The sequence below is a fragment of the Sphingomonas sp. PP-F2F-A104-K0414 genome (assembly GCF_004340945.1).
GTDB lineage: Bacteria > Pseudomonadota > Alphaproteobacteria > Sphingomonadales > Sphingomonadaceae > Sphingomonas.
On sequence record NZ_SLYD01000003.1, the window covers coordinates 114,184 to 171,854 of the forward strand.

At 67.1% G+C, this 57,671-nt stretch carries 50 protein-coding genes (2 of these 50 only partly in view); 21 read left to right on the top strand and 29 right to left on the bottom strand.

What is annotated here, in order from left to right:
• The 13 genes from C8J46_RS07660 to mdoH all read left to right on the top strand — a co-directional run.
• On the top strand, positions 1–1,134 hold the 3' portion of the coding sequence (locus tag C8J46_RS07660; RefSeq protein ID WP_132737159.1) for an alpha-L-fucosidase. The gene continues 858 nt to the left of window position 1, outside the view; 1,134 of the gene's 1,992 nt are visible here — the last part of the coding sequence; the start codon falls outside the window, past its left edge; its stop codon occupies positions 1,132–1,134.
• A 324-nt stretch (positions 1,135–1,458) separates the two neighbouring features.
• Positions 1,459–2,853 carry an FAD/NAD(P)-binding protein gene (locus C8J46_RS07665; protein WP_243643274.1) on the top strand — a complete coding sequence of 465 codons (1,395 nt, stop codon included), beginning with the start codon at positions 1,459–1,461 and terminating at the stop codon, positions 2,851–2,853.
• A 5-nt stretch (positions 2,854–2,858) separates the two neighbouring features.
• A complete protein-coding gene (gene nhaA / locus C8J46_RS07670; protein ID WP_347812373.1) occupies positions 2,859–3,977 on the top strand; it encodes a Na+/H+ antiporter NhaA in 1,119 nt (372 codons plus the stop codon).
• Positions 3,978–4,105: 128 nt separating this feature from the next.
• Complete coding sequence (locus C8J46_RS07675; protein ID WP_132737165.1) at positions 4,106–4,954, top strand: TorF family putative porin; 849 nt, start codon at positions 4,106–4,108, stop codon at positions 4,952–4,954.
• A gap of 116 nt (positions 4,955–5,070) precedes the next feature.
• Entirely contained in the window at positions 5,071–5,160 is a 90-nt protein-coding gene (gene kdpF, locus C8J46_RS07680; RefSeq protein WP_055875324.1) for a K(+)-transporting ATPase subunit F, read from the top strand.
• A gap of 12 nt (positions 5,161–5,172) precedes the next feature.
• A complete protein-coding gene (gene kdpA / locus C8J46_RS07685) occupies positions 5,173–6,876 on the top strand; it encodes a potassium-transporting ATPase subunit KdpA (RefSeq protein WP_132737168.1) in 1,704 nt (567 codons plus the stop codon).
• 14 nt (positions 6,877–6,890) lie between these two features.
• Complete coding sequence (gene kdpB, locus C8J46_RS07690; RefSeq protein WP_132737171.1) at positions 6,891–8,921, top strand: potassium-transporting ATPase subunit KdpB; 2,031 nt, start codon at positions 6,891–6,893, stop codon at positions 8,919–8,921.
• 325 nt (positions 8,922–9,246) lie between these two features.
• Positions 9,247–9,828: a potassium-transporting ATPase subunit KdpC gene (gene kdpC, locus C8J46_RS07695; protein WP_132737174.1), complete on the top strand. Its 582-nt coding sequence runs from the start codon at positions 9,247–9,249 to the stop codon at positions 9,826–9,828.
• Entirely contained in the window at positions 9,825–12,485 is a 2,661-nt protein-coding gene (locus C8J46_RS07700; RefSeq protein WP_132737177.1) for a sensor histidine kinase KdpD, read from the top strand. Before kdpC ends, C8J46_RS07700 begins: the two co-directional genes overlap by 4 nt.
• A complete protein-coding gene (locus C8J46_RS07705) occupies positions 12,482–13,171 on the top strand; it encodes a response regulator transcription factor (protein WP_132737179.1) in 690 nt (229 codons plus the stop codon). The genes C8J46_RS07700 and C8J46_RS07705 overlap by 4 nt, the downstream gene beginning before the upstream one ends.
• Before the next feature lie 268 nt (positions 13,172–13,439).
• The gene (locus C8J46_RS07710; RefSeq protein WP_132737182.1) at positions 13,440–13,685 is read left to right on the top strand and encodes a hypothetical protein; all 246 of its coding nucleotides are present in this window, start codon (positions 13,440–13,442) and stop codon (positions 13,683–13,685) included.
• An 87-nt stretch (positions 13,686–13,772) separates the two neighbouring features.
• Positions 13,773–15,266 carry a glucan biosynthesis protein gene (locus tag C8J46_RS07715; RefSeq protein ID WP_132737185.1) on the top strand — a complete coding sequence of 498 codons (1,494 nt, stop codon included), beginning with the start codon at positions 13,773–13,775 and terminating at the stop codon, positions 15,264–15,266.
• Positions 15,266–17,074, top strand: a complete 1,809-nt coding sequence (gene mdoH, locus C8J46_RS07720) for a glucans biosynthesis glucosyltransferase MdoH (protein WP_243643275.1) — start codon at positions 15,266–15,268, stop codon at positions 17,072–17,074. The genes C8J46_RS07715 and mdoH overlap by 1 nt, the downstream gene beginning before the upstream one ends.
• Before the next feature lie 118 nt (positions 17,075–17,192).
• Here the strand turns inward: mdoH and C8J46_RS07725 are convergent, their stop codons facing one another.
• The 12 genes from C8J46_RS07725 to C8J46_RS07780 all read right to left on the bottom strand — a co-directional run bounded on the left by C8J46_RS07725 (position 17,193) and on the right by C8J46_RS07780 (position 30,002).
• Positions 17,193–18,692: an MFS transporter gene (locus C8J46_RS07725; RefSeq protein ID WP_132737188.1), complete on the bottom strand. Its 1,500-nt coding sequence runs from the start codon at positions 18,690–18,692 to the stop codon at positions 17,193–17,195.
• On the bottom strand, positions 18,689–20,116 hold the full coding sequence (locus C8J46_RS07730) for an efflux transporter outer membrane subunit (RefSeq protein WP_243643276.1): 1,428 nt from the start codon (positions 20,114–20,116) through the stop codon (positions 18,689–18,691). Before C8J46_RS07730 ends, C8J46_RS07725 begins: the two co-directional genes overlap by 4 nt.
• A gap of 218 nt (positions 20,117–20,334) precedes the next feature.
• Positions 20,335–21,234, bottom strand: coding sequence for an efflux RND transporter periplasmic adaptor subunit (locus C8J46_RS07735; protein ID WP_132737191.1), 900 nt, complete (start codon positions 21,232–21,234; stop codon positions 20,335–20,337).
• Complete coding sequence (locus tag C8J46_RS07740) at positions 21,231–21,437, bottom strand: DUF1656 domain-containing protein (RefSeq protein WP_132737194.1); 207 nt, start codon at positions 21,435–21,437, stop codon at positions 21,231–21,233. The genes C8J46_RS07735 and C8J46_RS07740 overlap by 4 nt, the downstream gene beginning before the upstream one ends.
• Positions 21,434–23,491 (bottom strand): FUSC family protein, encoded by a 2,058-nt coding sequence (locus C8J46_RS07745; RefSeq protein ID WP_132737197.1) that lies wholly within the window; start codon positions 23,489–23,491, stop codon positions 21,434–21,436. Before C8J46_RS07745 ends, C8J46_RS07740 begins: the two co-directional genes overlap by 4 nt.
• Positions 23,488–23,940, bottom strand: coding sequence for a MarR family transcriptional regulator (locus C8J46_RS07750; RefSeq protein ID WP_132737200.1), 453 nt, complete (start codon positions 23,938–23,940; stop codon positions 23,488–23,490). The genes C8J46_RS07745 and C8J46_RS07750 overlap by 4 nt, the downstream gene beginning before the upstream one ends.
• 214 nt (positions 23,941–24,154) lie before the next feature.
• The gene (locus C8J46_RS07755; protein ID WP_132737203.1) at positions 24,155–24,952 is read right to left on the bottom strand and encodes a TOBE domain-containing protein; all 798 of its coding nucleotides are present in this window, start codon (positions 24,950–24,952) and stop codon (positions 24,155–24,157) included.
• A gap of 81 nt (positions 24,953–25,033) precedes the next feature.
• Positions 25,034–25,681 carry a thymidylate kinase gene (locus tag C8J46_RS07760; protein WP_243643277.1) on the bottom strand — a complete coding sequence of 216 codons (648 nt, stop codon included), beginning with the start codon at positions 25,679–25,681 and terminating at the stop codon, positions 25,034–25,036.
• A gap of 31 nt (positions 25,682–25,712) precedes the next feature.
• Complete coding sequence (mprF, locus tag C8J46_RS07765) at positions 25,713–28,280, bottom strand: bifunctional lysylphosphatidylglycerol flippase/synthetase MprF (protein ID WP_347812374.1); 2,568 nt, start codon at positions 28,278–28,280, stop codon at positions 25,713–25,715.
• On the bottom strand, positions 28,265–28,558 hold the full coding sequence (locus C8J46_RS07770; RefSeq protein WP_243643278.1) for a DUF2147 domain-containing protein: 294 nt from the start codon (positions 28,556–28,558) through the stop codon (positions 28,265–28,267). Before C8J46_RS07770 ends, mprF begins: the two co-directional genes overlap by 16 nt.
• A 148-nt stretch (positions 28,559–28,706) precedes the next feature.
• Positions 28,707–29,474: a virulence factor gene (locus tag C8J46_RS07775; RefSeq protein ID WP_243643279.1), complete on the bottom strand. Its 768-nt coding sequence runs from the start codon at positions 29,472–29,474 to the stop codon at positions 28,707–28,709.
• A gap of 240 nt (positions 29,475–29,714) precedes the next feature.
• Entirely contained in the window at positions 29,715–30,002 is a 288-nt protein-coding gene (locus tag C8J46_RS07780; RefSeq protein WP_132737208.1) for a chorismate mutase, read from the bottom strand.
• Positions 30,003–30,112: 110 nt separating this feature from the next.
• Here C8J46_RS07780 and C8J46_RS07785 point away from each other — a divergent pair, with 110 nt between their 5' ends.
• Complete coding sequence (locus C8J46_RS07785; protein WP_132737211.1) at positions 30,113–31,141, top strand: polyprenyl synthetase family protein; 1,029 nt, start codon at positions 30,113–30,115, stop codon at positions 31,139–31,141.
• Positions 31,142–31,262: 121 nt separating this feature from the next.
• On the opposite strand, the gene C8J46_RS07790 is transcribed toward C8J46_RS07785, so the two are convergent.
• The 3 genes from C8J46_RS07790 to mutS all read right to left on the bottom strand — a co-directional run bounded on the left by C8J46_RS07790 (position 31,263) and on the right by mutS (position 35,546).
• Entirely contained in the window at positions 31,263–31,706 is a 444-nt protein-coding gene (locus C8J46_RS07790; RefSeq protein ID WP_132737214.1) for a hypothetical protein, read from the bottom strand.
• Between the two features lie 65 nt (positions 31,707–31,771).
• Positions 31,772–32,740 (bottom strand): cation diffusion facilitator family transporter, encoded by a 969-nt coding sequence (locus tag C8J46_RS07795; protein ID WP_132737216.1) that lies wholly within the window; start codon positions 32,738–32,740, stop codon positions 31,772–31,774.
• A 226-nt stretch (positions 32,741–32,966) separates the two neighbouring features.
• A complete protein-coding gene (mutS, locus tag C8J46_RS07800) occupies positions 32,967–35,546 on the bottom strand; it encodes a DNA mismatch repair protein MutS (protein ID WP_132738208.1) in 2,580 nt (859 codons plus the stop codon).
• 427 nt (positions 35,547–35,973) lie between these two features.
• Here mutS and C8J46_RS07805 point away from each other — a divergent pair, with 427 nt between their 5' ends.
• A complete protein-coding gene (locus tag C8J46_RS07805) occupies positions 35,974–38,229 on the top strand; it encodes an NADP-dependent malic enzyme (RefSeq protein ID WP_056052149.1) in 2,256 nt (751 codons plus the stop codon).
• A 156-nt stretch (positions 38,230–38,385) separates the two neighbouring features.
• Here C8J46_RS07805 and C8J46_RS07810 read toward each other — a convergent pair whose 3' ends face one another.
• Positions 38,386–39,174, bottom strand: coding sequence for an SDR family NAD(P)-dependent oxidoreductase (locus tag C8J46_RS07810; protein ID WP_056484752.1), 789 nt, complete (start codon positions 39,172–39,174; stop codon positions 38,386–38,388).
• Between the two features lie 130 nt (positions 39,175–39,304).
• Between C8J46_RS07810 and C8J46_RS07815 the strand changes: the two genes are divergently transcribed.
• The 4 genes from C8J46_RS07815 to C8J46_RS07830 all read left to right on the top strand — a co-directional run bounded on the left by C8J46_RS07815 (position 39,305) and on the right by C8J46_RS07830 (position 44,416).
• Positions 39,305–40,132 (top strand): SDR family NAD(P)-dependent oxidoreductase, encoded by an 828-nt coding sequence (locus tag C8J46_RS07815; protein WP_132737219.1) that lies wholly within the window; start codon positions 39,305–39,307, stop codon positions 40,130–40,132.
• Positions 40,129–41,577 (top strand): MFS transporter, encoded by a 1,449-nt coding sequence (locus tag C8J46_RS07820; protein WP_347812375.1) that lies wholly within the window; start codon positions 40,129–40,131, stop codon positions 41,575–41,577. Before C8J46_RS07815 ends, C8J46_RS07820 begins: the two co-directional genes overlap by 4 nt.
• Positions 41,578–41,780: 203 nt before the next feature.
• A complete protein-coding gene (locus C8J46_RS07825; RefSeq protein WP_132737222.1) occupies positions 41,781–43,661 on the top strand; it encodes a M1 family metallopeptidase in 1,881 nt (626 codons plus the stop codon).
• A 137-nt stretch (positions 43,662–43,798) separates the two neighbouring features.
• Complete coding sequence (locus C8J46_RS07830; protein WP_132737225.1) at positions 43,799–44,416, top strand: CHAP domain-containing protein; 618 nt, start codon at positions 43,799–43,801, stop codon at positions 44,414–44,416.
• 344 nt (positions 44,417–44,760) lie between these two features.
• Here C8J46_RS07830 and msrB read toward each other — a convergent pair whose 3' ends face one another.
• The 4 genes from msrB to C8J46_RS07850 form a co-directional block, all read right to left on the bottom strand.
• Positions 44,761–45,249, bottom strand: a complete 489-nt coding sequence (gene msrB, locus C8J46_RS07835; protein WP_132737227.1) for a peptide-methionine (R)-S-oxide reductase MsrB — start codon at positions 45,247–45,249, stop codon at positions 44,761–44,763.
• A gap of 61 nt (positions 45,250–45,310) precedes the next feature.
• Positions 45,311–46,549 (bottom strand): cytochrome P450, encoded by a 1,239-nt coding sequence (locus C8J46_RS07840; protein WP_132737230.1) that lies wholly within the window; start codon positions 46,547–46,549, stop codon positions 45,311–45,313.
• 211 nt (positions 46,550–46,760) lie between these two features.
• Entirely contained in the window at positions 46,761–47,996 is a 1,236-nt protein-coding gene (locus C8J46_RS07845) for an ABC transporter permease (RefSeq protein WP_132737232.1), read from the bottom strand.
• Entirely contained in the window at positions 47,993–48,919 is a 927-nt protein-coding gene (locus tag C8J46_RS07850; protein WP_132737235.1) for an ATP-binding cassette domain-containing protein, read from the bottom strand. The genes C8J46_RS07845 and C8J46_RS07850 overlap by 4 nt, the downstream gene beginning before the upstream one ends.
• Before the next feature lie 44 nt (positions 48,920–48,963).
• Between C8J46_RS07850 and queG the strand changes: the two genes are divergently transcribed.
• On the top strand, positions 48,964–50,118 hold the full coding sequence (queG, locus tag C8J46_RS07855; RefSeq protein WP_132737237.1) for a tRNA epoxyqueuosine(34) reductase QueG: 1,155 nt from the start codon (positions 48,964–48,966) through the stop codon (positions 50,116–50,118).
• 78 nt (positions 50,119–50,196) lie between these two features.
• On the opposite strand, the gene C8J46_RS07860 is transcribed toward queG, so the two are convergent.
• From C8J46_RS07860 to C8J46_RS07870, 3 genes are all read right to left on the bottom strand, one after another.
• Positions 50,197–50,646 carry a hypothetical protein gene (locus C8J46_RS07860; RefSeq protein ID WP_132737240.1) on the bottom strand — a complete coding sequence of 150 codons (450 nt, stop codon included), beginning with the start codon at positions 50,644–50,646 and terminating at the stop codon, positions 50,197–50,199.
• A 65-nt stretch (positions 50,647–50,711) separates the two neighbouring features.
• Entirely contained in the window at positions 50,712–51,083 is a 372-nt protein-coding gene (locus C8J46_RS07865; protein ID WP_121884181.1) for a hypothetical protein, read from the bottom strand.
• Positions 51,080–51,769 (bottom strand): EI24 domain-containing protein, encoded by a 690-nt coding sequence (locus C8J46_RS07870; RefSeq protein ID WP_132737242.1) that lies wholly within the window; start codon positions 51,767–51,769, stop codon positions 51,080–51,082. Before C8J46_RS07870 ends, C8J46_RS07865 begins: the two co-directional genes overlap by 4 nt.
• 501 nt (positions 51,770–52,270) lie before the next feature.
• Here C8J46_RS07870 and C8J46_RS07875 point away from each other — a divergent pair.
• On the top strand, positions 52,271–53,269 hold the full coding sequence (locus C8J46_RS07875; protein ID WP_132737245.1) for an adenosine kinase: 999 nt from the start codon (positions 52,271–52,273) through the stop codon (positions 53,267–53,269).
• Between the two features lie 112 nt (positions 53,270–53,381).
• Here C8J46_RS07875 and C8J46_RS07880 read toward each other — a convergent pair whose 3' ends face one another.
• The 6 genes from C8J46_RS07880 to hisA form a co-directional block, all read right to left on the bottom strand.
• The gene (locus C8J46_RS07880; RefSeq protein WP_132737247.1) at positions 53,382–54,914 is read right to left on the bottom strand and encodes an amino acid permease; all 1,533 of its coding nucleotides are present in this window, start codon (positions 54,912–54,914) and stop codon (positions 53,382–53,384) included.
• Between the two features lie 111 nt (positions 54,915–55,025).
• Positions 55,026–55,403, bottom strand: a complete 378-nt coding sequence (locus C8J46_RS07885; protein WP_132737249.1) for a histidine triad nucleotide-binding protein — start codon at positions 55,401–55,403, stop codon at positions 55,026–55,028.
• A 115-nt stretch (positions 55,404–55,518) separates the two neighbouring features.
• Complete coding sequence (locus C8J46_RS07890) at positions 55,519–55,836, bottom strand: phosphoribosyl-ATP diphosphatase (protein WP_132737252.1); 318 nt, start codon at positions 55,834–55,836, stop codon at positions 55,519–55,521.
• Positions 55,837–55,868: 32 nt separating this feature from the next.
• Positions 55,869–56,060 carry a hypothetical protein gene (locus C8J46_RS07895; protein WP_132737254.1) on the bottom strand — a complete coding sequence of 64 codons (192 nt, stop codon included), beginning with the start codon at positions 56,058–56,060 and terminating at the stop codon, positions 55,869–55,871.
• Positions 56,061–56,064: 4 nt separating this feature from the next.
• Positions 56,065–56,838 carry an imidazole glycerol phosphate synthase subunit HisF gene (gene hisF / locus C8J46_RS07900; RefSeq protein ID WP_132737257.1) on the bottom strand — a complete coding sequence of 258 codons (774 nt, stop codon included), beginning with the start codon at positions 56,836–56,838 and terminating at the stop codon, positions 56,065–56,067.
• 220 nt (positions 56,839–57,058) lie between these two features.
• Positions 57,059–57,671, bottom strand: partial view of a 1-(5-phosphoribosyl)-5-[(5-phosphoribosylamino)methylideneamino]imidazole-4-carboxamide isomerase gene (gene hisA, locus C8J46_RS07905; protein ID WP_120301399.1) — the 3' portion only. The gene runs 122 nt beyond the window's last position; the window shows 613 of its 735 coding nt (coding positions 123–735); the start codon falls outside the window, past its right edge — the gene reads right to left on this strand; its stop codon occupies positions 57,059–57,061.

Sequence of the window (57,671 nt, forward strand, 5' to 3'; positions counted from 1 at the left end):
TCGATCCGTCCGGGCTGGTTCTATCATGCCGACGAGGACCTCCAGGTGAAGTCGCCGCAGCGGCTGATGCAGTTCCACGACGAGTCGGTCGGGCGCGGCACCAACATGATGCTCAACCTGCCGCCCGATCGCCGTGGGCTGATCGCGGAACCCGATCTCGCGTCGCTGAAATCGTTCGGGGACGCGTTGCGTAGCAGCTTCAGGACCGATCTGGCGAAGGGTGCGGTGGCGAGCGGACCGTCGCGCGGGGCGAGGTTTGCGCCGGCCAATGTGCTCGACGGCAATCCCGAGACATATTGGAGTACGCCGGACGCGGTGAAAACGCCGTCGCTGGTGCTCGACCTGCCGCCGGGGCGCCGCTTCGACCTGATCCGGATCCGCGAGGCGCTGGCGCTCGGCGTGCGCGTCACCAAGTTTGCGATCGACGTGGCCGATTCGAAGGGCGCTTGGCGCGAGGTCGCGGTGCACGAGTGCATCGGCGCGCAGCGGATCATCCGCCTGCCCGAGCCGGTGACCGCGCGACGCGTGCGGTTGCGGATCGTCGAGGCACCGGCGAGCCCTGCGATCACCGAGCTTTCGCTGTTCCTGAGTGTGGCGCCGGTCGCGGTTGCAGCATCGCAGGCGGCGGGGAACAAGATCGTCGCCAAGTCCGGGTGGACGATCGTCAGCGCGATCCAGCACAGTCTGGCGATGAAGGCGGGCAAGCCGGATTTCGCGGGCGAGATGTCGCTGGCCGGGGTGGTCAAACCGGGGCTGCCGGGTGCGGAGGCGGTGCTCGACGACGATCTCGCGACCGTCTGGACGACGCCTGCGCCGACGCCGACGAGTGTGGTGATGCTGATGATCGACATGGGCAAGGCGGAGCAGGTCGCCGGGTTCAGCCTGACGCCGACCCGTCAGGCGTTGCCCGATGCCGGCCCGCCGGGGCGCTACCGCGTCGAGACGAGCGAGGACGGCAAGACCTGGACGCCGGCGGGCGAGGGCGAGTTCGGCAACATCGCCTATGCGCGGGCGACACAGCGCATCACCTTCGCGAAGGCGCGATCGGCGCGGTACCTGATGCTCGGCTTCACCACCGTCGCGACCGCGCAGCCGAAGATGGCGATCGCCGGCATCGGCGCGTTCCGGCCTTAGGGCAGGGGCAGACGGCCACCCAGATCCCCGTCACCCCAGACTTGTTTCGGGGTCCACCGCTCCGCAAACTCGACAGGCTTGACCCAGCGGAACGGTGGATGCCGGAACAAGCCCGGCATGACGGAGGCATAGGGCGGTTTCTCTCAACCCAGTCATCCTGACGAAAGTCAGGATCCAGAGTACGGGCCGGCACGCGTGTGGCTCTGGGTCCTGACTTTCGTCAGGATGACGGAAGTCGCAGAGGACAGGCCTTTTGGCACCGGGGCTGGGCTAGCTGGTCTGGATCGGGCATGGTTTCCCGCGACAACATGGGTGAGCGTACAGATGGACCAATCAGCTACCATGCCGCGGATAGCGGGGCCCGAGGATCATGTGGTGGTCGTCGGCGGCGGCTTTTCCGGCGCGTTGTTCGCGGTCAACCTGGTGCGGCACGAAGGCCCGCGCGTGACGCTGATCGAGCGGCGCGATCCGCAGCTCGCGCGTGGCGTCGCCTACAGCGCGGCGCATCCGGATCACCTGCTCAACGTCCGCGCGGGCAACATGAGCGCGCTGCCCGACGATCCCGATCACTTCGTTCGTTGGCTGGAGTCGCATGGGAAGGGCGACCGCAAGACCTTTGTCCCGCGCACCACCTACGGCGCGTATCTGCGCGAATTGCTCGATGCGGCGATCGCGGGATCGGACGGCCGGCTGGTGCATGTCGAGGGCGAGGTCTGCGCGATCGATCCGGTCGAAGGCGATGGCGTCACGCTGACGATGGCGGACGGACGCAAGATCGCTGCCGATACGGCAGTGCTCGCGCTTGGCAACCTGCCACCGCATACGCCGCCCGGGCTCAAGCCGGATGCTTTGCCGACCGGCGTGTATTACGCGGATCCCTGGGCTGCGAACCTCGCCGAGGGGCTGGGTGCGGACGATACCGTCGTGCTGGTCGGGACCGGGCTGACCGCGATCGATGCGGCGCTGCTGCTCGATGCGCAGGGGTTTGCTGGCCACATCCTGGCGATGTCACGTCGTGGGTTGTCACCGCGCCGCCATGTCGATGGCGCGCCTGCGCACCGCGGCGTTTCGGATAAACCGCAGGGCGGGCTGACCGACCTCGTCCGCCATGTTCGTTCGCGGACCGAGGAGGGCGGCTGGCGCACTGCGGTCGACGAATTGCGGCCAGTGACGCAGATGCTGTGGTCGGCGGCGTCGCAGGAATTGCGCGGGCGTTTCCTGCGGCATCTGCGGCCCTATTGGGATGTCCACCGCCACCGCCTCGCGCCCGCTGTCGCCGATCGCGTCGAGGCACTCGTCGCGAGCGGGCGACTGACCTTCGCAGCGGGCAAGATCGTCTCCGCCGAAGCCGACGGGGCGCAGGCAAATCTGACGTGGCGACCGCGCGGCGAGACCGATCCGGTCGTCACGCGGGCCGCGCGGATCGTCAATTGCACGGGGCCGCAGGGCGATCTGTTGCGCTCCGAGGAGCCGCTCGTGAAGCATCTGCTCGCGGCCGGTGCGATCCGGCCCGATCCGTTGCGGCTCGGCGTCGACGTCGATGCTCAGTCGCGGGCGATCCGCGCTGACGGCACGCCCGACGACCGCATCCACTGTATCGGGCCGATGACCCGCGGCGGGCTGTGGGAGGTCGTCGCGGTGCCCGATATCCGCGTCCAGAGCTGGGATCTCGCGCGCCGCCTGTCCAACGCGCAATGGGTTGGCGGCGAAGGGCTTTGACCGCGGTGAGGCGGTTTTTCGCCGGCGAGGCGGCAGGGGCCATCGTGCTGCTCGCCGCGACGATCGCGGCATTGCTCGTCGCCAATTCACCGCTCGCGCCGGCCTATTTCGCGACGCTCCACCATGAAGTCGCCGGTCTGAGCGTTCATCACTGGATCGACGATGGTGCGATGGCGCTGTTCTTCCTGCTGATCGGGCTGGAGGTGAAAAGCGAGTTCATCTCGGGGCATCTCTCGACCTGGGGGGAGCGCATCCTGCCCGGCGCGGCAGCGCTCGCGGGCATGGTGGTGCCGGCGTGCCTCTATCTGCTCGTCAACATGGGGACGCCCGCCAATCTGCGCGGCTGGGCGATCCCGGCGGCGACCGACATCGCGTTCGCGCTCGGCATCCTGGCCCTGCTCGGATCGCGCGTGCCGACCTCGTTGAAGATATTGCTGACGGCGATCGCGGTGATCGACGACCTTCTCGCGATCCTCGTCATCGCGCTGTTCTACACCGGCCAGATCGCGCTGCTGCCGTTGCTTGGTGCGGGCGTGGGGCTCGGCGTGCTCGTTGTCCTGAACCTGTCGGGGGTGCGGTCGCTGGTGCCGTATCTGCTGATCGGCGTCGGGGTCTGGTACGGCGTCTTGCTGTCGGGCGTGCATGCGACGCTTGCCGGCGTGGCGGTCGCGTTGACGATTCCGTTGCGGACGGGGGACGGCCAGCCGCCGCTGAAACGCCTCGAACACGCGCTCCAACCTTGGTCGAGTTTCCTGATCGTGCCGGCGTTCGGGTTCGCCAATGCGGGTATCGCGTTCGGCGGGATGGTGGCGGCGGACGTGATCGCGCCGCTACCGGTCGGGATCACGCTCGGGCTGTTCCTCGGCAAGCAGGTCGGCATCTTCGCGATGATCCGCGGGCTCGTGATGGTCCGGCTGGCCGTAGCGCCCAGGAACGCGAACTGGGCTCAGGTCTACGGCATGGCGGTGCTGTGCGGGATCGGTTTCACGATGAGCCTGTTCATCGGCGGACTCGCGTTTGCGGACGCGCCGCACGCGCTGGATTCGGTCAAGATCGGCGTGTTCGCGGGCTCGATCCTGTCAGGCGTCGCGGGCTGGCTGATTCTTCGCCGCACCGCACCATAATTCTGACAATACTACGCGAAACATATGCTTCGGCCCGGCAATCGATCTCGAATTGCTACGTCGCCGGAGCCTAATTGCCAGTCCTCGCGAACCGCCATCCTTCCGGCGGCACGCGCATGGGGACCGCAATGCACATTCTTCGTTTCGTCGCCGCTGCCGGTATCCTGACCGGTCTCGCCACGCCCGCGTTCGCGCAGGATACCGCGCCGCCGTCTCCCGTAACCGTCAGCGGTTCGGTCACGCTCGCGACCGACTATCGCCTGCGCGGCGTGTCGCAGTCGGACAAGGACGGCGCGATCCAGGGCGGGCTGACGATCGCGCACCAGAACGGCGTGTATGTCGGCGCCTGGGGCTCGAACCTGTCGGGCTGGGGCACGTTCGGCGGCTCGAACATGGAGCTCGATCTGATCGGCGGCTACAAGCACAAGCTCGCGGACAACGCGACGATCGACGTCGGCCTGACCTGGTACATGTATCCGGGCGGCGCCTCGAAAACCGATTACGCCGAGCCCTATGTAAAGCTCAGCGGCACGACCGGCCCCGCGACGCTGACCGCGAGCGCCTTCTACGCGCCGAAGCAGCAGGCGCTCGGCAAATGGTATCGTACCGGCGCCGATGCAGCGGCGGGTGTCTACACCAATCCCGGCGACAAGAAGGACAACCTTTACCTGACCGGCGACGGTGCGTTCGCAATTCCCGGAACGCCGGTCACCGCCAAGGCGCATATCGGCCATAGCTGGGGCAATGACGGGCTCGGCCCCAACGCGACCAGCGCGGCGCCGACCGGCGACTATTGGGATCGGTCGTTCGGTGCGGACGCTACGTATAAAAATCTGACGCTGAATGTGAGCTATGTCGACACCGACATCACGCGTCGCAGTGCAGCGTATCTCCAGCCTAGCTTCAGCCGCGGCCAGGACGGAACCGGATCGATCGCCGACGGCACCGTGGTTGCCTCGCTCACCGCAGCCTTCTGAAAGGAACCCAGCCATGCAGGACCTTCTCTGGATAGCCATCATGATCGGACTGGTTGCGGCGACGCTCGCCTATGTCCGCTTGTGCGACAACGCTTGAGCCCAATGAGGACATCATCATGACCCTCGACCTCTGGCTCGCCGCGATCGTCGCGCTCGGGCTGCTGTTTTACCTTGTGGCGGTGCTGATCCGCCCCGAACGCTTTTAGGAGCGCGCCCTCATGACATTCGAAGGATGGATCCTCATCCTGGGCTTCGTCGGCATATTGCTGGCGTTGACCAAACCCGTCGGCCTGTGGCTGTTCGCCTTGTACGAAGGCCGCCGCACGCCGATCCACGCGATCCTTGGCCCGGTCGAGACCGGCTTCTACAAGCTCAGCGGCATCGATCCGAAGGTGGAGCAGGGCTGGCGCCGCTACGCGCTGCACATGATCGTGTTCAACGCCGTGCTGATGGCGTTGACCTACGCGGTGCTGCGTCTGCAGGGTGTCCTACCGGGTAACCCGCAGGGCCTCGCAGGGCTGAGCCCCCATCTCGCGTTCAACACCGCGATCAGCTTCACCGCGAACACCAACTGGCAGAGTTACTCTGGCGAGACGACCATGTCGAACTTCAGCCAGATGTTCGGGCTGACGATCCACAATTTCCTGTCGGCGGCGACCGGCATCGCGCTGGCGTTCGCGCTGTTCCGCGGATTCGCGCGGCGCTCGAGTGCGACGATCGGCAATTTCTGGGCCGACATGACGCGCATCACGCTCTACGTGCTGCTACCGATCTGCGTCGTCATTACGATCTTCTACATCGCCAGCGGCGTGCCGCAGACGATGGCCGGCACGGTCGACATCACCACGCTCGAAGGGCTCAAGCAGACGCTGACGCTCGGGCCGGTGGCGAGCCAGGAAGCGATCAAGATGCTCGGCACCAATGGTGGCGGCTTCTTCAACGCGAACTCGGCGCATCCATTCGAAAACCCGACCGCGCTCGTCAACCTCGTGCAGATGCTGTCGATCTTCGTCATCGGCTTCGGCCTGACCTGGACCTTCGGCAAGGCCGTCGGCAACACGAAACAAGGCTGGGCGATCCTCTCGGCGATGCTCGTGCTGTTCCTTGCCGGCGTCACGATCACCTATGCCCAGGAAGCCGCGGGCAACCCGATCCTCCACCAGATCGGCGTCGCAGGCGGCAACATGGAAGGCAAGGAGGTCCGCTTCGGGATCGCCGCGTCCGCCTTGTTCTCGGTCGTCACCACCGCCGCATCGTGCGGCGCGGTCAACGCCATGCACGACAGCTTCACCGCGCTCGGTGGCATGATCCCGCTGCTCAACATGCAGCTCGGCGAAGTCGTCATCGGCGGCGTCGGCGCAGGCATCTACGGGTTCCTGTTGTTCGCCATCCTCGCCGTGTTCGTCGCAGGCCTGATGGTCGGCCGCACGCCCGAATATGTCGGCAAGAAGATCGAGGCGCGCGAAGTGAAGCTGGCGGTGCTGGCGATCGCCATCCTGCCGCTCGTCATCCTCGGCTTCACCGCGCTCAGCGCCGTGCTGCCGGACGGGCTCGCCGGGCCGCTCAACAAGGGGCCGCACGGGTTCAGCGAGATCCTCTACGCGTTCACCAGCGCGGTCGGGAATAACGGGTCGGCCTTTGCCGGGCTCACCGCCAACACGCCCTATTACAACGGCTTGCTGGGGGTCGCGATGTGGCTCGGGCGCTTCTTCATCATCGTGCCGATGCTCGCCATCGCCGGTGGTCTCGCGGCCAAGAAATACACGCCGGAGAGCGCAGGCTCGTTCCCGACGACGGGCGCACTGTGGGTCGGCCTGCTGGTCGGGATCATCCTGATCGTCGGCGGCCTGACCTTCCTGCCGAGCCTCGCGCTCGGTCCCATCGCCGATCATCTCGCGATGATCAGCGGCAAAACCTTCTGACGGGACAAGCCAAAATGGCACGCACCCCTACCAAGTCGCTGTTCACGGCCGACTTGATCATCCCGGCGATCGGCGACGCTTTCCGGAAACTCGATCCGCGGCAGTTGATCCGCAACCCGGTGATGTTCGTCACCGCGGTCGTCGCCACGCTGTTGACGATCCTCGTCAACGTCGGCGGCGACGGGCTCTCGGTCGGCTTCAAGATACAGCTGGTGATCTGGCTGTGGCTGACCGTGCTGTTCGGCACCTTCGCCGAAGCGCTCGCCGAAGGCCGCGGCAAGGCGCAGGCTGCGTCTTTGCGCGCGACCAAGGCCGAGCTGACCGCACGCCGCATGAAGGGGGATCAAGTCGAGTCCGTCCCCGCCAGCATGCTCCGCGCGGGCGACATCGTCCTGGTGACGATGGGCGACCTGATCCCGGCGGATGGCGAAGTCGTCTGGGGCGTCGCCTCGGTCAACGAAGCGGCGATCACCGGCGAGAGCGCGCCGGTGATTCGCGAGGCGGGCGGCGATCGCTCGGCGGTGACAGCAGGCACGCGCGTCATCTCCGACGAGATCCGGGTGAAGGTCACGGCCAACCCCGGCGAAGGCTTTCTCGACCGCATGATCGCACTCGTCGAAGGCGCCGAGCGACAGAAGACGCCGAACGAGATCGCGCTGACGTTGCTGCTCGTCGGCCTGACGATCATCTTCCTGATCGCGGTCGGCACGATCCCCGGTTTCGCCAGCTATGCGGGCGGCCGTGTGCCGGTCGCGATCCTCGCGGCGCTGCTGATCACGCTGATCCCGACGACGATCGCAGCCTTGCTGTCGGCGATCGGTATCGCGGGCATGGACCGTCTGGTGCGCTTCAACGTGCTGGCGAAATCCGGCCGTGCGGTCGAGGCGGCGGGCGATATCGACGTGCTGCTGCTCGACAAGACCGGCACGATCACGATCGGCGACCGTCAGGCGAGCGAGTTCCGCTCGGTCGGTGGCACGCGCGACGAGGAGCTGGCGGAGGCGGCGTTGCTGGCCAGCCTTGCCGACGAAACGCCGGAAGGCCGCTCGATCGTGGTGCTGGCGCGCGACAAGTTTGGTGTGACCACGAGTGCCCTTCCGGCTGATGCGGAGGTCATCCCGTTCACCGCGCAGACGCGCATCTCGGGCGTTAAGGTCAACGGCTCACTGATCCAGAAGGGCGCGGTCGACTCGATCCTGAAGGCCAATCCGGGGGCAGGGGCGACCGCCGCCGCGACCGAACTGCGCCGCATCACCGACGAGATCGCGCGCGCTGGCGGTACGCCGCTGGCCGTCGCGATGGACGGGCGGTTGCTCGGTGCGATCTTCCTCAAGGACGTCGTGAAGGCGGGCATTCGCGAGCGCTTCGGCGAGCTGCGGGCGATGGGCATCCGCACGGTGATGATCACCGGCGACAACCCGCTCACCGCCGCCGCGATCGCCGCTGAGGCAGGCGTGGACGACTTCCTCGCGCAGGCGACGCCCGAGGACAAGCTCGACCTGATCCGCAAGGAACAGCAGGGCGGACGGCTGGTCGCGATGTGCGGCGACGGCACCAACGACGCGCCCGCGCTGGCGCAGGCGGACGTCGGCGTGGCGATGAACACCGGCACGCAGGCCGCGCGGGAGGCGGGCAACATGGTCGACCTCGACAGCGACCCGACCAAGCTGATCGAGATTGTCGGCCTCGGCAAGCAGTTGCTGATGACGCGTGGTGCGCTGACGACCTTCTCGGTGGCGAACGACGTTGCGAAGTATTTCGCGATCATCCCGGCGATGTTCGTCGCGCTCTATCCGGGGCTCGGGGTGCTCAACGTGATGCGGCTGGGTTCGCCCGAAAGCGCGATCCTGTCGGCGATCATCTTCAACGCGATTATCATCCCGATGCTGGTGCCGCTCGCGCTGAAGGGGGTGGCGTACAAGCCGATGGCCGCGGGGCCGCTGCTCGCGCGGAACTTGGCGGTGTACGGCTTGGGCGGTCTGATTGCCCCGTTCGTGGGGATCAAGCTTATCGACCTCTTGGTTGGTGCGCTGGGGCTGGCATGATGACGATGCCTAACCCGTGGCGTGCAAATGCACCCTCGCACCGACCCCCAAGACCACCCCGGCGAAGGCCGGGGCCCAAGTGGAGAGGTCGAGGTAACGAAGCGCGCCGCAAATTGGCGACGTTACCCAATTGGACCCCGGCCTCCGCCGGGGTGGTGGTAAGGGGAAGGGCGCAAGTTTTGATGTGCTCGAGGCGGAGTCTCACCAACGCCACCCAACCCAACCCCGCCACCCCAGCGAAAGCTGGGGTCTCCCTCCCCGAAGCGCGCCGTGCGCGGCACGATACCCCAGCGTTCGCTGGGGTGACGGCAGAAGGAAGCATGCAATGACCTCCGATTTCACCTCCGCCCTCCGCCCGGCGTTCGTCATGACGATCCTGTTCGCGCTGCTGCTTGGGATCGTCTATCCCCTCGCGATGACCGGGATCGGACAGGCCATTTTCCCCGCCCAAGCAAACGGCAGCCTCGTCATGGCCAACGGCAAGGCGATCGGCTCGGCCGTCGTCGGCCAGGCCTTTACCACCGGCCGTTATTTCCAGACGCGGCCGTCGGCGGCCGGCAAGGGCTATGATGGCCTCGCCTCGTCGGGCTCGAACTATGGCCCCACTAGCCAGGCGCTCGTCGACCGCACCAAGGCCGACGTTGCCAAGCGTCGCGCGGAAGGCGTGACCGGGCCACTCCCCGCCGATCTCGCCACCGCCTCGGGTTCGGGCCTCGACCCCGACCTGTCGCCAGCCTCGGCCTATGCCCAGGTCGCCCGCGTCGCCCGTACCCGCGGCCTTCCTGCCGACAGGGTCCGCGCGCTGGTAACCGCCAATGTCGAGGGCCCGCTGCTCGGCATTCTCGGCGAGCCGCGCGTCAACGTCTTCGCCCTCAACCGCGCGCTGGACGCAACGGGCGCACGTTGAACGACGACACGCGACCATCCCCCGAGGCCCTTCTGCGACAGGCGTCGCAGGAGGGTCGCGGCCGTCTGAAGATCTTCCTCGGCGCGGCCCCTGGTGTCGGAAAAACCTACGAGATGCTTTCCGAAGGCGCTGAGCGCCGCCGCGCCGGTGTCGACGTCGTCATCGGCGTGGTCGAAACGCACGGTCGCGTCGAAACCGAAGCGCTCACGCGGGGCCACGAGATCGTCCCGCGCAAAGCGATCCCGTACGAGGGCCGCACGCTCGACGAGATGGACCTCGACGCGATCCTCGAACGCGCGCCGACGCTGGTCCTCGTCGACGAACTCGCCCACACCAACGCCCCCGGCAGCCGCCACCCGAAACGCTACCAGGACGTCGAGGAACTGCTCGCCGCGGGCATCGACGTCTATTCGACGATCAACATCCAGCACATCGAGAGCCTCAACGACGTCGTCGCCTCGTTCACGCGCGTCCGCGTCCGCGAGACCGTCCCCGACAGCATCGTCGAGGCTGCCGAGATCGAAGTCGTCGACATCCCGCCCGACGAACTGATCGAGCGGTTGAAGGCGGGCAAGGTCTATCTCCCGCAAGAGGCCACCCGCGCCCTTTCGCACTTCTTCTCCAAGTCGAACCTGTCGGCCTTACGTGAACTCGCGCTCCGTCGAGCAGCCCAGGCCGTCGATGCGCAGATGCTCGAACACGTCCGCGCATTAGGCGTCGGCGGCACCTGGGCGGGCGGCGAGCGGATCGTCGTCGCGATCAGCGAACTCCCCGGCGCATTGGGCCTCGTCCGCGCGACTAAGCGGATCGCCGACGCGATGCACGCGCCGTGGACCGCAGTGTACATCGAGACACCGCGCGCGCAGACCTTCGGCGAGCCCGAGCACCGCCAGCTCGCCGCGGTCTTCAACTTGGCGAGGCAACTCGGCGCCGACGTCGCGACTGTCCCTGCGACGTCGGTGGTCGACGGCCTCAAGACCTTCACGGCCGAGGCGCGCGCGACGCAGCTGGTGGTCGGCAAGTCGACCCGCTCGCGCTGGTTCGAACTTCGCCACGGTTCGGTCGTCGACCAGATGGTCCGCGAGTCACCCGGCATCGCCGTCCACGTCCTGCCGATGGACCCGCCCACCGCGCCCCGCGGTACGCGCGTGCGGACCGGCGGATGGGGCAGCAAGGCGGGCTACGCCTGGACGACGGCGATGGTCGCGGGCGTCACAGGCGTCGCGAGCGCGCTTTTCCACATCCTCAACCTCGGCAACGTCGCGCTGCTATACCTGCTCCCGGTGATGGCGGCGGCGAGCCTGTTCGGCCTGCGCACAGGGCTGTTCGCAGGCGTGGTTTCGTCGATCGCGTACAACTTCTTCTTCCTGCCGCCGACCGGCACGCTGACGATCAATAATCCCGAGAACGTGATCTCGATCCTCGTGCTGCTCGGCATCGCGTTCGTGACGAGCCAGCTCACGTCGCGGGTCCGCGCCCAGGCCGACATCGCCGCCGCCAGCGCCCGCACCAACGCCGCGCTCGCCGGGTTCCTTCGCCAACTGACATCGCTCAACGAGCCGGTCGCGCTCGCCCGCGCGATCTGCGAGGAAATCGGGAGGCTGTTCAGCGTGCGCGCGGTCATCCTCGTCGCGGAGGATCCGGGCCTCGCCGTGCAGGCGGCGAACGGCGCGGATTACCGGCTCGAGACGATGGAGATAGCGGCTGCGCAATGGGCGTATGATACAGGCGCGCCGGCCGGTCGCGGATCAAGCACGCTGGCGGCGTCGGAGTGGTTTTTCCAGCCGTTGCGCTCGGGCGAGCGGACGCTGGCGGTGCTCGGGCTCGCGCGTGAGGCAGGCGGCGATCCGGTGCGATCGGACCAACTGTCATTGCTGATGAGCCTGGTCGACCAGGCGTCGCTGGTGCTCGAACGCGCGCGGCTGGAGGTCGAGATGCGTGACGTCGATGCGGTGCGCGAGCGGGATCGGTTGCGGCAGGCTTTGCTGTCGTCGGTCAGCCACGACCTGCGCACGCCGTTGACCTCGGTGATGGCGGCGGCAGCGGAACTGCACCGCGGCGTTACACCCGAGCTGATCGACACGATCGAGACCGAGGCGGCGCGGCTCAACCGGTTCGTCGGCAACCTGCTCGACATGGCGCGGGTCGAGGCGGGGGCGCTCCGGTTGCGGCTGGAGCCGACCGATCTCACCGACGCGGTGGCGGGCGCGGTGCACGACACGAAGCGCGTGCTCGAAGGTCATGCGATCGAACTCGACGTCGCCCCGAACCTGCCGCTGGTCCGCGTCGATCCGCAACTGCTCCACCATTGCTTGCTCAACCTGCTCGACAATGCTGGCCGCTACGCCGATCCCGGCACGCCGATCCTCGTCCGGGCTGAACACCGCTTCGGGATGCTCCGCCTGTCGGTGATCGACCAGGGACCAGGCCTGCCACCCGGCCGCGAGAAGGAGGTGTTCGAGACGTTCCGCCGCCTCGAAGGCTCCGACCGCGCGGTCGGCGGCACCGGGCTGGGGCTTGCGATCGTGAAGGCGTTCGCCGAAGCGATGGGCATGACCGTCGAAGCCAGCAATCGCGAAGACCTGACCGGAGCACGGTTCAGCCTGTGCTTCCCCGTGGCCCTGCTCGTCCGCGACACCGATGGAGCGAATCTGTGAGCGCACAAACGGTTCTGATTGTGGACGACGAACTGCATATCCGCCGGTTGTTAAAGAACACGCTGGAGCGCGCGGGGTACGGTGTCGAGGAGGCGGTCGACGCGCGCGAGGCTTTGCGGGTTGCGGCGAGCCGGCCATTGACTGCGGTACTGCTCGACCTGGGGTTGCCCGACCGTGACGGGCTCGAACTGGTGCCGCTGCTGAAGAAGCTCGGCGATCCGATCATCCTCGTCGTCTCCGCGCGCGAGGCGACCGACCAGAAGGTCGCGGCGCTCGATCTGGGGGCTGAGGATTATGTGACGAAGCCGTTCGATACCGAGGAACTGCTCGCACGGTTGAGGGTGGCGTTGCGGGGGCGTGGTGAGGCGACATCGCGGCCGACGATCCTGCGGGCGCATGGGGTGGAGATCGACTTCGAACACCGCCTCGTCCGGCGCGGGAACGAGGAGGCGCATCTGACGCGGAAGGAGTTCGACGTGCTCTCGGCGTTGGCGGCGCATCCGGGGCGGGTGGTGACGCATCAGCGGATACTGGAGGCAGCGTGGCCGACGGATCACGATCGGCGGATCGAATATCTCCGCATCGTCGTGCGCAACTTGCGGCAAAAGCTGGAAGGGACGGGGGGAGTCGGCACGGTGATCGCGAACGAACTCGGGATCGGCTACCGGCTGCTCGTCGACGCCTGAGCTGAGAAAACTTGTTTACCCGCGAAGGCGGGGATCCAGACTGGGCTCCCGCCTTCGCGGGAGAACATGGAAGCAGGCGGTTCGCTGGCAAATGCACGCAGCCAACCGTCACCAGCGAAAGCTGGGGGATCCCCGCACCAGGTTGCCCCTGCCGCGCGAGGTCCCGGCTTTCGCCGGGATGACGGGGTTGCGCACTATGTGAACACTATGGCTCCCCCTCAAAACCAATCTCGAACGCTTATGCCGCAGGCGATAGCTGGAGTGTCGCATGACCGACGCTCGCCGCCTCCGCACCGATCTCAGCCTCCGCGCGAGCGGCCTCCTGTCGCTGACGATTGCCGCCACCGCGATCCACACGCTTGCCCGTCTCCACCCCCCAACCGGCGCGCTCGCATTCCTGCTTGCCGCAATCGGCTTCTTCTGCGCGAGCAGCGGCGCGATGCTGGTGGTCGTCGGCAGCCACATCCACGACCGTGTCAAGGTCAGCGCCCGCTGGCGACGCGTGGCGCGATAGGCCGCGCCGGGGGCGGGACCTGTCGACGCGCGCGCGCGATGTCCTTATGCTACCGCATTGCAGCATGATGACGAGGGAGCGCTCTGCATGATCGGTCGACGCGAAGTAATGACCGCGCTGGGTCTGTTGGGTGTCCTCCCACAGGCCGCCGCCGCGATGCGTGCAGCGCCCGGCAAGGCCGAGCCGTTTTCGTGGGAAACGCTTCAGCAACGCGCCGCAATGTTTGCAACGAAGCCGTACCGGGCCCCCGCCAAGGTCGCTGCCGCCGCGGCGATCGATTACGACAAGGTCGGCAGCATCCGCTTTCGCGCCGACAAGACGCTCGCCGGCGGCATCCGGCTGTTCCCGCTCGGTCGCTATGCGCCGATGCCGGTCGCGATCAACGTCGTCGAGGGCGGGCAGGCGCGCCGTATCGAGTTTTCGCGTGACCTGTTCGAGGCCGAAGAGGGGCATGCCGCCGCGCTCGGCATCGCGGGTTTCCGCGCGATGGCGCCGGGCGGGACCAGCGACTGGATGGCGTTCCAGGGCGCATCCTATTTCCGCACCGCCGGCGCGCAGGATCAATATGGCCTGTCCGCGCGTGGGCTCGCGATCAACACGGGGCTGCCGGGTCGCGAGGAATTTCCCGACTTCACCGAATTCTGGATCGAGCGGACCGGCGCCGACGCGTACACGATCTACGCGCTGATGGATGGAGCCAGCGTCACGGGGGCGTACCGGTTCCAGTCGCGGCATGTCGCGGGCGCGGGCGTCGAACAGCAGGTTTCATCCGTACTGAACATCCGCCGCGACATCGAGCGGCTCGGCGTCGCGCCCGCGACCAGCATGTTCTGGTACGGCGAAGGCAACCGCGCCGCCGCGGTCGATTGGCGGCCCGAGATCCACGACTCCGACGGCCTCGCGTTGCTCACCGGCGCGGGCGAGCGCATCTGGCGACCGCTCAACAATCCGCCGCACGATACGCTCGACAGCTTTGCGGATCAGGCGCCCAAGGGCTTCGGTCTGATCCAGCGCGACCGCAATTTCGATCATTATCAGGACGACGGGGCGTTCTACGATCGCCGGCCGAACCTATGGGTTCAGCCGCAGGGCGATTGGGGCAAGGGTGCGGTGATGCTCTATGCGTTCCCGACCAACAGCGAGACGGTGGATAATGTCGTCTCGTTTTGGACGCCGGCCGCGCCTGCCAAGGCCGGGCAGCGGCTGCAGTTCGATTACTCGCTGTCGTGGAGATCGAGCGACCCGACTGCGGTCGCCGCGACCGCGCATGTCGTCGATTGCTGGCAGGGCGTCGCCGGCCGACCCGGCGCGGAACCGGTCAAGGGCGCGCGAAAGCTCGTGGTCGATTTCATCGGCGACGGTCTCGCCGGGCTCGACCGGCAGAGCGGCGTAACCGCCAAGATCGACGTTGTCCGCGGCAAGGTGCTCGCCAACGCGGCGTATCCGGTGGTCGGCCAGAAGAACCGCTGGCGCGTGACCGCCGACATCGCGCCCGATGCACAGGGCCCGGCCGACGTCAGGCTGTTTCTCACGCGCGGTGGTCGCGCGCTCAGCGAAACCGTGCTGACGCCGATCTTCTGATGTCCGACCTTCCCGCCATGATGCCGGGCGAGTCACCGATCGAGATGCTCCCGCAGCGTTTCGACGGGCCGCCGCCGCCCTGGTCCGCGCCCGAGCCGGGGCCGGGCATGGTCGTTTCGAACGACGATATGCTCGCGCGCCGGATCATCCTGATTTTGATGACCGGTCTGTTGGCGACCGCGGCATCGTCCGCGGTGCAGGAATCGCTGCTCGCCGACGGACTGAGCCTGTGGGACGCGGTATTGCTGGCGTTGTTCTTTCCGCTGTTCGCGTGGATCGCGTTCGGCTTCATGAACGCGGCGATCGGCTTTGTGCTGTTGATGACCGGCGGCCATCCGGGCTTCGTGCCGACACCGCGCCAGTCCGAACCGCTCGAGGGGCGCACCGCGATCCTGATGCCGGTTCATAACGAAGACATCGACGCCGTGTTCGAGCGGATCGCCTGGATGGCGCGCGCGATCGCGGCTGGCGGTGTCGCCGACCGGTTCGACATCTTCATCCTGAGCGACTCGGGCGAAGCGGCGGAGGCGGCCGAGGTCGCGGCGTGGCAGAGGCTCGCGCCGACGCTCGACTGCGCGCTCTATTACCGCCGCCGGACCGTGAACGTGGGCCGCAAGCCGGGCAACGTGGCGGAGTGGATCCGGCGGTTCGGCGGCGGTTACCGCTATATGCTGATGCTCGACGCGGACAGCCTGATGGGCGGCAACACGATCATCGGCATGGCGCAGGTGCTCGAACGGCGGCCCGCGGTGGCACTGCTCCAGACCGTGCCTGCGGTGATCAACGGCGTCACGTTCTTCCAGCGCTGGATGCAGTTCGCCAGCCGGTTATATGGCCCGATCTCGACCGCAGGGCTCGTCTGGTGGTCGGGCTCGGAGGCGACCTTCTGGGGCCACAACGCGATGATCCGGATCGAGGCGTTCGCGGCGAGTTGCGGCTTGCCCGACCTGCCCGGCCGAGCGCCGTTTGGCGGCGTCATCATGAGCCACGACATGGTCGAGGCGGCGTTGCTGCGGCGGCGCGGCTGGCGGGTGCACATGCTGATGACCGAGGAGACGTTCGAGGAATATCCGCCGACCTTGATCGACGCGGCGGTGCGCGACCGACGCTGGGCGCAGGGGAATATTCAGCATCTGAGCTTGCTGACCTCGTCTGGGTTCCACTGGGTCAGCCGGCTGCAACTGCTGATGGGCGCGTCGGCGTTCATCACTTCGCCGGTGTGGCTGCTCATGATTGCCACCAGCGTCGTCCAGGCGCTGCTCGGCGAGCGTAATATCGTCGAGGCGCAGACCTCGTTGCAGGTGCTGTTCGTGACGCTGCTGCTGCTGTTTGGGCCGAAACTGTTGAGCGTGATCTGGGCGTTCTCGAATGCCGAGCGTCGCGCGGGGTTTGGCGGGCGGCGCGGGATCGTGCGGTCGGTGCTGGTCGACGTGCCGTTCTCGATGTTGTCCGCGCCGGTGATCGCGTTGACGCAGACGATGGACCTCGCCGGGATATTGATGGGGCGCAAGTCCGGCTGGGCGCCGCAGAACCGCGATGCGCAAGAGTTGTCGCTGGCGGACGTGATGCCGCGCTATCGCTGGCATGTCGGGGTGGGCGTCGCGCTGCTAGCGGTGACGCCGTTCGCGCCGGTGACCGCAGCGTGGCTCGCGCCGGTGACGTTGGGGCTGTTGCTCAGTCCATTCCTGACGATGCTGACGGCGAGCGAGAAGGCGGGGAAGTGGGCGACCGGTCACGGTATGTTCGTCGAGCCCGGCGAGCATGTGTCGGTTCTCTCGCGGCCGTCGCTGCCGGCGCACAGCGGGTAGCCCCGCGCGCCCTCCGTCATTCTGACGAAAGTCAGGACCCAGGGTCACAAGCGGTGCTATTCGTGGCTCTGGGTCCTGACTTTCGTCAGGCTGACGATAGGGGTGTCAGGACGGCCGACTAGGCGCGGTGTCCGCTCAGCTCCGCCCCGGCATCCACCTCGAACCGGCGGTTCCAGATCGTCGCCGACGCCGACACCGCGGTCACCACCAGGAACGCCAGCGTGAAGTCCGTCAGCGCCGGCCGTGTCGCGCCCGTGCTAAGCATCCCGACGTGCAGCGATGCCGCGCCGACGCAGATCCCGAGCGACAGCATCAGCTGCTGGAACGTTGCGTAGAAGCTGGTCGCGCTGCTCATCCGCGACGAGGGAATCTCGTCATACGCGATCGTGTTGTACGCCGAGAACTGGAACGACATGAAGAAGCCGGAGAGCATCAGCACGCCGAAAATGACGGGGATCGGCCAGTCGGGGCGGAAGAGGCCGGCGACCGCGTAGCCCGAACTCGCGCATAGCCCGCCGACGATCAGGCTGTTGCGGAACCCGAAGCGCCGGAGCACGCGCGGGGCGAGCCCCTTCATTCCCAGCGAGCCGATCGCGCCGGCGATCGTGATCGCCCCGCTCGCGGCTGCGGTCATGCCGAAGCCCAGTTGGAGCATCATCGGCAGCAGGAACGGCTGTGCGCCTTGCGTGATGCGAGTCAGCGATCCGCCGATCACCGACAGGCGGAAGGTGGGGATCCGCATCAGCGACAAGTCGAGGATCGGGTCGCTGCAGTGTTTCGCGTGGCGGATGTAGGCGACGCCGGCAATCAGTCCGACCGCGATGAGCACCATCGCGCGCGGCAATTCGCCTGTCCTGCTCGTCATCTCGAACCCGAACAACAGGCAGCCGAGCGATACGCCCGACAGGATGAAGCCGGGGACGTCGAACCGCGCCGGTTTGTCTTCGCGCACCTCGCCGATGAAGCGCGTCACCAGCACCACGCCGAGCAGGCCGATCGGCACGTTCAGGTAGAAGATCCAGCGCCAGTCGAGATAGGTGACGATCGCGCCGCCAACCGGAGGGCCGAGTATCGGGCCGATCAGCGCGGGCATGATCAGCCACGACATCGCCTGGACCATGTCCTCCTTGGCGACGCTGCGGAGCAGGACGAGGCGGCCGATCGGGATCATCATCGCGCCGCCGAGCCCTTGCAGAAAGCGGGCGACCATCATGAAGGGCAGGCTGGTGGCCTGGCCGCACAGCATCGATCCGCCGACGAAAATCAGGATCGCCGCGCGGAAGATCGTGCGCGAGCCGAACCGGTCCGCGAGACGCCCGCTGGCGGGAATGAAGATCGCCAGCGCGAGCAGGTATGAGGTCAGCGCCGAACTCATGCTGGTCGCGGGCACGCCGAAATCGCGCGCCATCGTCGGCAGCGCGGTGGCCAGCACGGTCGAGTCCATCTGTTCCATGAACAGTGCGCAGGCGATGATCAGCGCGGTGATGCGGTAGTTGCTCGGCGTGTGCGGCAGCGCGTCCGGGTCCTTCGCTACCCGCGCAATGGTGTCGGCGGCGGGCATGATGCCGTCGCGGATCTCGCTATTGATCGAGGCGAGACCGCGTCTGCGGAGCCTCACGTCTGCCACCCTCCGCCGAGCGCCTTGAACACGTCGACCTGGCGATCGACGAGCAGCGCGTCGGATGCGGCTAGGTTCGCCTGCGCGGTGGTGAGCGCGGCCTGCGCGGTTAGCAGCGAGAGGAAGTCGGTGCGGCCGAAGCGGTAGAGCGTGCCTGCTTGGTCCGCGGCGCGCGCGGCGCTGGACTGCGCGCGGCGGAGCGCGGCGTTGCGGTCGCCTTCGCGGGCATAGGCAGAGAGCGCGGTCTCGGTCTGGCGGAGTGCCTCAAGCGTGGTGGAGTCGAACTGGGCGAGTGCCTGGTCCGCAGTTGCGCCTGCCTGCGCGATCTGGGCGCGAACGACCGGGCGGTTGGGGAAGCTCCAGCTTATCAGTGGCCCGAGCCCGAGGTGGAACGCGTTGGTCGAGCCTAGCGACGACACCGGCCCGGTGAACCCGGCCGACCCGCCGAGGCTGACTTGGGGGTAGAGGTTCGCGGTCGCGACGCCGATCCGCGCGGTGGCGGCGGCGAGCGTGCGTTCCGCGCCGCGGATGTCGGGGCGGCGACGGATCAGCGCTGCGCCGTCGCCGATCGGGAGCGGACGGTTGAGCGCGGGCGGCTTTGCGCAGGTGGCGACGTCCTTGGGATAGTCGGCGGGCGCGCGACCCATCAGCGTGGCTAGCCGGTACAGCGCGGCGGTGCGGGTCGCGACCTGGGCGGGGATCAGCGCCTCGCTCTGGTCTACCGCGGTTCTGGCGCGCGTCACGTCGAAGGCTGTCCCGCGGCCGCCGCGTTGCAGGCGTTGCGTCACGTTGAGAGTCTGGCGTTGTAGGGCGAGGATGCGGTTGTTGGCGGCTAGTACCATGTTGGCTGTGCAGGCGGTGGCGTAGCTGCGCGCGGTCTCGGCGGCGACTGTCACGCGGACATTGTCGCGTGCGGCGGCGACCGCCTCGGCATCGCCTTGCGCGGCTTCGATCCCGCGGCGGATGCGGCCGGAGAGGTCGAGCGGATAGGCTAGCGTGATGCCGAGGTTATAGTCGAGCGTGCCGGGGAGGTTGCCGCCGGTCGTGTAGGGGCGGTCGAGCGAGGTGCCGCCGCCGAGCACGGTCGACAGCGTGCGGCCCGCGGCGACTTCGGCGACGACCGCATCGGCGCGGCGCAGGTTGGCGTCGGCGGCGCGCAGGTCGGTGTTGGCGGCGAGCGCTTCGGTGACGAAGCCGTCGAGGCGGGGGTCGCCATAGAGCTGCCACCAATGGTCGGGGAGCGGGGTGTCGACGAACGCCTTTTCGCGGCCGCTGTCGAACTGGCCCTGGGCGGAGGGGTTGTTGACGGCGGCGCGGTCGGGGAGGGCGTAGTTCGGGCCGGCGGTGGTGCAGGCGGTGAGGGCGAGCGAAAGTGCGCCACTCAGTATCCGGGGCGCTTTGGACGATATGCCGCAAGCAACCACGGCATGCCGGCTTAGGCTGTGGGCTGCATCCCCACATCTTCCTCCCCGGCGGAGGCCGGGGTCCAGTTGGGTATCGTTGCCAACAAGCAGCTGCGCTTCGTCACGACGGCCTTGCCACCTGGGCCCCGGCCTCCGCCGGGGTGGTGCATCGGTCTGGGGGAAGCGCGTGACAAACTCGGTCGGGGCCAGGAGGCAATCACGGATGCCGGGTTCGCGCTTCATGCCGTCGTCCCCGGAGCGACCCTCGGCTCGACCGTCACTGTCGCCGTGCGGCCGACGATCAGCTGCGTCCCCTTCGGCACCTGGGTCAGCTTCACGCGTACCGGAATACGCTGCGCCAGCCGCACCCAGTTGAAGGTCGGGTTGACGTTGGGTAGCAGGTTCGTCGTGTTCGTCCGCTCGCTGTCGTTGATCCCCGCGGCGATACTGTCGACGCGGCCGTGCAGCGCCTGCGGTTCGCCCATCAAGTGCACCACCACCGGGTCGCCGAGATGGATGCTGCCGAGCTTGGTTTCCTCGAAATAGCCCTCGACGCGGAGCGAATCGGTGTCGACCAGCGCCATCGCCTGCGCGCCCGTCGCGATGTAATCGCCGGGGTGGAGATCGAGGTTGGTGACGATGCCGTGCACCGTCGCGCGGACCGTGGTGCGGGCGAGGTTGAGCGCCGCCGTGGAGCGGGCGCTTTGTGCTTGAGCGAGTGCGGCCGAGGCGGTGGCAACGCGCGCGACGTTCTGCTCGTGCGTTTCCTTCGCGACCAGATCGCCGAGCGCCAGATCGCGCTGCGCTTCACGGCGCGCCTGCAACAGCGTCGCGCGGGCGCTTGCGATCGAGGCGTCGGACTGCGCCAGCGTCAGCTGAAAGCGCGGGCGATCGACCACGAACAGCACGTCGCCGGGCTTCACCGTCTGGTTGTCGTGCACAGCGACCTGCGTGACCAGCCCTGCGACGTCGGGCGTCACGCGGACGATGTCGGCGCGGATATGCCCGTCGCGCGTCCACGGATCGGTCTCGTACCGCTGCCACAGCCACAGCGCGACCAGCACCGCGAGCGCGACGATGATCAGCGTGACGGCGGAACGGCCGAGCGGGGCGAGCAGCGATTTCAGGCGGGTATTCATGCGGAAGGTCCGGTCAGCAGGGCGAGCAGCCCGAGGATGAGGATGAACAAGGCGAGGTCGACGAGCGGTCGATAGGTGACCGCGCGATAGGCGCCGGCGAACGCGAGCAATCGCGTGGCGATGCCGGTGAGGATGACGGCGGCGACCGCGAGCAAAAGGATGCTCGGCAGATAGACGCCGCCGATCGAGATTTCGCCGGTCATGCGGCCACTCCGTACGCTGATGCCAGATAAGGGGGCGCCGACGGGAACAGGTTGCGACGCAGCGAAGTCAGCGCGAGTATGCTCGTGCGGTGGCGATCGGGCGTGGAAGTGGCCATCGCCGCCATCGCGGTGTCGATCCCGGCGAGCAGATCGGGCTCCGGAGGCGCAGGCAGGTTAGGGCGCAGGGCGCGATAATGTGCGCCTATCCCGCGCAGCACCGGCGTGATCATCGCGGCCTCGTCGGGCGTACCGTCGAGCCGCAACTGCTTGAGTTCGCCGACCGCAACGCCGACGCGCAGATCGGTCAGCGCGTCGAGCAGCGGCTTGCCTGGATCCTCGCCCTGCAAGGCGAGCCGCGGCGCGAGCAGGCCGATCCGGTCGAGCATCCGCGCGATCCAGCCGGCCGCATCGGGGCGGCTCATCGAGTCGCTGCGCACCGCCAGTTCGCGCCAGCCTGCGCGGATCAGCCGCCGTGCGCTGGTGTCCGCGCCGATCGTCTGGAACAGGCCGACGGTGACGACTGCGAACAGGGTGCCGACCAGCTGGGCGATGCCGCCGTTGATGAAGCTGTTGAAATCGGTGCCGAAGCGGTCGTTCAGCCCGACCGTGTTGAGGCCGCCGAGCAGCGCGCCTAGCGTCACCAGCAGGGTCGTCGGGCGCGCGAGGTACATCCCGCCGATCAGCATCGGCGGCGCGAGGACCGCGACCAGAGTCACGAAATCGGTCACGCGTGGCAGGATCGCGAAGGCGTAGATCGCGGATATGACGAGGCCGAGGATGGTGCCGTAGAAGAACGCCTTGATCGCCGGCGCGGGATCGTCGCTGTTGCCGAACAGCGCGCAGCACACGCCCGCGATCAGCACCGCGCCGGCGCCGTCGGCCCAGCCGGTACCGATCCAGAAGACGCAGCCGAGCAGGATCGTCGCGACGGTGCCGGCGGCGGCGCGCAGGGCGATGCCGCGGTCGCGGTGGAGCGGTCGCCTGGCGATCCGGGCGAGCAGGCGGGCGACTGCGGGGGTGACGGGCGCGCGCGAGGGCGAGCGCATCTGGTCGCGCAGATCGCGTGCGTTGCGGTGCGCATCGACCAGCTCGCCGAGCCGGGCGAGCAGGCTGAGCCGCAACGCATCGCGCCAGATCAGCGTGTCACCGACCGGCGGCTCGAGCGCGCGGGCGCGTTCGATCAGCGCGTCCGCGGTCGAGCCGCGGTCCGCTACAGGCGGAGGGTCACGCAGCCACTCGCGGACGTCCTCGATCAGCGCGAGGGCCTCGGGACGGGGCGCGTCGGCGCCGCGTTTCAGCTCGACGATGCGGTCGTCGACCGCGCTGGCCAAGGGGAGCAGCATCGACAACTCCGCCTGCAACGCGCGGAGCGTTCGCGTGCGGGGCAGGAGGCGCGCAGTGTCGAACGGGAGGTGGATCGAGAGCTGGTGAAGCTCGTTGATGTCGAGCGCCAGCCGCCGCCGATCGCGGTCGAGCGTGGTGTCGGACGCGCCGGCGAGCGAATCGCGCGACCAGCGTTCGGCATCCGCGAGGATCGCGTCGATCCGGGCGAGCAGAGTCGCGGTCACGGTCTGCGGAAAGACGAAGCCGTGGATCAGGCTGCCGCAGAGAATGCCGATCGTGATCTCCTGCACGCGCAACGCGGCGATCGTGAACACCGCGCCCGGCGTCGTCACCGCGGGAAAGCCGATGATGCTGGCCGTATAGCCTGCGAGCAGGAACAGGTACGCGCGGGGCGTCCGGTCGAGCAGCGAGATATAGAGGCACAGCCCGAGCCACAGCGCGAGGCCGAGCGAGAGCAACTCGGGGGCGTTGACCAGATTGGGTACCAGAACGACCGCGGCAACCGCGCCGAGCACGGTGCCGGCGACGCGGAACACCGCCTTCGACAGCACCGCGCCGGCCAGCGGCTGCGCGACGATGTAGGAGGTCGTCACTGCCCAATAGGGACGCGTCAGCCCGATCCTTAGCGCGATATAGTACGCGAGGATCGCGGCAACGAAGCATTTGACGGAGAAGAGCGCTTCCTTCCCCCCGAACCGGGTCAGGATCATCGCGCGCGATCCGCCATGAAGCGTGCGCCGAGTCGTTCCGCGACGAGCAACGCTGTGGCGAGATCGGCGTCGGACACGTCGTCGAGCATTGCGGCGCGCAACGTCGCGAATTTCGCTTCGATCGTGGTCACGAGTGCGCGGCCGTGTGTGGTCAGGCGGATACGGCTGACGCGGGCGTCGGCGGGGTCGCGCCGACGCTCGACCAGGCCCGCCGCGGTCATCTGGTCGATCGAACGGACCAGCGAGGCCTGCGTCACGTCGAGCTGGCTGGCGAGATCGGTCTGGCGAACGTCGTCGCCGAGCCGCCCGACCTGAACGAGCGCCCAGCCGGTCGACGCGGAGACGTTCATGTCGCGCAGCGCACGATCCGCTGCCTGCCGCCACATCTTCGCGAGCGGGAGCAGCGTGCGCGCATAGGCGGATTCGAGGGCGGCGCGGGGGGAAGTCATTAGCGTGCTAAGTAATGCCGTTTACTTATGCTGCAATGCGGAATCGGTTTGTGACGGAAAAGTTAGAAACGTCCGCGGACTGATAGGAACCACCCCGGCGGAGGCCGGGGCCAAAGTGGAAAGGTTGCAGTAACGGAAGGCCGAACTCAGTTAGCAACGTTACCCAATTGGGCCCCGGCCTTCGCCGGGGTGGTATCGGGTAGAGCGAGCGGTGTTACTCGACCGCCAAGATCACATGGCTCGCCTTGACCAGAGCCAGCGCGCGCGTGCCGATCTGCAGGTCGAGCGCGTCCGCACTCTCCTTGGTCAACGTTGCGGTCAGCGTCTTGCCGAGCGTCAGTTCGAGCGTCACTTCGCTGGAGATCGCGCCGTCCTCGCGCGCGATGACCGTCCCCGCCAGCGTGTTGCGGGCCGACGTCCGTAGGCTCTCGTCGCCTCGCGCCAGGATGACGAAGCTCGACTTGATCAGTGCCAGCGCGATCGCGCCGGGCACCAGCCCGAGATCCTCCGCACTGCCGCGCGTGATCGTCGCGACGATCTCGACACCCTCGGCGACGGCTAGCGTCACCTCGGCATCGATCGTTCCCGGCGTCACCTGCGATACGGTCCCCCGCAAGACGTTACGCGCGCTCGTCTTCATCCCAATCCCCCATAGCAAAGGCTTCAACGACAACCCGTTCGACACGCTCGCCTCGATCCGTGCCATCGCGCTGGCTAGTTCGGTCTCGGCGACCGCATAGCCGTCGAGCACGGCGATGCCCGCCTCGGTGATCGGGCTCGCGCCGCCGTCCTTGCCGCCCGCTGCAGGGAGCACGAGCGGGCGGTCGAACAGGTTGTTCATCACCTGCACCGCGTCCCACGCCGCCTTGTAGCTGAGCCCGACGACCTTGGCCGCGCTGGTGATCGAGCCACCGTCGCGGATCGCGCGGAGCAGCGCGATCCGGTCGGCGCCGACGCGACCGGTCTGATCCTTGGCGAGCAGGATTGTGGCGTGAAGGGCAGGGTCCGTCATCCCTGCGTCATACTCACTGGCGAATGTGGAAGGTAAGCCCGATCGTGCGCGGTCGCTCGGCGTGGCGAGGATGACGGCAGGTCAGGCGAGGAGCGCTACGATCTCCGCCGCGATCTCCGCGGGTAACCGCGACGCGCCGTCCGTCACGGTCGACACCGTCGCCCAGCGCCCCAGCAAACCCGCCTTGGCCATCGCCGCATAGTTGGTCCGCACGCGGTCCTGCAGCCCGGTATCCGCCTCATACGCATCGAACACATCGTCGGTGTAGGACCGCTTGCGCTTCTTGAGGATCAGCCCGCGGGCGATGTCGGCGGGGGTGTCGAGATACACCGAGAGGTCGGGCTTCGGCAGCGCGAACGAGCCCGTCTCCAGATCGGCGATCCACGTCATCATCGCGTCCGCCTCGTGCCGAGGCACCTGTGCCGCCTGATACGCCATGTTCGAGGCGATATAGCGATCGAACACCACCACTTCGTTCGCCGCCATCGTCGCCAGCAGATGCTCGCGCGATTCCATGCGGTCGAGCGCATACAGCACCGCAGCCGCTTTCGGCGACGTGCCGCGCGGGAGCGTGCCGGCCAGCATCGCGCCGAGCGCCCAGCCGCCGACCGTTTCGGTATAGCGCGGGAACGACATGATTTCGGCGGTGCGGCCGGCGGCGCGCAGCTGCTCGACCACCAACGCCGAGGCGGTGGCCTTGCCCGCGCCGTCGGCGCCTTCGATTGCCATTAGGAAGCTCATAGGGGAGCCCTAGCAAGCCTTACCGGCTCACCAAAGCCTGCAAATCGATGAGGCCCCGCAGCAGCGACGTGCCGCCCGGCGACGCGATGTAGCGCGGCGTCCAGTTCGGGCGGAACTTCTCCTTGTACGCGCGCAGGCCTGCAAACCCGTAGAAGCGCTCGCCGTGGCGGAACAGGAACGCCGCCACCTTCGACCAGGTCGGTGACAGCCGCCGCGCCTCGATCCCCGACAGCGGCGCCATCCCGAGCGAGAAATGGCGATAGCCGTGCTCATGCCCCCACAGCATCAGCCGCGTGAACAGGAAGTCCATCCCGCCCTGTGGCATGTCCTTCGAATGGCGCATCAGGTCGACCGACAGTTCCTGCCTGTTGGGCGTGCCCCAGACGTTGGCGAAGGCGACAACCTTGCCCTCGATCCGCACCACGGCGCAGTCGAACTTGGCCATATATCCCGGCTCGAACCGGCCTACGCTGAAGCTTTTCTCGGCATGATCCTTGTCGGCCAGCCACCAGTCGGAGATCTGCTGCAATTCCGGGATGATCGCGGGCATCTCGGCGGCGGGGACGACCGCGAACTGCGCGCCCGCCCGTTCCGCGACCCGCGCCGCCTTACGGACGCTGCGCATCTCGGGAGTCTCCAGTGTGAAGCCCTCGAGTTCGACGGTTGCCTCTTCGCCATATTTGACGAGCTTCAACCCCATCTCGATCGCGATCGGCACGATCCTGAGGCCGATCTGGTAGAGCAGCAGCCGGCCCTGTGCGGCATCGGCGCGCGCGCGGATCGCCCAGAGCAGTTCGGACCACGCCTCGCTTGGGCCGACCGGGTCACCAAGCACGATCCAGCTCGCGCCCTTGACCTGGTACATCAGGAACGCATCGCCGCTGTCCGATACCAGGAAGCGCTTGTCGCCGGTGAAGGCGAGCATCGCGTCGGTGCGGTCGGCGTGTGCGAGTGCTGCCTGAGCCACGTCGTCGGGCAGCGTGTCGTGGACGACCGGCACCGGCGCCGCCGCGAACATCCGCCAGATCGCCGCACCGATCAACAGGAGCCCGACCGCGAGACTGGTGCGCAGGAACCGCGACGCGTTGGCATTGGTCTCGAACTGCCACCACAGGTCGCTCGAATAGCCGACCCGACGGTACGCGAAGAACCCGATCAGCACCGACAGCCCGATCGCCGCGCCGACGCCGACCAGCCATTCGGGCGACAGCGGCTCGGCGGTCAGTCGCGTTCGCCGGTAAAAGGCCGCGCGCGTCCATTGCAGCGCGACGGCGGTGAGCAGCAGGATCGTCGCCTCCTCGTAATCGAGGCCCTTGGCGATCGACAGCAGCGTGCCCGCGAAGAGCAGGGTGCGCGCCGCCCAGAACGCGCCGTCGAGCCGCCGGTACAGCCCAAGCGCAACGAACAGCAGCATCACCCCGACAAGGCTGGCAGCGACGTGCGCCATCTCGCTGATCGGCAGCGGCAGGATCGTCGCCAGCGTGTCCATCCGGCCGGGCGCGGCGGGCAGCGCACCCGACACGAGCAGCATTGCGCCGCTCAGGAACACCAGCACGCCGAGCAGTAGCGGCGCAAGCGGCAGCGCGATCGTCAGCGGATCGGTGCCGCGACCCTTGCCCCGATCCCGATTGCGCCATTGCCGCCCCTCGTGAAACGCCATCAGCATCGCCGCCAGGATCAGCGGCGCGACATAATAGATGATCCGGTAGGCGAGCAGCGCGGCGAGAACCGTGGCGTTGTCCTGCGGCATCGTCGCAATGATCACCGCCTCGAACACGCCGAGTCCGCCGGGGACATGGCTGATCAACGCGACGACGATCGCGACGGCATAGCCGAGGAACAGCACTGGATAGAGGTCTGGCGATGCGTTCGGCAGCAGCACGAACAACGCCGCGCTCGCCGCCGCGAGGTCGACGGTGGACACCAGCAGGAGGGCGATCGCCTGTCGCCAGTTCGGCAAGGGCAGCCGCCAGCCGAACAGCCCGAGTGCGCCGCCATGACGATACCGCAGGACGATCCCCAGCATCGCCAGCGGGATCGCGATCCCGATCGTCCGCTCAAGCAGCGGTGGCATCGTCCAGTGGACGATCGGCAGCATCCCCGGATGGATCGCCATCGACAGGCTGGCAACGGCGATGACCCCTGCCCAGAAGGTTACGCCTGCAATCAGCACGACCCGCGCCACCGCCGCCTCGTCGAGACCGGCGCGGCTATAGACGCGGTAGCGTGCGGAGCCCCCGGTCAGCATCGCCAGACCGAGATTGTGGCTGATCGTGTAGCTGGTGAACGAGGCGACCGCCGCGGTCCGCCACCGCAAGGGGTGGCCGATCACCTTCAGTGCGATGGTGTCGTAGAAGGTGAGCGCGATATAGCTGACGACGGTCAGCGCGATCGACGCGGACAATTCGGGCCAGCCGAGCGCCGCGAAGGCCGCGCGCACCTCCGATAGACGGATCTCCGCGGTCAGCTTGTGGATCGCGGCGAAGCCCAGCACGGCGACGACCAGCACCGCAAGCGCGATCAGTGTGCCGCGACGATGCGCGATCCAGTCGCGGATACCGGCCATGTGCGTCAACCGCGGTGCCACGTCTGTGTCTTGCAGAAGAAGCCGCCGATCAGACAGCCCTTCACCGTGATCGTGTTCGTGTCGACCAGCTTCAGCGTCGATCCGAACGTGCGTCCCATGTCGGGGACGAAAATCTGCCCCGACCATGTGTCGCGTCCACTGGGGCGATACTCGCGGAGCAAGGCGGTACCGATCAGTTTCGGCGTGCCACCGTCGCGGGCATCGGCCTGTGCCTCGTCATTGGCGCGGACGACCCAGCCGCAGAGTTTGTCGCCACACGCGCCCGTCTTCACGGCCACGCTGTTCTTCGGATTGTGCCAGATTCCCTCGACTGCAGACGCGGGAGCGGCAGACGGGGGAGCGGGAGACGCGGGGGCGGGAGACGGGGAAGCGGGGCTTCCCGCGATCATCGCGAGCGCCAACAGTGCAGCAACCATCAATCGATCCTCAAGCTGCGGAGACGAACCGCCATATCACGTCGTAGAGCGCATCGGCGTCGCGGTGAAGCGGATGCCCACCGGGCAGCGCGACGCGTCTTGCATTGGCCTGCGTTAACAGCGGGCAAAGACTATTCGTCTCGACGATGCCCTGGACGCATAGCAGAGGGGCCCAGGTGAGGTGGCGCGCGGTCGGCAGCGCCGGCGTGGTCGGCGTCCAGAGATCGAACACCTCGCTGGGCGAGGCGCGGAACTGGACGTTGTCCTCGGGCACGATCAGCGCGACGCGGGCGATTTTCGCGCGCAATGGCGGGGGCAGTCCGACCAGCCCGACATGGAGCATGTCTGCGCCGAACGACTGGCCGATCAGGATGACCCGGTCGGTATGGCCGAGCCGCAACGCGCGCTGTTCGGCACGCGCGATCAGCGTGGTGATGTCCGCGGGTGTCCGGGTTTTGCGTAGATAGGTGAGCGTGTTGATCGCGACCACGGGCACGCCGTCTGCGGCCAGCCGCCGCGCGATATCCGGCGCCATGCCGATCTTCAGCCCGAGGTCGCCACTCAGCAACACGACCGCATAGCCGCGCTGGGGTTTGGTCGGCGTGATGTCGGCGAACACAGGTCCACCGAAATAGCCGAGCCAGCCCATGAAGCCGACTGCGGCGAGTCCGAATATGGCAAAAGCGAGCAAGGATCGGCGAAACCACATCATTTGCAACCGATTGCGCCCGACCGGATGATCGGCACGTGGAGCAGACATGACGTTTTCGTCACGCATTGTGGCCGTATCGCACTTTGTCCGGGCGCCGAAAATGCCTGTTTGAGAAGCCCCACCCCGGCGAAGGCCGGGGCCCAATTGGCAAGGTGGTCGTAACGGCGCGCCGCGCCTCGTTATTGCCGTCCCCCAATTGGGCCCCGGCCTTCGCCGGGGTGGTAGGTTTCGGTGGAGCGTGAATTTCGCCGACGCGGTAGTTTGAAGGCGAGGCATTTCGACACGTTTTGGTCGTCGTCTCCCGCCTCACCCCGGATCGTGCGCGAGGCGCTCGTGATGGCGGATCACCTCGTCGATGATGAAGCGCAGGAATTTTTCCGAGAATTCGGGATCGAGTTGCGCGTCGGTCGCCAACTGCCGCAGCCGGGCGATCTGGCGCTCCTCGCGCCCCGGATCGGCGGGCGGCAGGCCATGCGTCGCCTTGTGACGACCGACCGCCTGCGTCACCTTGAAGCGCTCGGCGAGCATGTGGATCAGCGCCGCGTCGATATTGTCGATGCTCTGGCGGTATCCGTTCAGCAGTTCGTCAGCCACGCGAAGCACCCTTTCATTGGTTCGCCGCGCCTTTTGCGGGCGCGGACGATGAACGGCAAGGGGCACCAAGGGTTGCTTTGCCGGGGCATAGGCGGCAGAGGCTCGGAAAGATGAGCGCCACCGTCCACCGCCTCGAAACCCTGCGTCCCAATCCCGAGTCCCAGCCGTCGCTGGACCCGATGGTCAAGCTCGTCTCGGGCGATATGGACCAGGTGAACGCGGTGATCCGCGGCCGGATGGAGTCCGAAATTCCGCTGATCCCCGAACTCGCCGGGCATCTGATAGCGGGCGGCGGCAAGCGGATGCGGCCGATGCTGACGCTCGCAAGCGCGCAACTGATCGGCTATTCGGGGACGCAGCATCACCTGCTCGCCGCCGCGGTCGAGTTCATCCACACCGCGACCTTGCTCCACGACGATGTCGTCGACGGCTCGGACCTTCGTCGTGGCAAGCGCACCGCCAACATCATCTGGGGCAACCCCGCCAGCGTGCTGGTCGGCGATTTCCTGTTCAGCCGCAGCTTCGAACTGATGGTCGAGGCGGGCAGCCTCAAGGCGTTGAAGATCCTGTCCTCGACCAGCGCGGTGATCGCCGAGGGTGAGGTCAACCAGCTGACCGCCGCACGCCGCGTCGAACTTGGCGAAGAGCGGTATCTCGACATCATCGGCGCGAAGACCGCTGCGCTGTTCGCCGCCGCCTGCCGGATTTCCGCGGTCGTCGCGGAACGCCCCGAAGCTGAAGAGGCCGCGCTCGACGCGTATGGCCGCAACCTCGGTATAGCGTTCCAGCTGGTCGACGATGCGATCGATTACGTCTCGGACGCGGATACGATGGGCAAGGACGCAGGCGACGATTTCCGCGAGGGGAAGATGACGCTGCCGGTGATCCTCGCCTATGCGCGCGGCTCGGCGGAGGATCGCGCGTTCTGGAAGGACGCGGTCGAGGGTCGCCGCGACAGTGACGCCGACCTGCAACACGCAATCCGCCTGATCCGCTCGACCCGCGCGGTCGACGATACTTTTGCGAGAGCCCGGCATTACGGCCAGCGCGCGATCGACTCGATCGCCGGTTTTGCGAACGGCGACGCCAAGGATGCGATGATCGAAGCGGTCGAATTTGCGGTCGCCCGCGCCTACTAGACTCTTTCTTTCGCCCTGAGCGAAGGTGCTTCGACTTCGCTCAGCACGAACGGCATATTTCGTAGATACAAAAACGGCGGCCGATCGCTCGGCCGCCGTTGTTTCTAGAACCGGTTAGGGCTCAGCGGCACTTCACGTTGCCGCGGTCGACCGAGCGGCCGAGCAATGCGCCGCCACCGGCACCTGCCAGCGTGCCGAGCGTGCCGCCACCGATCAGGTTCGCCAGCGCGCCGCCGCCGAGTGCACCGATCACCAGACCGGTCGTGCCGTCGTTGCGCTTGCAATAGGCGCGGCCATCGCGACCACGATAGATCCGGTCGTTACGGGAGAGGCGGCGCTCGCGGTACTTGCCGTCGCGGTAGCTGTTCGACGGATCCCAGTTGCGGTCGTCGCCACGCCAGTTGCGATCGTTGCCGCGGCGGTCGTCACCACGTCGGTCGTCACGGTCGCGACGGTCGTTGTTGTCGCGGCGGTCATCGTACCGCTGGGCGGTCGCGGCGGTCGGCAGCATCGCCGGCGCTGCGACGGCGACCGACATCAACGCTGCTATAAGATGCTTTTTCATGAACTTTGCTCCTGATGCGTGACAGGGTAACCCGTGCCGCACCGGAAAAGTTCAAACCGCCAGATTCAGACGGTCGCCGCGTCGGCCATCGAGCAATCATGGCCGCTGCCCGTCTCGACCTGCAACGTCGCATGGCCGATCCCGAATGTGTCGTGGAGCATCGTCCGCGCATCGCTCAGGAACTGATCGCCCGGATGCCCGCCCGGCATCACCAGATGCGCGGTCAGGACGGGCTCGGTGGTGCTCATCGGCCAGATGTGGAGATCGTGGATCTCGGTGACGCCGGGCAGGCCGCACAGCGCCTCGTCGACATGATCGAACTCGATCCCGCGGGGGACGGCGGACAGCGACATCTCGACGGTCTCGCGGAGCAGGCCCCAGGTCTGCCAGAAAATGAGAATGGCGATGACGATGCTGACCGCCGGATCGATCCAGGTGAAGCCGGTCCGCCAGATCACGATGCCGGCGATCACTACGCCCGCCGAGACCAGCGCGTCGGCGGCCATGTGGAGATACGCGCCGCGGATGTTGACGTCGCCCTTGCGCCCGCGCGCGAACATCCAGGCGGTGATCGCGTTGACCGCGATGCCGACGCCGGCGACCATCGAGACGGTCAGGCCGGCGGTCGGGGCGGGATCGGAGAAGCGCTGCGATGCTTCCAGCACGATCGCGCCGAGTGCGACCAGCAGCAGCAGCGCGTTGGTCAGCGCGGCGAGGATCGTCGAGCCCTTCAGCCCGTAGGTGAAGCGCTTGGTCGGTGCGGTGCGCGCGAGCATCGTCCCGCCCCAGGCGACGACGAGACCGAGCACGTCCGACAAATTGTGCCCGGCGTCGGCGAGCAGCGCGACCGAGTCGATCCGCAGGCCGACGATCGCCTCGACCGCGACGAACACGATGTTCAGCCCGATCCCGATCGCGAACGCGCGGTCGAACGAGGCTGGGGCGTGACTGTGACCCCCGTGCGAATGGCCTCCGCCGTGGGCCGCGTGCGCGTGGCCGTGGTCGTGTGAATGCCCGTGATAATGTCCGCCCAAGGCCCGCGCTCCGCTAAATCCGGCCGCCGCCTAGCATCGAGGTATCATGAGATACTAGGACGCGCGCATTCTTAGTCGGTTGCGCCCTGTCCCCTCCCACTCCGTCACCCCGGCGGAGGCCGGGGCCCACCGTACCGCATACTCACCTGTTTCGGATGTGCGGAACAGTGGATGCCGGAACGAGGCTCCCGTGAGCGAAGCCGAAGGGCCCGGCACGGGGAAAGGATCACCCCTCGTTCGCGAGGGCCTTCAACCGATACAGCGCGTCCAGCGCATCGCGCGGACTCATCGCGTCGATATCGAGCTTGGCCAGATCCTCGCGCAACACGTCGCACGCCACCTCCTCGACCTGCGCCGCGGCTGCGAACAGCGGCAGGTCGTCGAGCCCGGCGGCCAGCCCACCTGTCTTCGCGCGTCCGGCCTCGAGTTTCGCCAGCACCGCTTTCGCGCGCGCCACCGTCACCGGCGACATCCCCGCCAGTCGCGCGACCGCGAGGCCATAGCTCCGATCCGCCGGCCCGTCGGCGAGTTCGTGGAGCAGCACCAGCTCCCCCTTCCACTCGCGCGCGCGGACATGATGCAGCGACAGCGCCTCGCAGCGCTCCGCCAACCGCGTCAGTTCGTGATAATGCGTCGCGAACAGGCAGCGGCAGCGATTGTCCTCATGGATCGCCTCGACCACCGCCCAGGCGATCGCGAGCCCGTCATAGGTTGAAGTGCCGCGCCCGACCTCGTCGAGGATCACGAACGACCGCGGCGTCGCCTGCGCGAGGATCGCCGCGGTCTCGACCATCTCGACCATGAACGTCGACCGCCCACGCGCCAGATTGTCCGAAGCCCCGACCCGGCTGAACAGCCGATCGACCAGCCCCAGCGTGGCCTTGGTCGCGGGCACGTACGATCCGGCCTGCGCGAGCACCGCGATCAGCGCGTTCTGGCGGAGGAAGGTCGATTTACCGCCCATGTTCGGGCCGGTGACGAGCCACAGCCGCGAGCTCTCTGACAGATTGCAGTCGTTGGCGACGAACCGATCGCCCGACTTCGCCACCGCCGCCTCGACCACCGGATGCCGTCCGCCCTCGATCTCGAAGCATGCGTGATCGACCAGCGAAGGCCGCGCCCAGGCGCCTTCCGCCGCACGCTCCGCCAGCCCCGCCGCGACGTCGAGCCGCGCGAGCGCATCCGCGGTTGCAGCGATCGCCTCGCGCCCGGCCAGAGCCTGCGCCGTGAGTTCCTCGAGATGCGCCGCCTCTGCCGCCAACGCATGTGCGCCTGACTGCGAAACCTTCGCCGCGACTTCGTGCAGCGCAGGGGTATTGAACCGGACCACGCCCGCCAGCGTCTGGCGATGGGTGAAGCCGCTCTCGGGTTTCATCAGCGGGTCCGCCGCGCGCGCGGGGACCTCGACATGATAGCCCAGCACGCCGTTGTGGCGGATCTTCAGCGCGGTGACGCCGGTCGCGGTGCGGAACTCCGCTTCCAGCGCGGCGATCGCGCGCCGCCCGCCAGCGCCTGCATCGCGCAGGTCGTCGAGCGCGGCGTCATAGCCTGCCGCGATATACCCGCCGTCCGATGCCTCGATCGGCGGCGACGGCACCAGCGCGCGCTTGAGCAGGTCGATCAGCGCGCCGTGTCCGCGCAATTTCGGCGCGATATCCCGGAGCAGCACCGGCGGGTCGACGATCGCATCCATCCGCTCGCCGAGACTCCACGCCCCGTCGAGCCCATCGCGCAACTGCCCCAGATCGCGCGGACCACCACGCCCCGCCGCCAGTCGCCCGAGCGCGCGGCCGATGTCCGGCAGCGCCCGCAACGTCGACCGCAACCGCTCGCGCGCTGCCTGGTCGTCGTGGAACAGCCGAACCAGATCGAGCCGCGCATCGATTGCCGCCTTGTCCATCAACGGCGCGCCGAGATCCGCCCCCAGCAACCGCGCGCCGGCGCCCGTCACCGTCCGGTCGACCGCATCGAGCAGGCTCCCTTTACGCACGCCGCCGGTGGTGCAGGTCAGCTCCAGGCTCTCGCGGGTCGCGGCGTCGATCGCCATCGTCTCCGCCGCTCGGCCGATCCGCGGGGGGCGGAGGAAGGGCATCGTGCCCTTCGCATTATGCTCTAGATACGCGACGAGCCCGCCTGCCGCGGCAAGCCCCGCGCGGTCGAACTGCCCGAACCCGTCGAGCGTCGCTACGCCGTACAGTCGCTTCAGCCGAGCCTCGCCCGCGCCGCTGTCGAAGTCTGTCTTGGGGCGCAGCGTGGTAGCCGCCTCCTCGAACGCACTCGCCTCCGATGCAACGACTTCGGCCGCACCGAGCCGCGCGAGTTCCGCCTCGACCGCATCCCCCGCAACCTCGACGATCTCGAACCGCCCGGTCGACACGTCCGCCGCGGCGATCGCCACCGATCCGCCCGCCTCGCCGATCGCCACGCACCAATTGTCCGAGCGCGCGTCGAGCAACGCTTCCTCGGTCAGCGTTCCTGCCGTCACCACCCGCACAATCGCGCGTGCGACGAGCGCCTTCGAGCCACCGCGGGCCTTGGCTTCCGCCGGGCTTTCGACTTGCTCGGCGATCGCGACGCGGTGGCCGGCCTTGATCAGCCGTTGCAGGTACACCGTCGCCGCATGTACGGGAACGCCGCACATCGGGATCGGCTTGCCCTCATGCTCGCCGCGCGCGGTCAGCGCGATGTCGAGCACCCCCGCCGCGACGCGCGCATCGTCCATGAACAGTTCGAAGAAATCGCCCATCCGGTAGAACAACAGGCAATCCTGCGCCTCCGCCTTCAGGCCGAGATACTGCGTCATCATGGGGGTAGGGGCGGGGTGCGACATCAGGGGCGGGTAGCGAAAAGCCGCGTCCCATAAAACCCCTCTCCCCTCGGGGAGAGGGAGGGGCACGCGCGAAGCGTGGGAGGGTGAGGGGGCGTGAGGCTCGGGCGCGTACCCCAACCACCCCTCATCCGGCGCAGGCGCGCCACCTTCTCCCCGAGGGGAGAAGGAGTTGTTACTGCCTCCGCACCATCACCACCCCGGCGGAGGCCGGGGCCCAGTTGGAAAGGCCGGAGTAACGACGGACCGCCCTTCGTTAAATCCGTCCTCCAACTGGGCCCCGGCCTTCGCCGGGGTGGTTCTGGTTGGCGGTGGCCACCCGCTAGGGCGAAGTGTCCGGGGTGACGAACGGCGACCACCTGCCTAGAAGGTCTTCCAAACCTAACGACCGCGCGAGGCCCCGCCCATGTCCGACGAAACGCTGCAATTCTCCGAACGCGAAGCCTTGCTCTTCCATTCGGAAGGCCGCCCGGGGAAGATCGAGATCATCGCGTCGAAGCCGATGGCGACGCAGCGCGATCTCGCGCTTGCCTATTCGCCCGGCGTCGCGGTGCCGGTGCAGGCGATCTACGACGATCCCGCGACCGTCTATGATTACACCGCGAAGGGAAACCTCGTCGCTGTGATCTCGAACGGTACCGCGATCCTCGGCATGGGCAATCTCGGGCCGCTCGCCTCCAAGCCGGTGATGGAAGGCAAGGCGGTGCTGTTCAAGCGCTTCGCCGACGTCGACGCGATCGACATCGAGCTGAAGACCGAGGACGTGAACCGCTTCATCGACGCGGTCGAGCTGATGGAGCCGACGTTCGGCGGCATCAACCTCGAGGACATCAAGGCGCCCGAATGCTTCATCATCGAGCAGGCCCTGCGCGAGCGGATGAACATACCGGTCTTCCATGACGACCAGCACGGCACCGCGATCATCACCGCCGCCGGCCTGATCAACGCGTGCCTGCTCACCGGGCGGAAGCTGTCTGAGGTCAAGATCGTCGTCAACGGCGCCGGCGCCGCGGCGATCGCCTGCACCGAGCTCGTGAAGGCGATGGGCGTGCGCGGCGACAACGTCATCCTCTGCGATCGCAAGGGCGTGATCTACCAGGGCCGCGAGGGCGTCGACCAGTGGAAGTCCGCGCATGCCGCGGTGACCGAAACGCGCACGCTGACCGAGGCCTTGGTTGGCGCCGACGTGTTCCTCGGCCTCTCCGCGGCGGGCTCGCTGACGCCGGAGATGGTCAAGGACATGGCCCCCGCGCCGATCATCTTCGCGATGGCCAACCCCGAGCCGGAGATTCGCCCCGAACTGGCGATGGCCGCGCGCCCCGACGCGATCGTCGCGACCGGCCGCTCGGACTATCCGAACCAGGTCAACAACGTGCTCGGCTTCCCGTTCATCTTCCGCGGGGCGCTTGACGTCCGTGCGACCGGCATCAATGACGCGATGAAGATCGCCGCCGCTAACGCGATCGCGGAATTGGCGCGCGAACGCGTGCCCGAGGAAGTCGCGGCCGCGTACGGTGTCAGCCACAGCTTCGGCCCGGCGTACATCATCCCCGCGCCGTTCGATCCGCGCCTGATGGAAGTCGTCCCCGTCGCGGTCGCCAAGGCGGCGATGGCCTCGGGCGTTGCGACCAAGCCGATCCTCGACATCGAGGCGTATCGCCATTCCTTGAGAGCCCGCCTCAACCCGACCACCTCGGTGCTGTCGATGGCCTATGAAGGCGCGCGCGCGCATCCGAAACGCGTAATCTTCGCGGAGGGCGAGGAGGAAGTCGTGCTGCGCGCGGCGATCGCGTTCAAGGAAGGCGGCTACGGCACGCCGGTGCTGGTCGGCCGCGACGACGTGCCCGACCGGTTGCGCGCGCTCGGCGTCACCGATCCGGAGAGCTTCGAGCTCCACAACAGCCGCGTCTCGCCGCTCGTGCCGCGGATGGTCGACTTCCTGTATTCGCGGCTCCAGCGTCGCGGGTATCTGCGCCGCGATTGCGAACGGATGGTCAACCAGGACCGCAACATTTTCGGCGCGCTGCTGCTCCAGCTCGGCGAAGGCGACGCGATGATCACCGGCATCACCCGCACCTACGGCGAGACGATGCGCCAGATTTATCGCGTGATCGATCCGGCTGCGGGGAAAACGCCGTTCGGCATCCACCTGCTCGTCGGCCAGAGCCACACGGTGTTCATCGCCGATACCACGGTCAACGAGCGCCCGACTGCCGAGCAGCTGGCCGACTTCGCCGAGCAGACTGCGGCAGTCGCGCGGCGGATGGGGCATGAGCCGCGTGTGGCGTTCCTGAGCTATTCGAACTTCGGCAATCCGAAGGGGGAGTGGCTCGACAACATCCGTGACGCGGTGACGGTGCTGGACGGGCGGAAGGTCGGGTTCGAGTACGAAGGCGAGATGGCGCCGGATGTCGCGCTCAACCCGAAGCAGCTGGCGAACTATCCTTTTGCGCGGCTGTCGGGGCCGGCGAACGTGCTGATCATGCCGGGGCTTCAGTCGGCGCATATCTCGGCGAAGTTGCTGCGGGAGCTGGGTGGGGACTCGGTCATCGGCCCGATGCTGATTGGGATGGAGAAGCCGGTGCAGGTTGCGCCGATGACGTCGACGGCGAGCGAACTGGTAACGCTGGCCGTTCTCGCCGCGGGTGGCATCGCGCGCTAATTTCCCTCGCCCCTACGGGGAGAGGGAAGGGGCCCGCGGCACTTGCCGTGGGAAGGGAGAGGGGAGTGAGGCTCGGGATGGCTAATCCCAAAACCCCTCTCCCTTCCGTCGCAAGCGCTCCTCCCTCCCTCTCCCCGGAGGGGCGAGGGAATTAGCTCAGGCGTCTATGCTTGTGCCCAGCGACGCATGCACCAGCCCGCCGTCTACCGTGATCGTCTCCCCGATCACATAATCCCCTGCGCGGCTCGCGAGGTATATCGCCGCGCCGGCCATATCTTCATCAACGCCGACGCGCTTCGCCGGAATCCCCTGCGCCACCGCGTCCCCATGATCCCGCGCCGCCTTGTTCATGTCGCTCGCAAACGCCCCCGGCGCGATCGAGGTCACGTTGATCGAATCCGTCACCAGCCGCGCCGCCATCCGCTTCGTCAGGTAGATCAGCGCCGACTTCGACGCATGATAGCTGTACGTCTCCCACGGGTTCAGCCGCTGCCCGTCGATCGACGTGATGTTGATCACCTTCGCCGGCTTCTCGCGCGATCCCGACGCCTTCAGCGCAGCGTGCAGCGCCTGCGTCAGGAAGAACGGCGACTTCACGTTCAGGTCCATGACCTTGTCCCAGCCGACCTCGGAAAACTCCTCGAAGGGCACGCCCCACGCCGCGCCCGCGTTGTTCACGAGGATATCGAGCTTCGACTCATGCTCGGCGAACTGCGCGGCCAGCGCCTTGCACCCCGCCACGGTCGAGACGTCCTGCGGCAACGCGATGCAGTTCGGCCCGAGTTCCGCGGCCGCCGCCTCGCACACATCGGCTTTCCGCGACGAGATATACACCTTGGCCCCCTGCGCGATGAAGCCGGCGGCGATCATCTTGCCGATCCCGCGGCTGCCGCCGGTGATCAGCGCGACGCGGCCGTCGAGCCGGAACAGGTTGGTCGTATCCATCACGCATCCTCCGAATGTTTGCGCGCTTGGTATCGCCGAGCGCCGCCCGCCGCAAACCCGTTTTTCGAACGAGGCGTCATTGACGAGTGCAAAGCCCGTACTATGCTCGCCAAAAACTAGGAGAGAGCGTGTGAGGTTTTCAGGCAAGCGTGCCGTCGTGACCGGCGGTGCGTCCGGCATCGGCCGGGCGACCGCACTTCGACTCGCCGACGAAGGCGCCACCGTCCTGATCGGCGACATCGACGAGACCGGTGGCCACGCGCTAGCCGACGAATCCGGCGGCCGCATCCTATTCCAGCGCACCGACGTGCTCCAGGCCGGCGATATCGAGGCGCTGATGCAGACCGCCGACGATGCGGGCGGGCTCGACATCCTGTTCAACAATGCAGGCGCCGGCGGTTCGCGCGACCCGATCGGCGAGATCTCCCCGGAGGACTGGGACCGCACCCAGGCGCTCCTCCTCCGCTCGGTCGCGCTCGGCATCCGTTACGCAGCCCCCCTGATGGCGAAGCGCGGCGGCGGCGCGATCGTCAACACCTCGTCCGTGTCCGCGCTCGGTACCGGCTACGCACCGACCGCCTATTCCACCGCCAAGGCCGGCGTGCTCCACCTCACCAAACAGGCCGCCGCCGATCTCGCGCAGCACAGGATCCGCGTGAACGCCGTCGTCCCCGGCTTCATCGTCACCAACATTTTCACGCGTACGCTCGAACTCGACGCCGCCAAGACGTCGCAGGCCGACGCCATGATCGCGCATATCGCCGCCGACGCACAACCGATCCGCCGCCCCGGCACCAGCGAGGATATCGCCGCCGCGGTCGCGTTCCTCGCCAGCGACGACGCAAGCTTCATCACCGGCACGCACATCCTCGTGGACGGCGGCATGACGATCGGCACGCGGCCGAGCTGGGACCCGGCGCAACCGTCGCTGTTCGCCCTGCTCGACAAATTGAAGTGACGGCACCCGCCCGCCGCCTCTCGACCGGAACGATGGCGAGCTACGGCTTCGGCGCGGTCGCGTACGGGGTGAAGGACGCCGGGTTCGGTACGTTCCTGCTGCTGTTCTACAACCAGGTCGTCGGACTCCCGTCCGCCACCGTCGGGCTCGTCATCATGATGGCGCTGCTGATCGATGCGTTCGTCGATCCCGCGGTCGGTTTCTTCTCCGATCGCACGCGGACGAAATGGGGCAGGCGGCATCCTTGGATGTATGCGTCTGCGCTGCCGATCATGATTGGCTGGCTGCTGCTGTGGAACCCGCCCTCGGTGATGTCGGAGCCGCAAACGCTCGTCTGGCTGTTCGTCATGGCGGTGATCGTGCGCAGCGCGGTGAGTTGCTACGAGGTCCCTTCGGTCGCACTGACGCCCGAGCTCACCTCGGGGTATGACGAGCGCACGCGGATCATGGCGTATCGCTATCTGTTCGGCTGGGTCGGCGGGCTCCTGATGCTGTTGTCGGCGTACCAGTATTTCCTCGCGCCGACCGCGGCGTTCCCGAACGGCCTGCTCAACCGCGCCGGCTATGGCGGCTTCGCATTGGCGGGCGCGGTCTTCATCGGCGTCGCGATCCTCGTTTCCGCGCTCGGCACGCATCACGAGATCAAGCATCTTCCCAACCCGCCGATCGCCAAGCAGACTCTCCGCGAGTCCGTCGCAGAACTCCGCCAGACCGTGAAGAACCGTGCTTTCGCGATCCTGATGGCGGCGGGCGTCTGCGCGTACACGATCCAGGGCATTAGCTATGCCATGTCGAACTACCTCCACACCTATGTGTGGGGCTTCAAGGGGCCGGTGTTCGTCTACCTGACGATCGCGCTGTTCTCGGGCGTGTTCCTCGCGTTCATCGCCGCGCCCCGGCTCGGCAAGACGGGGAGCAAGCCCAAGGCGGCGATGGGCGCGGTGCTGCTGGGTGCGGCGCTCAATACCTCGCCGTACTGGCTGCGGATGCTCGGCGTGTTTCCGGAGGTTGGCGAGTCCTCGCTGCTGCCGATGCTGTTCGGCTTCTTCATCCTTGGCACCGCATCGAACGTCACCGGGTTCATTCTCGGCGCGTCGATGATGGCGGACGTGGTCGAGGATTCGGAGGCGAAGACGGGGCGAAGGTCGGAAGGCGTGTTCTTCGCGGGCTCGTTCTTCGTTCAGAAATGCACGAGCGGGATCGGGATATTCTTCGCCGGCATGATCCTCGCGGTGGCGGGGTTCCCGGCCAAGGCTATGCCGGGGACGGTGCCGGTGGAGACGATCGACCGGCTGACGTTGATCTACGCCGGCCTTTATATCGTGCTGGCGTGCGTCTCGGCGTTCTTCTTCTCCCGCTTCCCCTTCGGCCGGCGCAAGCACGAGGCCCGACTAGCGAGACTGGCCGGAGCGCCCATCGTCGACGCAGCCCCACGCGAATCCTAATCTTCCCCCCTCCCTGGAAGGGAGGGGCCGGGGTCGGTCGGCTGCTTGTCGATCGCTCCGTCGGCCAACAGGCCGACCCACCCCCAACCCCTCCCTTCCAGGGAGGGGGGCAGGACGGTGACAGCCACCCTTCCAGCGAGCGGGGCGGCACGGTAGGACCGACGCCTGGCCTTCCCCCTTGGAACGGCGACATCGGAGTTCCCATGCGCATTCCCGCTCTAGCCACCGCCCTCGGTCTCGTCCTCGCATCCCCCGCCGTCGCACAGACGATCGCACCGATCCTCACTACGCCGGATGCGCACGACCCGCACAGCTATGCCCGCCCCGCCGAGGCGCGCGTGACGCACGTCGCGCTCGATCTCGCCGCCGACTTCGACACGCACGTCATCCGCGGGATTGCGACGCTCGACATTCTCGCAAAGCCGGGCGCGAATCAGGTCGTGCTCGACGACAACGGGCTGAAGATCGTCAACATCACCGACGCCAACGGCAAGCCGCTCCCCTACTCGGTCGGCGCGGTCGACAAGATCCACGGCGCGCCACTCACCGTCACGCTCAACGGCGCGAAGAAAATCCGCATCGCCTACGCCTCGTCCCCCGACGCCAAGGCGCTGCAATGGCTCACCCCCGCGCAGACCGCGGGCAAGACGCAACCATTCCTGTTCAGCCAAGGCGAGGCGATCCTCAATCGCAGCTGGATTCCGACGCAGGACTCCCCCGGCATCCGCCAGACCTGGGAGGCCAAGATCGCCGTCCCCAAGCAACTCACTGCGGTGATGAGCGGGCTCGCGACCGGCAAGCCGACCTGCGCTGCCGATCGCTGCACGTTCCAGTACAAGATGGACAAGCCCGTCGCGCCCTACCTCATCGCACTCGCGGTCGGCGACATCGCGTTCAAGTCGACCGGCCCGCGCACCGGCATCTGGGCCGAGCCCGCGACCCTCCCTAAGGCCGCGTACGAGTTCGGCGAGCTCGAGAAGTTCGTCGCCGCCGCCGAGGGGCTGTACGGCCCGTATCGCTGGGGCCGCTACGACGTGCTGGTCCTGCCGCCGTCGTTCCCGTTCGGCGGCATGGAGAACCCGACGCTCACCTTCGCCACGCCGACCGCGATCGCCGGCGACCGCAGCCTCGTCTCGCTAATCGCGCACGAACTCGCGCACAGCTGGTCGGGCAACCTCGTGACGAACGCGACGTGGGACGATTTCTGGCTCAACGAAGGCTTTACCAGCTATTTCGAGAACCGGATCATGGAAGCGCTCTACGGCAAGCGCCGCGCCGACATGGAGGCCGACCTCGCCTGGACCGACATGGAGCAGGCGGTGAAGGAGGCCGGTGGCCCCGCCGCGAAGGACACGCAGCTCCACCTCGATCTCGACGCCGCGCGCGATCCCGACGACGGCATGACGCAAATCGCCTACGACAAGGGCGCGGCCTTCCTCCGCACGATCGAGAAGCAGGTCGGACGCGCGCGCTGGGACGCGTATCTCCGCAGCTATTTCGACCGCCACGCCTTTCAGCCGCAGACCAGCGCGGGCTTCCTGACCGACCTCAAGTCGAAGCTGCTGACCCCCGCCGAGGCGAAGACGATCGGCGTCGACACCTGGGTCTACCAACCCGGTATCCCGGCGAACGCAGTCCATGTCACGTCGGCTGCGTTCCCCGCGGTCGATGCTGCGGCCAAGGCATACGCAGCAGGCGGTACGGTGTCCGCCGTTCCGGGCAAGGCAACGACGCAGGAGATCACGCGCTTCATCACGCAGCTTCCGCGGAAACTCCCGACCGAGCGGTTAAAGACGCTCGATACCGCGTTCGGTTGGAACACGACGGGCAACGCCGAGATCCGCTTCGCGTGGCTGCAACTCGCGCTCGCCAATCACTATGCGGCCGCCGACGCCTCGGCCGAGCAGTTCCTGACTTCGCAGGGTCGGCGGAAATTCGTTGCGCCGCTGTTCCAGCAGATGATGGACTCGGGCGACTGGGGCCACAAGCTGGCGATGGAGATCTACGGCAAGGCGCGGTCGGGCTATCATGCGGTCACGCAGGTCACCGTGGACCGCATAACCGGTTGGAAACTCATGAACTGAGCCGCCCTGAGCGCCCATTCGGGGCGTTGGTCGGCGCGGTAACACGCTTCGTCGGATATGGTTCCCGCACGGGTTCCAATTAAATCGAACCTCCCGTAGCCAGAATGCGACAAACGGGTTTTGGCCGGGGGGTCTCGATGAATTTCAAGGCGTTAGCAGCGCGTTTTGCGCTGGTGGTATCGTGCGGCCTGATGACGGCCACCCCTGCTGCGGCTCAGTTCTGGCAGTGCGTGACGTTCGCTCGCTCGGTTTCGGGCATCGAAATCCGCGGCAACGCCAACACCTGGTGGGGCCAGGCCGAGGGTCGCTACGAGCGCGGCCACACTCCCAAGGCCGGTTCGGTCCTCGCCTTCTCGCCCACTTCCCGCATGCGCGTCGGCCATGTCGCGATGGTCTCGAAGGTCGTCAGCGATCGCGAAGTCCTCCTTACGCATGCCAACTGGTCGCGCCCCGGCGCAATCGAGACCAACGTTCGCGCGGTCGACGTTTCGGCTGCCGGTGACTGGAGCATGGTGAAGGTGTGGTATGGCCCGCAGGGTGACCTCGGGACCTCGGCCTACCCGACCAAGGGCTTCATCTACTCGGGCCATGCGCCTGCTGGCGACACGCTCGACGCGCAGCCTTCGTACCAGATGGCCAGTGCCACCCACACCATCACCGCAACGCAGCGCGCCAACGCCGCGCAGCTCGCGACGATCCAGCACGGCCCGACCGATCCGCGTGGGATCTTTACGCTGGTGAACGAGGCGAACTGAGGTTCTTACTTCCGCGTGATGCCTGACGTGCGCGACCGTTTACGCGCTACATCCAAAGTTTCGCTACTGATAGCTACCCGGCCGTCCCGTTAGGCGACCACCCCGGCGAAGGCCGGGGCCCAGTTGGAAAGGTCGCGGTAACAGACCGCCACCTCCATTAGCGACGTCCCCCAACTGGACCCCGGCCTTCGCCGGGGAGGTGCAATAAGGCCGAGCACCGCTCTGCTAGCTTCCGGTTCTCCCGCGAAGGCGGGAGCCCAGTCTGGATCCCCGCCTTCGCGGGGAAACAATCTTTTACGCTTTCCAGCAGCTATCCGCGGTGGCCGCCAAACAGATAAGCGCCCTCAAGCAGCCTTAAACGTCAGCGCATCGCCATTCATGCAATACCGCTTCCCCGTAGGCTTCGGCCCATCGTCGAACACATGCCCCAAATGCCCGCCACACCGCCGGCAATGGACTTCGGTCCGCGCCATTCCCATCGTCGAATCCACTCGCGTCCGCACCGCGTTCGGCAAGGGCTGCCAGAAGCTCGGCCAGCCCGTCCCGCTCTCGAACTTGGTCTTCGATGAGAAGTTCGGCAACGCACACCCGCCGCACGAAAAGATCCCCGCGCGATGCTCGCCGTTAAGCGGGCTCGAATAGGGCCGCTCGGTCCCCTCCTTCCGCAGCGTATTATACGCATCCGGCGACAGCTTCTTGCGCCACTGCGCATCGGTCAGCGTCACCTCGAACCGCTCGGCCGCCTGCGCGGGCTGCGACGTGCACCCCCATAGCGCGAAGCCGGCCACGCCTGTTCCGGCCAGCGTGAGAAAAGCGCGACGGTCCTGGGTCATATCGGTCTCCATGGTTCAGATATAGGTACGACCGAACCACCCGATAAGGTTACGCCAAGCCTCAGTATTTACTGATTTCCACCGGCAGCGTGCGATAGCCGTGGACGAAGCACGCAGCGACCCGCGTCGGCTCGGCCAGGACGTTGATCCGCATGCGGCGGGCGGCCATCTCCTCCAGCAGGATCGCGATCTGCATTTCGGCCAGCCGCGCGCCGACGCAGCGATGGATGCCGTGCCCTAACGCCAGGTGTCGCCGCGCGTTCGGGCGGTCGACCACGATCGAGTCCGCATCGTTGCCGAACACGCTTTCGTCGCGATTGGCCGAGATGTACCAGAGCGCCAGCTTGTCGCCCGCCTTGATCTGCTGCCCCATCAACTCCGCATCCGCCGTTGCGGTCCGGCGCATGTGCGCGAGCGGGGTCTGCCAGCGGAGGATCTCGCTCACCGCATTGGGAATTAATGAGGGGTCGGCCTCGAGTTTCGCCCGCGACTCCGGAAACTTGTCGAGGCCGTAGGCGAGCGCGGACATCGAATTGCGTGTCGTGTCGTTGCCGCCGACGATCAGCAGGATGAGGTTCCCGATGAACTCGTTATGATCCATGTGGCTCATCGCGTCCGAGTGGATCATCATCGAGATCAGGTCGGGCGTCGGATCCTTATCGATCTTCGCGTCCCACAGATTTTTGAAATACGAGCCGCATTCGAACATGTGCGCGAGCCGCTGACCGCGCAGCTCCTCGTTCTTCACGATCTCGATATCGCCCGCCCAATCCGACCACAGGGTCAGTTTCCGCCGGTCGGCCCAGGGGAAGTCGAATAGGATCGCGAGCATCTGCGTGGTCAGCTCGATCGCGACGGTGTCGACCCAATCGAACGGCGTGTTCCACGGCAGGCTGTCGAGCATCGCGGCAGTACGCCTGCGGATATCGCTCGACATCCGCGTCATCTCGCTAGGCGTAAAGGCGGGCGCGACGGTGCGGCGCTGACCGGTGTGCACGGGGCGGTCGCGCGCGATGAACATCGGCATGCGGACATCGCGCTCGGCGACGAAATCGGCGATCGTGATCCCGCCGGCTTCGGAAGAATAGACATCGGGGAGCGACTCGACCTCGACGATGCCCTTGTAGGTCGAGACGGACCAGTAAGGGCCGTAGTCGGAATGCTCCACATAATGGACCGGGGACTCGGCGCGGAGCTGCGCGAACGGCGCCTGCCAGAGATCGTCGCGGTAGAGTTCGGCGCGGCTCACGTCGAGCGGATCGACTGTCTGTTGCGCCACGTCTCTTACCAGAGTCGCCATCGTCTCTCTCCCATATTTTGCCACAGGAGAGACTTTGCTGACACTTATGTCAATAGTGTCCCAACGTCGGTTCGCGCTGAGCCCTTCGACAAGCTCAGGATAAACTTCAGCGCATCGCGCTGAAGTCGAAGCACCTGCGCGCGGGGCGTACCCTTCGACTTCGCTCAGCACGAACGGGAGAGGGGGCGGGGGCGGGGGAGTTTGTAAGGCCCTACGCTGTCGCCTTGGCCTTCCGCCGCCAGAACGGCCGCGCGCTGCCCGATTGCAGCACGCCCCTTCGGAACAGCCGCGCCCCGACCGTGATGAAGATCGTCACCCACAAGGCCTGCCACGCGAGCGCCGCTACGTGCGGCCACAGTTCGGGCGAGTTCGCCGCGCGCCCCGCCATCGCGAATGGCGACGACAACGGGAACAGCTCGGCGGCGGTGGCGATCCAGCTGCCGGGGTGCGAGACCGCCGCCGAGGACAGTCCGAACATCGCGACCTGCAGGATCGTGATCGGCAGCGACAGCATTTGTATTTCTCGCATCGTCGACGCCTGCGCACCGACGCCGAGGAACACCGAGCCCAGCAGCAGATACGCCATACTGAAATACGCGGCGAACAGCAGCGCGAACATCGGTGCGCCGACCGCGGGCGTCAGGTCGCCCAGCGCGACCGCGGCGGCGGCGGGCATCAGCGATGTGATCTGCGTGACGACGGTGCCCCAGAATGCGACGAACAGCACCGCCACGCCGAACATCCCGATCAGCTTGCCGAAGAATACCGATTCGAGCGGCACCGCGGCGGCGAGCACCTCGATTACCTTGTTGTTGCGTTCCTCGGCCATCGTCCCGACGACCTGCCCTGAGAGGAACAGCGTCAGGAAGAAGATCCCGAACACTGCGAAGAAGGCGGATTGGTGCTGGCCGCCGACCGACGTGGTCGAGCGCGTGATCTGCGTCTTAGTCGCGGCGATCGTCGGCAGCGTGCCGCCGAGCTTCTGCGCCGCCAGAGTCGCCTGTGCGAGCATCCCCAGATAGTCCGCCGACCTCGCGCCGCGCGGCCCGTACAGGATCTGTGGCGCATTGAGCGGGCCGTAGAGAACTGCGGACGCGTCGATATCCTTCGTCTCGAACGCAGCCCGTGCCTGTGCCGCCGGGTCCGCCGAGGGCGCGACGGTGGTCAGCCCTGGGGGCGCCTCGTCGTCGCGGAACATGCCGCGCAGCCGCGTATCGGCCTCGGCGATCGGGCGTGTGACGGTGGCAGGGACGATCGCGATGATCCGTGTCTTGTCCTGCGCGCCGCCGCTGACGCTCGCCGCGCCCATCCCGCCGATCGCGCCGAACGATCCCATGATGACGGGCGCGAACAGGAACAGCAGGAAGATCGGCGTGAACACCGTGGCGATGAAGTCGCGGCGCGCGATCGTGAAGGTCTGGCGAAGGGTGCGGCGGAACCGGCTCATGCCGCCTGCTCCTGCGCGACGTCGCCATGCTGGCCGACGATCCGGACGAACGCTTCGTGCAAACCGGGGCGCTCGATCGACAATCCCGAAATCCCATATCCCGCGTCGATCAGCCTCACCAGCAAGCTTTCGATCCCTTCATTCGGCAATTCGAACCGCCAGCTATCCTTGTCCTGCACTGCGTCCATCGGCAGCACGCCGCGGATCGCAGGATCAGGCCGATGCGGTGTGTAATGCACCCGCTGCGGCAATATCCCACGGGCGTCGGCCACCGTGCCTTCGAACCGCCGCTTGCCGCCGGCGATGATCGCCAGCCGATCGCACAGTCGCTCGGCATGGCTCATGATATGCGTCGAGAACAGGATCGTCGCGCCGCGGTCGCGTTCGGCGAGGATCAGCTTCTCGAGCCGCTCCTGGTTGACCGGATCGAGCCCTGAAAACGGCTCGTCGAGCACGAGCAGATCGGGCTGGTGCACTACCGACCCGAGCAACTGCACCAATTGCGCCATACCCTTCGACAGTTTCCGGATCTTCTCGTCGACCGCATGTCCGAGTCCGGCGGCCTCCATCAGCACCACCGCACGCTCGCGCCCGGTTTTCCAGTCGAGCCCGCGCAATGCCCCCAGGAACGCGATCGCCTCGCGCGCTTTCATCGCCGGATACAGCCCGCGCTCCTCGGGGAGATAGCCGACCTGATCGCTAGCATCGCGCGGATTGTCGTAGCCGAGCAGCGTGCGCGATCCCTCGTCGGGTTCGATGATCCCGAGCAGCATCCGCAGCGTCGTCGTCTTGCCCGCGCCGTTGGGCCCGAGCACGCCGTACACCGAGCCGCGCGGCACCATGATATCCACCCCGTCGACCACGCGCCGATCGCCGAACCGCTTCACGATCCCGCTCGCGGTGACCGCCCATTCATCGTTCACGCGCAATCTTCCTCCCGAGGGTGACGTCGTGGTAGCGGGCGTACGTGGCGCAAGACAAGCTGGAACACCGACTTAAGGCCAAAGCGGCCGAATTGGGTTTTGCCGCCTGGGGAATCGCGCACGCCGACGCCGCGCCGCGCGCAGGCGAACGCCTCCACCAATGGCTCGCCGACGGCCGCCACGGCGACATGATCTGGATGGAGGAGCGCAAGCACCACCGCGAGAGCCCCGCCGGCCTCTGGCCCGAAGTCCGCAGCGTGATCGCGCTCGGCATGAGCTATGCGCCGAAGGACGATCCGTTGCGGCTCGCGGACGAGGGCGGGGTAGGGCGCATCTCGGTCTATGCGCAGGGGCCGGATTATCACGACGTCGTGAAGCGGCAGTTGAAGGCGCTCGGACGGTGGCTGGCGGCGGAGGCGGGGCGGGACTTGCCGCCGTTCGACCTGAAGGTGTTCGTCGACACTGCGCCGGTCATGGAGAAGCCGCTTGCCGAAGCCGCCGGGCTGGGCTGGCAGGGCAAGCACACCAACCTCGTCAGTCGCGAGCATGGCAGCTGGCTGTTCCTCGGCGCGATCTATACGACGCTCGATCTGGAACCGGACAAGGGCGGCGTCGACACCTGCGGCAGTTGCGACGCGTGCCAGACCGCCTGTCCGACAGCCGCCTTCCCGAAGCCGTTCCAGCTCGATGCCCGCCGCTGCATCTCCTATTTGACGATCGAGCATGCCGGCCCGATCCCGCACGAGTTCCGCGCCGCAATCGGGAACCGCATCTATGGCTGCGACGATTGCTTGGCGGTGTGCCCCTGGAACAAATTCGCCGCCTCGGCCAACGCGAACCTCGCGTTTCACCCCCGCGCGGAACTGGTCGCGCCGGAACTGGGGGACATCCTCGCGCTGGACGACGCGAGCTTCCGCCAGGTCTTCGCTGGCTCCCCGATCAAACGCATCGGCCGCGACCGGATGGTCCGCAACGCGCTGATCGCAGCGGGCAATAGCGGTGATCTGGAGCTGGTCGAGCCTGTCGTAAAGCTGCTGGCCGACGAAGCCCCGGTGGTGCGCGGTGCCGCAATCTGGGCACTCCGGCGGCTGGATGCCGTGCGCTATCACAGCGAACGCAACTGGTTCTCGACCTCGGAGCACGACCCGGGCGTCACCGCGGAATGGGCCGCCAGCTTCGCCGCCGACTATCAAGCCTAGTTTTCGACACGTCCGGTTTGAGGAGGAGAGCGAATTGGCCGCTTTAGACAGAGAAAAAACGTGGTTGAGCCCAGCCGCCTAACCGATAACAACGGTGTCTTGCTCAATGAAGGCGGCACGCAAGCCGAACATCCATGGGACCCAAAGCGCCGTGTACGCTGGCCATAGATATTCGTACCATGGGAGCGGGTGTACAAGCTGGGCGATCGAACCGAGCATCAGGACGAACCCCGCACCACCCAAAAAGATCGTCGTAAGAGCACTCCGGAAAGGTCGGTCGCGCCTATAGGCGGTCAGGCGAACTGGCTGATTGTATCTTCGTAGGCAAAGACCGGCGATACCAATTGCGAACGGTAACGCGATAATCGCGATCAGAACGCTGCCATACATCGGTATGCCAATATTATCGCCGTCCGGCTGCAACTGGCCCGAGCCCAATACCTGAGGCCAGTACACAAAATTCAGAATCGGAAATACAGCAAGTAGAAATGCTGTCAAAATCCATAAGGGGCGAGCGGTTGCGGGCAACGAACGTCTCCTTTTGGAGATGCTACTGTGCAGAGTGATTGTCGGAAAATAGGCGATCTCGCCCGTTACTTGCCCCCCTCGCGCCGGGTAAGCGCGGCGACGCAGCTGGCGCGGTCGATCGTGCTGCCGTCGGGTTCGCGCGCGTCGAGATAGGTGACGCGGGGGGCGTCGGATCCCTTGGGGTAGAGATACGCGTCGAGCACGCAGATGCCGCTCTGGAACTGGAGCTTTCGCGCGCTGCCTTCGCGGACGTCGGCGTCGGGCTGGCCAAACAGCTTGGTCAGGCCGGCGGCATCCTGGCCGAGGACGCGTTCGAGCCCGACGCTCGTATAGGGGATGGCCGGACGCCCGACCGCGGGCTTGGCCACCGGTGCGGCGCAACCCGCGAGCCCGCCGCCGAGCGCCAGCGCGATCCCTATCGTCGTCAATCGCGTCATGATCGGGCCTTACGGTAATACTGGGTGTGGAAGTAATGCGTCGCCATCGCGGCACCCAGAACCGGCGCAGCGATGTTGACGATCGGAACCACGAACAGCCCGGTGTTCGCAAGCCCCAGCACGAACCGCCCGCTCTTGGTCGTCGCACGCCAGCCCCGCATCGCCGCTGCGTCCATATGTCGCGCTGCCACCATGTCGCCGAGATCGCGCCCGAGCAGCCAGCCATTGACGACGAAGAACGCGGCCGCGGTGCCGACACCGGTAACGAGCAGCGCGATATAGACCGGCAGCATCAGCAGGTTGACGAGCACGACGCGGGCGGCGGAGCGGAGGCCCATCGCGAGGCTGCGGGCGAGGGGCACGGGGCAGGCGGTTTTCAGCGCCTCGGGATAATGCCGCGCTTCGACGGCTTCGACGACCTCGTCCGCAAAGATCCCGACGACCGCGATCGCGACGGCGCGGAACAACAGCCATAATGCGAGGATCGTGACGAACAGCGCGAACGCCGCGGCGAGCCCGTCGGCATGCCAGCCGAGCCACGCGGCCAGTGCGGCCTGCGTGCCCCACCACGTCCCAACGCCGAGCAGTGCGAAGACGAGCAGCGTGACGAGCATCGACTTCACGAACACGCGGAGGACCGGCGGATCGGTGAGTTGGCCGAGCGAGAGGAGGAGGGCGCGGAGCATCGGTTCGGGATGACGCGCGGTGGTGGCGAGGTCAACGAAGCTTTGACGCTAATGGTGGCTACGACGTTCCCCCTGAAGCATTACGTTCCCCCGCGGACGCGGGGGCCAGCTCAACCACGCACACCGCCCGAGACTCTGGACCCCCGCGTTCGCGGGGGAACAGGAAGGACGGAGTGTCTGTGCTGTAAATTTCTATTCCGCGAGAACCGCTGCAACTGTTCGAACCGCCGTAACCGTTGCAGCAGCCCGAACCATAATCTCCACCCCGGCGGAGGCCGGGGCCCAGTTGGGAGACAGCGGTAATGACGGGCCGCGTTTCATTGCGACCACCTTTCCAACTGGGCCCCGGCCTCCGCCGGGGTGGTACCTATCCCCGGACGACATACTGTTCCGGCGGCCCCGCAGACCCCGCCTCCGCAGGCAGCGGCACCCCCACACCAGTTGCACCAATCCCGCCCGGCATTTACGGCAAGCGTTTTCCCGCACCCCCGGAGTCTCGCCTTGCCCAACCCAACCTACGACGTCGTCGCGATCGGCAATGCCATCGTCGACATCCTTGCTACCGCCGACGACGCGTTCATCGCCGAGATCGGAGTCGCCAAGGGCTCGATGCAGCTGATGTTCTCGTCCGAGGAAGCCGACGCGCTCTACGCCAAGATGGGCCCGGGCATGGAAGTCTCGGGCGGGTCGGCCGCCAACACCGTCGCCGGCATCGCCGCGCTCGGCGGCAAATGCGGGTTCATCGGCCAGGTCGCCGACGACCAGCTCGGCCAGGTCTTCGCCCATGACGTCCGCAGCATCGGCATCGAGTTCGCCACGCCGGTCCGCGCGGGCGACCCGACCACCGGCCGCTGCCTGATCTTCGTGACCCCCGACGGCCAGCGCACGATGAACACCTTCCTCGGCGCTGGCCAGTTCCTCCCCGCCGCAGCGATCGACACCGCGATGATCGCCGACAGCGCGATCCTGTATCTCGAAGGCTATCTCTGGGATCCCGAGGAGCCGCGCGCCGCGATGCGCGCCGCGATCGATTGCGCACGCGGGGCAGGGCGGAAGGTTGCGTTCACGCTTAGCGACGTGTTCTGCATCTCGCGCCACGGCGGCGATTTCCGCCAGTTGCTCAGCGACGGCCTGATCGACATCCTGTTCGCCAACGAGAGCGAACTCGCCGCGCTCGCCGAAACCGAAGACTTCGACGCAGCAGTCGCCAAGATCTCTGCACAGGTCCCGACTTTGGTCGTTACCCGCGGCGAGCACGGCGCCTGCGCGCTCCAGAACGGCACGCGCGCCGAGGTCAAGGCCGAGCCGATCGCCAAGGTCGTCGACACCACCGGCGCCGGCGACCTGTTCGCGGCCGGCTTCCTCCACGGCCAGGCACAGGGCTACGACCTGCAGGCGTCGCTGAAGCTCGGCGCGGTCTGCGCGGCCGAGATCATCAGCCATGTCGGCGCCCGCCCGATGGTCGACATGAAGGCGCTCGCCGCCAAGCATATCGGCTGAACGTGGCCCGCCGCGCCGTCATTCCCACCTCCGCGGGGATGACGGCGCGGCGACGAAGCACAAAAAAAAGGGCCGCGGGAGTTTCCTCCCGCGGCCCTTTTTGCGTCCGGTCTCAGTGGCCCGGCGTCAGGTCGATGTCGGTCTCGCCACCATCGGCCATTCCGCGACCCAGATAGCTCTTCCGGTAGCCGTACAGGAAGTAGATCACGAGCCCGACCGCGCCCCAGATCGGCAGCACCGCCATCGCCTCGTACGGCAGCGAGAAGTACAGCCCGATGCAGCCGACGATCGTCAGCGGTGCGACGACCCAAGCGGCCGGTGTACGGAACGGACGATGCCGGTTCGGCTCGCGCTTGCGCAGGATCAGCAGCGCGATCGCGACCATCATGAACGCGTACAGCGTGCCGGCATTGGCGATGTCCGCCAGCTGGCCGACCGGCAGGAACGCCGCGGCGAACGCCACGAACACGCCGGTGATCGCGGTGACGATATACGGCGTCTTCCACTTCGGATGCACGCGGCTCAGCACTTCCGGCAACAGGCCGTCACGGCTCATCACGAAGAAGATGCGGGTCTGGCCGAACATCAGGATCAGGATCACAGACGGCAGCGCGAGCCCGGCCGCATAGCCCATCCAGTTGCCGACATTGGCATAGCCGATCTGGCGAAGGACGTGCGCGAGCGCTTCGTTCGAGCATACCAGCGCCTGCGCGTTGGCCGGAATGAGGCATGCGCGCGCCAGTTCTGGCGAGCCCGTCGTGAACGGCACGCCGTCCGCCCCGAACAGTGGCTGGCCACCGATCGTCCCGATCGCGCCCGCCGCGACCAGCATGTAGAACACGGTGCAGATGCCGAGCGACGCGATCAGGCCGATCGGCACGTTGCGCTGCGGATCCTTGGTTTCCTCCGCGGCGGTCGAAACCGCATCGAAGCCGACATACGCGAAGAAGATCGTCGCCGCCGCACCGACCACGCCGAGGCCGTTGCTGCCGAGGATGCCGGTGGGAAGGAACGGCTCGAAATTGCCGCCATGCGTCTTCGGCAGCGTCAGTGCGACGAACGCGGTCAGCGCGACGACCTTGATCGTCACCAGCACCGCGTTGACGCGGGCGCTCTCGGTCGTGCCGATCATCAGCAGCCATGTGACGAGCAGCGAGATGACGACCGCGGGCAGGTTGATGAACCCGCCGGGCACGTACGGCCCCGCGGCCAGCCAGAGCGGCAGGTCTATCCCGAACGTTTCTCGCAGGATCGAGCCCGAGAAATAGCCGGACCACCCGACCGACACGGCGCTCGCGGCGACGGCATATTCGAGGATCAGGGCCCAGCCGACCGTCCAGGCGAGCAGTTCGCCCATTACCGAATAGGTATAGGTGTAGGCGGAGCCGGCGACCGGCGCCATCGCCGCGATCTCGGCATAGCAGAGCGCGGCCACGACGCAGACCGCGCCGGCGACGATGAAGCTCAGGATCATGCCCGGCCCCGCCTTCTGCGCGGCGGCGGACGTCAGCACGAAGATGCCCGTGCCGATCACGCAGCCGATGCCGAGCATGGTAAGCTGGAACGCGCCCAGCGATCGGTGGAGCGATTTCTTCTCCGCCGTCGCCAGGATGGCGTCCAGTGATTTTACGCGACCAAAAATCAATTCGGTACCCCCCGGGGATTGCAGGGGCCCGGTCAGAAGGCCCCCTTGCTCAATCCCCAGAGCCTAATGGCAATTTTATTACGTGCAATCCTTTAGTGCGGCAAAGCTGGCCTATCGCGCGAGCATCGGCCCGAGCGGGCGCCCGCCGAAGACATGAACATGCAGATGCGGCACCTCCTGGTGTCCATCCTGGCCGATATTGGCGAGCAGGCGATAGCCGGGTTCGACGAGGCCCGCGGCGCGCGCCACGGTGCCGACCGCGCGGATGAACCCGGCGATCTCGCCATCGGGCGCGCGCGCGGAGAAATCGTCCCACGACACGTACGCACCCTTGGGGATCACGAGCAGGTGCGTCGGCGCCTGCGGATTGATATCGTGGAACGCGATCGCGAAGTCGTCTTCGTAGACGCGCTTCGACGGGATCTCGCCGCGGAGGATCTTCGCGAAGATGTTCTGGTCGTCATAAGGCTGGGTGGCGTCGATCGGCATAGATCCCCCTTCCGCTTGCGGGAGGGGTTAGGGGAGGGGCGTGCCTTCCCGATCCCGGCGGAGCGCGTAGACCATGCCCTCCCCCGACTCCTCCCGCAAGCGGGAGGGGGGCAGATTACCCTGTCCGTCCGGCCTTCTCGACTAACCCGCCGATGCCTTCGCGGCGTTCCAATTCCGCTCGCACGTCGTCTAGGCTTAGCCCCGCATCCACCAGCAACACCGCCAGATGGAAGATCAGGTCCGCCGCTTCCGGTACGATGCTCGCTTCGTCGCCCGAGCACGCTGCGATCACCGTCTCGACGGCTTCCTCGCCGAGCTTCTGCGCGATCTTGGGACGCCCCTTCGCGAACAGGCTCGCAGTATAGGAGGTGTCGGCGGGCGCATCGCGACGGGCGCGGATGGTTGCTTCGAGGCGGTCGAATACGGGGTCCATGGCTCGCGTGCTGACGTAGCCGAGCAGGCGGGTCAATCCCTCTTCGGGTGGGCCTTCGCGGGCGGTTTGGTCTTGGCGAACCGCTTCCGCAGCGCGCGCCGCACCAGCCATACGCCTAGCCCTGCTACCACGAACAGCGCGATGTCCGAGAGTTCGGGCCCGGTACGCGGATGGACGGTGCCGCTATGACCCGACTGCACCGCGAGGAGGGGTAGCGCGATCATCGGATCAGGCCGAGCTGACCGGCGTCCGCACCGGGATCCCCGCCGCCGCCAGCGCGGCATGCGCATCGCCGATCGACGCCTGCCCGAAATGGAAGATCGACGCCGCCAGCACTGCGCTCGCATGCCCGTCGCGGATGCCGGCGACCAGATCGTCGAGCCCGCCGACGCCGCCGCTGGCGACCACCGGCACGCTGACACGGTCCGAAATCGCCCTGATCAGCTCGAGGTCGTAGCCGCTGCGCGTGCCGTCGCGGTCCATCGACGTGACCAGCAACTCGCCCGCGCCCAGTTCGGCGAGCTTCAGCGCATGCGCGATCGCATCGATCCCGGTCGCGCGCCGGCCGCCATGGGTGAACACTTCCCAGCCCTCGCCGGACCTGCGCGCATCGACCGACGCGACGCAGCACTGGCTGCCGAAGCGCTCGGCGATGTCGGCGACCAGTTCCGGTCGCTCGACCGCCGCCGAATTGACCGCCACCTTGTCCGCCCCTGCCAGCAAAAGCGCGCGCGCATCGTCCGCCGTCCGCACGCCGCCGCCGACGGTCAACGGCATGAAGCACACTGCTGCGGTCCGTCGCACGACGTCGAGGATCGTCCCGCGGCCTTCATGGGATGCGCCGATATCGAGGAAACACAGCTCGTCCGCCCCGGCCGCATCATAGGCCCGCGCCTGCTCGACCGGATCGCCGGCGTCGCGCAGTTCGACGAAGTTCACGCCCTTCACGACGCGGCCATCGGCGACATCGAGACACGGGATCACACGCGCGCGAACCGTCATGCGCTGCGCCGTAGAATTGGTTCACGCGGAGACGCGGAGACGCGGAGACGCGGCAAAGCCGCTAAGAAGAATATTTCGCGCAGAGGCGCAGAGGCGCTGAGAGAGAGGAAGGGAGCAAGGCCTAACTTCTTGCTCTCCGCGCCTCTGCGCCTCTGCGCGAACAAGTTTATGCCTGCGGCGCTCAACTTCTCTCCGCGTCTCCGCGTCTCCGCGTGAACCATCATGCAGCCTTCGCCACACTCAATGCCGCAGCAAGATCGAGCCGACCGTCGTACAACGCCCGCCCGGTGATGACTCCCTCGACCCCGTCGCGCACATGCAGCGCCAGCACGTGGATCTCGGCGATGCCCTTCACGCCGCCGCTGGCGATCACCGGAATGTCCACCGACCGCGCCAGATCGACCGTCGCGTCGACGTTGCACCCCTTCAGCATCCCGTCGCGCCCGACATCGGTGAACAGCAACGACGCCACTCCCGCATCCTCGAACCGCCGCGCCAGATCGACCGCGCTGGTGGTCGACACGTCCGCCCAACCCTTGGTCGCGACCATGCCGTCCTTCGCGTCGACCGCGACGACGATCCCGCCGGGGAAATCCTTCGCCACGCCGCGGACGAACTCGGGGTCCTCCAGCGCTGCAGTGCCGATCACGACACGCGACACGCCTAGGTCGAACCAGCCCTCGACGCTGGCCCGCGTCCGGATCCCGCCGCCAAGCTGCACGTGCCCCGGAAACTGCGCGACGATCGACCGCACCGCGTCGCCATTGACCGAAGCCCCCGCAAACGCGCCGTCGAGATCGACCACGTGCAGATGCTCCGCGCCCGCCTCGGCG

Coding starts and splice junctions, on each gene's coding strand:
- C8J46_RS07790 (WP_132737214.1), bottom strand. CDS start 31,706: ATGAAAAAGCATCTTATAGCAGCGTTGATGTCGGTCGCCGTCGCAGCG.
- kdpF (WP_055875324.1), top strand. CDS start 5,071: ATGACCCTCGACCTCTGGCTCGCCGCGATCGTCGCGCTCGGGCTGCTG.
- kdpA (WP_132737168.1), top strand. CDS start 5,173: ATGACATTCGAAGGATGGATCCTCATCCTGGGCTTCGTCGGCATATTG.
- hisF (WP_132737257.1), bottom strand. CDS start 56,838: ATGACGGTTCGCGCGCGTGTGATCCCGTGTCTCGATGTCGCCGATGGC.
- C8J46_RS07755 (WP_132737203.1), bottom strand. CDS start 24,952: ATGACGGACCCTGCCCTTCACGCCACAATCCTGCTCGCCAAGGATCAG.
- C8J46_RS07775 (WP_243643279.1), bottom strand. CDS start 29,474: ATGCGTGACGAAAACGTCATGTCTGCTCCACGTGCCGATCATCCGGTC.
- kdpC (WP_132737174.1), top strand. CDS start 9,247: ATGACCTCCGATTTCACCTCCGCCCTCCGCCCGGCGTTCGTCATGACG.
- C8J46_RS07805 (WP_056052149.1), top strand. CDS start 35,974: ATGTCCGACGAAACGCTGCAATTCTCCGAACGCGAAGCCTTGCTCTTC.
- kdpB (WP_132737171.1), top strand. CDS start 6,891: ATGGCACGCACCCCTACCAAGTCGCTGTTCACGGCCGACTTGATCATC.
- msrB (WP_132737227.1), bottom strand. CDS start 45,249: ATGACCCAGGACCGTCGCGCTTTTCTCACGCTGGCCGGAACAGGCGTG.
- C8J46_RS07830 (WP_132737225.1), top strand. CDS start 43,799: ATGAATTTCAAGGCGTTAGCAGCGCGTTTTGCGCTGGTGGTATCGTGC.
- C8J46_RS07675 (WP_132737165.1), top strand. CDS start 4,106: ATGCACATTCTTCGTTTCGTCGCCGCTGCCGGTATCCTGACCGGTCTC.
- mutS (WP_132738208.1), bottom strand. CDS start 35,546: ATGATGACGCAGTATCTCGGCCTGAAGGCGGAGGCGCAGGATTGCCTG.
- C8J46_RS07750 (WP_132737200.1), bottom strand. CDS start 23,940: ATGACTTCCCCCCGCGCCGCCCTCGAATCCGCCTATGCGCGCACGCTG.
- C8J46_RS07840 (WP_132737230.1), bottom strand. CDS start 46,549: ATGGCGACTCTGGTAAGAGACGTGGCGCAACAGACAGTCGATCCGCTC.
- C8J46_RS07785 (WP_132737211.1), top strand. CDS start 30,113: ATGAGCGCCACCGTCCACCGCCTCGAAACCCTGCGTCCCAATCCCGAG.
- C8J46_RS07885 (WP_132737249.1), bottom strand. CDS start 55,403: ATGCCGATCGACGCCACCCAGCCTTATGACGACCAGAACATCTTCGCG.
- C8J46_RS07745 (WP_132737197.1), bottom strand. CDS start 23,491: ATGATCCTGACCCGGTTCGGGGGGAAGGAAGCGCTCTTCTCCGTCAAA.
- mdoH (WP_243643275.1), top strand. CDS start 15,266: ATGTCCGACCTTCCCGCCATGATGCCGGGCGAGTCACCGATCGAGATG.
- C8J46_RS07760 (WP_243643277.1), bottom strand. CDS start 25,681: ATGGCAATCGAAGGCGCCGACGGCGCGGGCAAGGCCACCGCCTCGGCG.
- C8J46_RS07665 (WP_243643274.1), top strand. CDS start 1,459: ATGGACCAATCAGCTACCATGCCGCGGATAGCGGGGCCCGAGGATCAT.
- C8J46_RS07740 (WP_132737194.1), bottom strand. CDS start 21,437: ATGACCGGCGAAATCTCGATCGGCGGCGTCTATCTGCCGAGCATCCTT.
- C8J46_RS07710 (WP_132737182.1), top strand. CDS start 13,440: ATGACCGACGCTCGCCGCCTCCGCACCGATCTCAGCCTCCGCGCGAGC.
- C8J46_RS07870 (WP_132737242.1), bottom strand. CDS start 51,769: ATGCTCCGCGCCCTCCTCCTCTCGCTCGGCCAACTCACCGATCCGCCG.
- C8J46_RS07735 (WP_132737191.1), bottom strand. CDS start 21,234: ATGAATACCCGCCTGAAATCGCTGCTCGCCCCGCTCGGCCGTTCCGCC.
- C8J46_RS07845 (WP_132737232.1), bottom strand. CDS start 47,996: ATGAGCCGGTTCCGCCGCACCCTTCGCCAGACCTTCACGATCGCGCGC.
- C8J46_RS07810 (WP_056484752.1), bottom strand. CDS start 39,174: ATGGATACGACCAACCTGTTCCGGCTCGACGGCCGCGTCGCGCTGATC.
- C8J46_RS07865 (WP_121884181.1), bottom strand. CDS start 51,083: ATGACGCGATTGACGACGATAGGGATCGCGCTGGCGCTCGGCGGCGGG.
- C8J46_RS07825 (WP_132737222.1), top strand. CDS start 41,781: ATGCGCATTCCCGCTCTAGCCACCGCCCTCGGTCTCGTCCTCGCATCC.
- C8J46_RS07715 (WP_132737185.1), top strand. CDS start 13,773: ATGATCGGTCGACGCGAAGTAATGACCGCGCTGGGTCTGTTGGGTGTC.
- C8J46_RS07890 (WP_132737252.1), bottom strand. CDS start 55,836: ATGGACCCCGTATTCGACCGCCTCGAAGCAACCATCCGCGCCCGTCGC.
- C8J46_RS07895 (WP_132737254.1), bottom strand. CDS start 56,060: ATGATCGCGCTACCCCTCCTCGCGGTGCAGTCGGGTCATAGCGGCACC.